Annotated in this window: 55 protein-coding genes (2 of these 55 running past the window's edge); 14 read left to right on the forward strand and 41 right to left on the reverse strand. The window is 54.0% G+C overall.

All coding sequences use genetic code 11. The features are described 5' to 3' along the window. Positions 1-376 carry the 3' portion of a serine protease inhibitor ecotin gene (gene eco, locus IB212_RS15305; RefSeq protein WP_028013891.1) on the forward strand. It extends 128 nt beyond the left edge of the window, so 376 of the gene's 504 nt are visible here — the last part of the coding sequence; its start codon lies beyond the left edge, outside the window; its stop codon occupies positions 374-376. 80 nt (positions 377-456) lie between these two features. On the opposite strand, the gene mqo is transcribed toward eco, so the two are convergent. After that, the gene (gene mqo, locus IB212_RS15310; protein WP_028013892.1) at positions 457-2106 is read right to left on the reverse strand and encodes a malate dehydrogenase (quinone); all 1650 of its coding nucleotides are present in this window, start codon (positions 2104-2106) and stop codon (positions 457-459) included. A gap of 188 nt (positions 2107-2294) precedes the next feature. On the opposite strand from mqo, the gene IB212_RS15315 reads away from it, so the two are divergent. Then, a complete protein-coding gene (locus IB212_RS15315; protein ID WP_188245692.1) occupies positions 2295-3584 on the forward strand; it encodes a SulP family inorganic anion transporter in 1290 nt (429 codons plus the stop codon). Here IB212_RS15315 and mgtE read toward each other — a convergent pair. The 6 genes from mgtE to IB212_RS15345 form a co-directional block, all read right to left on the reverse strand. Further along, the gene (mgtE, locus tag IB212_RS15320) at positions 3547-4983 is read right to left on the reverse strand and encodes a magnesium transporter (protein WP_028013894.1); all 1437 of its coding nucleotides are present in this window, start codon (positions 4981-4983) and stop codon (positions 3547-3549) included. The two genes, IB212_RS15315 and mgtE, sit on opposite strands and share 38 nt — an antisense overlap. 147 nt (positions 4984-5130) lie before the next feature. After that, entirely contained in the window at positions 5131-6774 is a 1644-nt protein-coding gene (locus IB212_RS15325; protein WP_041911987.1) for a multidrug ABC transporter permease/ATP-binding protein, read from the reverse strand. Between the two features lie 69 nt (positions 6775-6843). Continuing rightward, entirely contained in the window at positions 6844-7500 is a 657-nt protein-coding gene (gene alkB / locus IB212_RS15330; RefSeq protein ID WP_041908975.1) for a DNA oxidative demethylase AlkB, read from the reverse strand. After that, positions 7500-8558 carry a bifunctional DNA-binding transcriptional regulator/O6-methylguanine-DNA methyltransferase Ada gene (gene ada / locus IB212_RS15335; protein WP_041908973.1) on the reverse strand — a complete coding sequence of 353 codons (1059 nt, stop codon included), beginning with the start codon at positions 8556-8558 and terminating at the stop codon, positions 7500-7502. The genes alkB and ada overlap by 1 nt, the downstream gene beginning before the upstream one ends. A 72-nt stretch (positions 8559-8630) precedes the next feature. Then, a complete protein-coding gene (gene apbE, locus IB212_RS15340; protein ID WP_041908971.1) occupies positions 8631-9686 on the reverse strand; it encodes an FAD:protein FMN transferase ApbE in 1056 nt (351 codons plus the stop codon). A 114-nt stretch (positions 9687-9800) separates the two neighbouring features. Further along, positions 9801-10916 carry a porin OmpC gene (locus tag IB212_RS15345; RefSeq protein ID WP_041908969.1) on the reverse strand — a complete coding sequence of 372 codons (1116 nt, stop codon included), beginning with the start codon at positions 10914-10916 and terminating at the stop codon, positions 9801-9803. Between the two features lie 743 nt (positions 10917-11659). On the opposite strand from IB212_RS15345, the gene rcsD reads away from it, so the two are divergent. Then, on the forward strand, positions 11660-14332 hold the full coding sequence (gene rcsD / locus IB212_RS15350) for a phosphotransferase RcsD (protein ID WP_041908967.1): 2673 nt from the start codon (positions 11660-11662) through the stop codon (positions 14330-14332). Positions 14333-14348: 16 nt separating this feature from the next. Beyond that, positions 14349-14999 carry a response regulator transcription factor RcsB gene (rcsB, locus tag IB212_RS15355; RefSeq protein WP_006176468.1) on the forward strand — a complete coding sequence of 217 codons (651 nt, stop codon included), beginning with the start codon at positions 14349-14351 and terminating at the stop codon, positions 14997-14999. Between the two features lie 101 nt (positions 15000-15100). Here rcsB and IB212_RS15360 read toward each other — a convergent pair whose 3' ends face one another. From IB212_RS15360 to gyrA, 3 genes are all read right to left on the reverse strand, one after another. Next, on the reverse strand, positions 15101-16255 hold the full coding sequence (locus IB212_RS15360) for an IS481 family transposase (RefSeq protein WP_081752977.1): 1155 nt from the start codon (positions 16253-16255) through the stop codon (positions 15101-15103). Positions 16256-16377: 122 nt separating this feature from the next. After that, entirely contained in the window at positions 16378-19224 is a 2847-nt protein-coding gene (rcsC, locus tag IB212_RS15365; protein ID WP_041908965.1) for a two-component system sensor histidine kinase RcsC, read from the reverse strand. 134 nt (positions 19225-19358) lie between these two features. Continuing rightward, positions 19359-21995: a DNA topoisomerase (ATP-hydrolyzing) subunit A gene (gene gyrA, locus IB212_RS15370; protein ID WP_028013903.1), complete on the reverse strand. Its 2637-nt coding sequence runs from the start codon at positions 21993-21995 to the stop codon at positions 19359-19361. 146 nt (positions 21996-22141) lie between these two features. Here gyrA and ubiG point away from each other — a divergent pair, with 146 nt between their 5' ends. The 4 genes from ubiG (at position 22142) to yfaE (ending at position 26937) form a co-directional block, all read left to right on the forward strand. Beyond that, complete coding sequence (ubiG, locus tag IB212_RS15375) at positions 22142-22870, forward strand: bifunctional 2-polyprenyl-6-hydroxyphenol methylase/3-demethylubiquinol 3-O-methyltransferase UbiG (protein ID WP_020690665.1); 729 nt, start codon at positions 22142-22144, stop codon at positions 22868-22870. A gap of 347 nt (positions 22871-23217) precedes the next feature. After that, a complete protein-coding gene (gene nrdA / locus IB212_RS15380; protein ID WP_188245882.1) occupies positions 23218-25503 on the forward strand; it encodes a class 1a ribonucleoside-diphosphate reductase subunit alpha in 2286 nt (761 codons plus the stop codon). A gap of 49 nt (positions 25504-25552) precedes the next feature. Beyond that, positions 25553-26683, forward strand: coding sequence for a class Ia ribonucleoside-diphosphate reductase subunit beta (nrdB, locus tag IB212_RS15385; RefSeq protein WP_041908962.1), 1131 nt, complete (start codon positions 25553-25555; stop codon positions 26681-26683). Beyond that, a complete protein-coding gene (gene yfaE, locus IB212_RS15390; RefSeq protein ID WP_047367977.1) occupies positions 26683-26937 on the forward strand; it encodes a class I ribonucleotide reductase maintenance protein YfaE in 255 nt (84 codons plus the stop codon). Before nrdB ends, yfaE begins: the two co-directional genes overlap by 1 nt. Positions 26938-26960: 23 nt before the next feature. Here the strand turns inward: yfaE and glpQ are convergent, their stop codons facing one another. Both glpQ and glpT read right to left on the reverse strand, forming a co-directional pair. After that, a complete protein-coding gene (gene glpQ, locus IB212_RS15395; protein WP_188245883.1) occupies positions 26961-28013 on the reverse strand; it encodes a glycerophosphodiester phosphodiesterase in 1053 nt (350 codons plus the stop codon). Between the two features lie 11 nt (positions 28014-28024). Next, a complete protein-coding gene (gene glpT / locus IB212_RS15400; protein ID WP_188245884.1) occupies positions 28025-29377 on the reverse strand; it encodes a glycerol-3-phosphate transporter in 1353 nt (450 codons plus the stop codon). Positions 29378-29627: 250 nt separating this feature from the next. On the opposite strand from glpT, the gene glpA reads away from it, so the two are divergent. Genes glpA through glpC form a run of 3 tightly spaced genes read left to right on the forward strand, consistent with a single transcriptional unit; the run spans position 29628 to position 33650 of the window. Continuing rightward, a complete protein-coding gene (glpA, locus tag IB212_RS15405) occupies positions 29628-31256 on the forward strand; it encodes an anaerobic glycerol-3-phosphate dehydrogenase subunit A (RefSeq protein ID WP_028013909.1) in 1629 nt (542 codons plus the stop codon). Continuing rightward, positions 31246-32463: a glycerol-3-phosphate dehydrogenase subunit GlpB gene (gene glpB, locus IB212_RS15410; protein ID WP_041908958.1), complete on the forward strand. Its 1218-nt coding sequence runs from the start codon at positions 31246-31248 to the stop codon at positions 32461-32463. Before glpA ends, glpB begins: the two co-directional genes overlap by 11 nt. Then, positions 32460-33650 (forward strand): anaerobic glycerol-3-phosphate dehydrogenase subunit GlpC, encoded by a 1191-nt coding sequence (gene glpC, locus IB212_RS15415; RefSeq protein ID WP_041908957.1) that lies wholly within the window; start codon positions 32460-32462, stop codon positions 33648-33650. The genes glpB and glpC overlap by 4 nt, the downstream gene beginning before the upstream one ends. Before the next feature lie 33 nt (positions 33651-33683). Here glpC and IB212_RS15420 read toward each other — a convergent pair whose 3' ends face one another. From IB212_RS15420 to IB212_RS15440, 5 genes are all read right to left on the reverse strand, one after another. Beyond that, positions 33684-34883 carry a nicotinamide mononucleotide deamidase-related protein YfaY gene (locus tag IB212_RS15420; RefSeq protein WP_041908955.1) on the reverse strand — a complete coding sequence of 400 codons (1200 nt, stop codon included), beginning with the start codon at positions 34881-34883 and terminating at the stop codon, positions 33684-33686. Positions 34884-34976: 93 nt separating this feature from the next. Continuing rightward, complete coding sequence (locus IB212_RS15425; protein WP_047367983.1) at positions 34977-35516, reverse strand: YfaZ family outer membrane protein; 540 nt, start codon at positions 35514-35516, stop codon at positions 34977-34979. Between the two features lie 128 nt (positions 35517-35644). Then, a complete protein-coding gene (locus IB212_RS15430; protein ID WP_041908953.1) occupies positions 35645-37054 on the reverse strand; it encodes a sensor histidine kinase in 1410 nt (469 codons plus the stop codon). Then, a complete protein-coding gene (tctD, locus tag IB212_RS15435; RefSeq protein ID WP_028013915.1) occupies positions 37041-37715 on the reverse strand; it encodes a transcriptional regulator TctD in 675 nt (224 codons plus the stop codon). The genes IB212_RS15430 and tctD overlap by 14 nt, the downstream gene beginning before the upstream one ends. 174 nt (positions 37716-37889) lie before the next feature. Beyond that, positions 37890-38276 (reverse strand): S24 family peptidase, encoded by a 387-nt coding sequence (locus IB212_RS15440; RefSeq protein WP_188245885.1) that lies wholly within the window; start codon positions 38274-38276, stop codon positions 37890-37892. A gap of 121 nt (positions 38277-38397) precedes the next feature. Here IB212_RS15440 and IB212_RS15445 point away from each other — a divergent pair, with 121 nt between their 5' ends. From IB212_RS15445 to IB212_RS15455, 3 genes are read left to right on the forward strand one after another with little or no spacing between them, the layout of a single operon-like run. Further along, entirely contained in the window at positions 38398-38760 is a 363-nt protein-coding gene (locus IB212_RS15445; RefSeq protein ID WP_188245886.1) for a GtrA family protein, read from the forward strand. Beyond that, the gene (locus IB212_RS15450) at positions 38757-39674 is read left to right on the forward strand and encodes a glycosyltransferase family 2 protein (RefSeq protein ID WP_188245887.1); all 918 of its coding nucleotides are present in this window, start codon (positions 38757-38759) and stop codon (positions 39672-39674) included. Before IB212_RS15445 ends, IB212_RS15450 begins: the two co-directional genes overlap by 4 nt. 17 nt (positions 39675-39691) lie before the next feature. After that, entirely contained in the window at positions 39692-41158 is a 1467-nt protein-coding gene (locus tag IB212_RS15455; protein WP_188245888.1) for a glucosyltransferase domain-containing protein, read from the forward strand. Between the two features lie 44 nt (positions 41159-41202). Here the strand turns inward: IB212_RS15455 and IB212_RS15460 are convergent, their stop codons facing one another. The 24 genes from IB212_RS15460 to IB212_RS15575 all read right to left on the reverse strand — a co-directional run. After that, positions 41203-41364: a zf-TFIIB domain-containing protein gene (locus IB212_RS15460; RefSeq protein ID WP_188245889.1), complete on the reverse strand. Its 162-nt coding sequence runs from the start codon at positions 41362-41364 to the stop codon at positions 41203-41205. An 11-nt stretch (positions 41365-41375) separates the two neighbouring features. After that, entirely contained in the window at positions 41376-41795 is a 420-nt protein-coding gene (locus tag IB212_RS15465; protein WP_188245890.1) for a tail fiber assembly protein, read from the reverse strand. 2 nt (positions 41796-41797) lie between these two features. Further along, complete coding sequence (locus tag IB212_RS15470) at positions 41798-43207, reverse strand: hypothetical protein (RefSeq protein ID WP_188245964.1); 1410 nt, start codon at positions 43205-43207, stop codon at positions 41798-41800. Between the two features lie 3 nt (positions 43208-43210). Beyond that, a complete protein-coding gene (locus tag IB212_RS15475; protein WP_188245891.1) occupies positions 43211-43849 on the reverse strand; it encodes a DUF2612 domain-containing protein in 639 nt (212 codons plus the stop codon). 15 nt (positions 43850-43864) lie between these two features. After that, positions 43865-45094 (reverse strand): baseplate J/gp47 family protein, encoded by a 1230-nt coding sequence (locus IB212_RS15480; RefSeq protein WP_188245892.1) that lies wholly within the window; start codon positions 45092-45094, stop codon positions 43865-43867. Continuing rightward, entirely contained in the window at positions 45091-45450 is a 360-nt protein-coding gene (locus IB212_RS15485) for a hypothetical protein (RefSeq protein WP_188245893.1), read from the reverse strand. The genes IB212_RS15480 and IB212_RS15485 overlap by 4 nt, the downstream gene beginning before the upstream one ends. Next, entirely contained in the window at positions 45451-46050 is a 600-nt protein-coding gene (locus tag IB212_RS15490) for a phage baseplate protein (protein ID WP_188245894.1), read from the reverse strand. It lies immediately after the preceding gene. Continuing rightward, positions 46043-46906 (reverse strand): hypothetical protein, encoded by an 864-nt coding sequence (locus tag IB212_RS15495; RefSeq protein ID WP_223239669.1) that lies wholly within the window; start codon positions 46904-46906, stop codon positions 46043-46045. The genes IB212_RS15490 and IB212_RS15495 overlap by 8 nt, the downstream gene beginning before the upstream one ends. Continuing rightward, a complete protein-coding gene (locus IB212_RS15500; protein ID WP_105629721.1) occupies positions 46896-47201 on the reverse strand; it encodes a phage baseplate plug protein in 306 nt (101 codons plus the stop codon). Before IB212_RS15500 ends, IB212_RS15495 begins: the two co-directional genes overlap by 11 nt. Beyond that, positions 47198-48013 carry a hypothetical protein gene (locus IB212_RS15505; protein ID WP_188245896.1) on the reverse strand — a complete coding sequence of 272 codons (816 nt, stop codon included), beginning with the start codon at positions 48011-48013 and terminating at the stop codon, positions 47198-47200. Before IB212_RS15505 ends, IB212_RS15500 begins: the two co-directional genes overlap by 4 nt. Before the next feature lie 284 nt (positions 48014-48297). Next, the gene (locus tag IB212_RS15510; protein ID WP_188245897.1) at positions 48298-50154 is read right to left on the reverse strand and encodes a lytic transglycosylase domain-containing protein; all 1857 of its coding nucleotides are present in this window, start codon (positions 50152-50154) and stop codon (positions 48298-48300) included. Beyond that, positions 50151-50354 (reverse strand): hypothetical protein, encoded by a 204-nt coding sequence (locus IB212_RS15515; RefSeq protein WP_188245898.1) that lies wholly within the window; start codon positions 50352-50354, stop codon positions 50151-50153. Before IB212_RS15515 ends, IB212_RS15510 begins: the two co-directional genes overlap by 4 nt. Positions 50355-50365: 11 nt before the next feature. Beyond that, positions 50366-50776 (reverse strand): hypothetical protein, encoded by a 411-nt coding sequence (locus IB212_RS15520; protein WP_188245899.1) that lies wholly within the window; start codon positions 50774-50776, stop codon positions 50366-50368. Continuing rightward, a complete protein-coding gene (locus IB212_RS15525; RefSeq protein WP_093955090.1) occupies positions 50776-51210 on the reverse strand; it encodes a phage tail fiber protein in 435 nt (144 codons plus the stop codon). The genes IB212_RS15520 and IB212_RS15525 overlap by 1 nt, the downstream gene beginning before the upstream one ends. Positions 51211-51220: 10 nt before the next feature. Beyond that, complete coding sequence (locus IB212_RS15530; protein WP_188245900.1) at positions 51221-52711, reverse strand: DUF3383 domain-containing protein; 1491 nt, start codon at positions 52709-52711, stop codon at positions 51221-51223. Continuing rightward, a complete protein-coding gene (locus IB212_RS15535; RefSeq protein ID WP_223239670.1) occupies positions 52708-53223 on the reverse strand; it encodes an LIC_12616 family protein in 516 nt (171 codons plus the stop codon). Before IB212_RS15535 ends, IB212_RS15530 begins: the two co-directional genes overlap by 4 nt. Then, positions 53220-53591, reverse strand: coding sequence for a hypothetical protein (locus IB212_RS15540; RefSeq protein ID WP_188245901.1), 372 nt, complete (start codon positions 53589-53591; stop codon positions 53220-53222). The genes IB212_RS15535 and IB212_RS15540 overlap by 4 nt, the downstream gene beginning before the upstream one ends. Further along, positions 53566-54030 carry a hypothetical protein gene (locus tag IB212_RS15545; protein ID WP_188245902.1) on the reverse strand — a complete coding sequence of 155 codons (465 nt, stop codon included), beginning with the start codon at positions 54028-54030 and terminating at the stop codon, positions 53566-53568. Before IB212_RS15545 ends, IB212_RS15540 begins: the two co-directional genes overlap by 26 nt. Next, positions 54027-54428, reverse strand: coding sequence for a DUF4054 domain-containing protein (locus tag IB212_RS15550; protein WP_188245903.1), 402 nt, complete (start codon positions 54426-54428; stop codon positions 54027-54029). Before IB212_RS15550 ends, IB212_RS15545 begins: the two co-directional genes overlap by 4 nt. Positions 54429-54431: 3 nt before the next feature. After that, positions 54432-54752, reverse strand: coding sequence for a hypothetical protein (locus tag IB212_RS15555; protein ID WP_188245904.1), 321 nt, complete (start codon positions 54750-54752; stop codon positions 54432-54434). Continuing rightward, positions 54752-55783 carry a hypothetical protein gene (locus IB212_RS15560; RefSeq protein ID WP_188245905.1) on the reverse strand — a complete coding sequence of 344 codons (1032 nt, stop codon included), beginning with the start codon at positions 55781-55783 and terminating at the stop codon, positions 54752-54754. The genes IB212_RS15555 and IB212_RS15560 overlap by 1 nt, the downstream gene beginning before the upstream one ends. Beyond that, a complete protein-coding gene (locus IB212_RS15565; RefSeq protein WP_188245906.1) occupies positions 55783-56271 on the reverse strand; it encodes a hypothetical protein in 489 nt (162 codons plus the stop codon). Before IB212_RS15565 ends, IB212_RS15560 begins: the two co-directional genes overlap by 1 nt. Positions 56272-56283: 12 nt before the next feature. Beyond that, positions 56284-57513 carry a DUF2213 domain-containing protein gene (locus IB212_RS15570; protein ID WP_188245907.1) on the reverse strand — a complete coding sequence of 410 codons (1230 nt, stop codon included), beginning with the start codon at positions 57511-57513 and terminating at the stop codon, positions 56284-56286. A gap of 52 nt (positions 57514-57565) precedes the next feature. Continuing rightward, positions 57566-57671: the end of a phage minor head protein gene (locus IB212_RS15575; protein ID WP_223239671.1), read on the reverse strand. 662 nt of this gene lie beyond the right edge of the window; only the last 106 of its 768 coding nucleotides appear in the window; its start codon lies off the right edge, out of view; it ends in the stop codon at positions 57566-57568.

A 57671-nucleotide genomic window follows, 5' to 3' on the forward strand; every position in this document is an offset into this window, starting at 1 on the left:
AGGCATGAAGCGTCAGGTGATTCAACTGCCGGTTCAGCAGGACGAAGCGAATTACAAAGTCGAACTGTTAATTGGCAAGACGCTGGAAGTGGACTGCAATCAGCATCGTCTGGGCGGCCAACTGGAAAGCAAAACCCTGGAAGGCTGGGGTTATGACTATTACGTCTTTGATAAAGTGACCTCTCCGGTCTCTACCATGATGGCCTGCCCGGACGGCAAGAAAGAGAAGAAATTTGTGACGGCCTATCTGGGCGACAACAGCCTGCTGCGCTACAACAGCAAGTTGCCGATCGTGGTATATACGCCTGAAAACGTGGAAGTAAAATATCGCGTGTGGAAGGCAGAAGAGACGGTCGGACAAGCGGTAGTACGTTAAAAACAAGTCGGGTGGCGGCTTCGCCTTACCCGACCTGCTAAACTAAAAACGGTAACAGATGTTACCGTTTTGCTTTTACCTTACAGCGCGATATCCGCAACCGGCTTGTTTTCCGGCTGAGGCTTCAGCTCCGCCTTCGGCGCAGCATCCGCAGCCTGCGGCTTCACGTACTGTAGCTGCAGCACGCGACTGGTGTACTCCAGCTCTTGTTCCGTCGCATCCACGTTACCGTTCAGCTTCGTGCCGTAGGATGGAATAATGGTTTTCAGCTTCGCCTGCCATTCCGGGCTGGCAACTTTGTCTTTAAACACTTTTTCCATCAGGTGCAGCATGATTGGCGCAGCGGTAGATGCACCTGGTGACGCACCCAGCAGCGCGGCAATCGTGCCATCCTTATCGCTCACCACTTCGGTCCCCAGACGCAGCACGCCGCCCTCTTTCGGATCGCGCTTGATGATCTGCACGCGCTGACCCGCCTGCCACAGACGCCAGTCTTCTTTCTTCGCCTGCGGATAGTACTCTTTCAGCGCCTCGAAGCGTTCTTCATCAGAAAGCATCACCTGGCTAATCAGGTATTTCACCAGGTCGAAATTATCCAGGCCCACGTCCATCATCGGTTTGACGTTAGAGGTGGTGGTCGCGCTCAGCAGATCCCAGAGGGAGCCGTTTTTCAGGAACTTGGTTGAGAAGGTCGCGAACGGTCCGAACAGCACCACGCGTTTACCGTCAAGCATACGGGTATCGATATGCGGAACGGACATCGGTGGCGCACCGACGGAAGCCTGACCGTACACTTTTGCCAGGTGACGGTTCACCACTTCCGGGTTCTCGGACACCAGGAACTGGCCGCCGACCGGGAAGCCCGCGTAGTCGTCAGCTTCAGGAATACCGGACTCCTGCAGCAGCTTCAGCGCCGCGCCGCCCGCACCGATGAAGACAAATTTCGCCTTAATGACGTGCTCGGCTTCATTGTTTTTCAGATCGGCAACCGTCACGCTCCAGCTGTTGTCCGCATTGCGCTTAAAGCCGCGCACTTCGGTGCTGAGCTGCAAATTGAAGTTATCTTTCTTCTTCAGGGACGCCACCAGTTGACGGGTAATTTCGCCGTAGTTCACGTCGGTGCCAATTTCGGTACGGGTCGCCGCCACTTTCTGGTTCGGGTCACGGCCTTCCATGACCAGCGGCGCCCACTCTTTAATCTGCGCGTGGTCTTCGGAGTATTTCATCCCGCGGAACAGGGTGCTCTGCTGCAGCGCAGCGTAGCGCGCGCGCAGGAAATTCACGTTTTGCTCGCCCCACACAAAGCTCATGTGCGGCACGGTATTGATGAAGGAGTGCGGGTCGTGCATCACGCCGCTGTTGACCTGGTGGGACCAGAACTGACGCGAGATCTGGAACGCTTCGTTAATCTCTACCGCCTTCTCGATACTAATGGAACCGTCCTTTTTCTGCGGCGTATAGTTCAGTTCCATGAGTGCCGAATGGCCCGTACCAGCGTTATTCCAGCCGTTCGAACTCTCCTGCGCCACGCCATCGAGGCGCTCGACCATGGTCATGGACCAGTCCGGCTGCAGTTCTTGCAGATAGGTTCCCAGCGTGGCGCTCATGATACCGCCACCAATTAAAAGGACGTCCGTTTCCTGCTCTTTTGGTGCGTCTGCTTTCGCTGCCATTGAGACGGCGTTGAGCCCGACGGCCAGAGAAAAGAGCATGGCAGTCATTTTTTTCATAATTTATGCCTTAGTGTAAAAGTGCTTGATGCGTGGAAATTGCAGGTGAAAAAAGCTGCGTGGGCACGGTAACAACTTTTAAATATTGTTTAAAGGTTACGAAATTATTGTAATTGTGAAATTTAATGATGGATTGTTTGTAGGGGATTGCGGCGCGCAACTGGTATAAGGAGGAATTTATGGCTACTATGCTGCACTTTGTGATCGCGCGCACGGAAGCCTGCCCTAACCAGCGAACTGTTATGTCCTTACCTCATTCTGCCGTATCCCCTGAAGACAGTGTAGCCAGCGTGCTGCACTCCCCTAAACAACTGGCGCGTGAAACGCTGGCGGGCGTGATTACCGCTCTGGCGCTGATCCCCGAAGTGATCTCATTTTCCGTGGTGGCGGGCGTTGACCCGAAGGTCAGCCTGATCGCCTCCGTGGTGCTGTGTCTTGCTCTCTCCGTGCTGGGCGGTCGTCCGGCGATGGTCACGGCTGCGGCCGGTTCCGTAGCGCTGGTGATTGGCCCGATGGTGCATCAGCACGGGGTACAGTACATTCTTCCCGCCGTGCTGATGGCTGGCGTGATCCAGATTCTGTTTGGCGTGCTGGGCATGGCAAGGCTGATGCGCTTTATTCCCCAGTCGGTGATGACCGGATTTGTTAACGCCCTTGGCATTTTGATTTTCTTCGCTCAGGTGCCGCATTTCTGGAGCCGAAGCCCGCTGATTGTGGGCCTGTTCGTGCTGACGCTGCTGATTGTGCTGTGGGTGCCGCGCTATATTAAAAGCGTCCCTTCCCCGCTGATTGCGATTGTGCTGTTAACCCTTTTCACCGTCACCACCGGTCAGATCCTGCCGACTGTCGGTGATGAAGGCTCAATGACTGGCGGTCTGCCTGGATTTACCGAGCTGCTGGTGCCGCTTAATTTACAGACGCTGAACATTATCTGGCCGTGCGCGTTGAGTATTGCCTTCGTCGGTCTGCTGGAGTCCCTGCTGACGGCAAAACTGGTGGATGAACTGACGGTTACGCCCTCCAGCAAGCGTCGCGAGAGCATCGGGCTGGGCGTGGGGAATATCATGGCCGGGCTCTACGGTGGCATTGCGGGCTGCGCGATGATCGGACAAACCATCGTTAACGTGGAGATGGGGAAAGGACGAAGCCGCATTTCAACCATTGCGGCGGGCATCGTGCTGCTGCTCCTGGTAACGGCGCTCAGCGAAGTGATGGCCAAAATCCCGATGGCGGTGCTGGCGGGGATTATGGCGATTGTTGCCTTCAAAACCTTCAGCTGGCACAGCCTTCAGCCCGCCACGATAAAAAAAGCCCCGATTGCCGAAACGGTGGTGATGCTGGTGACGGTAGCCGCCACGGTATCAACCGGCAATCTGGCGGTTGGCGTGCTGGGCGGGATTATCGTCATGGCACTGATCCCCGCCCGCATTAAGCGTCGGGTTAAAGCAGAAAAATCGTTGCCAGCCCAAGAAAAATAAAGAAACCGCCGGTATCGGTGATGGCGGTGATCATCACGCTCGACCCCACCGCGGGGTCGCGCCCCAGTTTGGTCATCGTCAGCGGGATAATGACGCCCATCATCGATGCCACCAGCAAATTCAGCACCATCGCCAGCATCATCACGCCGCCTAAGGCCATATCGTCATACAGCCACCACGTGATGCCGCCCATAATGCCGCCCCATACCAGGCCGTTAATCAGCGCCACGCCCATTTCCCTGAAGATCAGAAAGGCGAAGTTACCGGGCTGAATATTTTCCAGCGCCAGCGCGCGGACGATCATGGTGATGGTCTGGTTTCCGGTGTTGCCGCCAATTCCGGCCACAATCGGCATCAGCGAGGCCAGCGCCACCAGCTGCGAGATGGTGTGTTCAAAGCCGTCAATCACACGGGAGGCGATGAAGGCGGTACACAGGTTAATAGCCAGCCAGGCCCAGCGGGTTTTCACCGCCTTACCGACGGAGGCGTGGACGTCATCTTCGGCGCTGATCCCGCCTAGCGCGCGCAGGTCGTTATCGGTCTCTTCATAAACCACGTCAACGATTTCATCGATGGTCAGACGGCCCATCAGCTTGCCAACGGAGTCTACGACCGCCGCACTCACAAGGTCATCACGTTCAAAGGTACGCGCCGCTTTTTCCGCATCGTCTTCCGGGGAGAAGACCATCGGCTCGTTTTCCATCACCTCGCTCACCCGCTGCTGGGCGCTGTTGAGCAGGATGGTTTTCAGCTCCAGCTCGCCAAGCAGGGTTTTATCCCGCGAGGTGACAAACAGCTTATCGGTGTTGTCCGGCATTTTGCCCAGGCGGCGCAGGTAGCGCTGCACGGTACCGAGCGTGACGTCCGGACGTACCGTGATAACGCCGAACTCCATGATCGCGCCGACGCTGTTTTTCTCGTAGTGCATCACCTGACGCACGCGCGCACGTTCATCGGCAGGCAGAGAGGCCAGCAGGCGGCCGGTCAGGTTACGCGGCAGATGCTGTACAAGGTAAATCTGCTCGTCGATATCCAGGGTTTGCAGGGCGTCGAGGATATCCCGATCGCTCATCTCGTCGATCAGGTCATCCCAGACGTTTTCGGAGGCTTCAAGCAGAACCTGGCCGCGCTCGTGATCCTGTACCAGGCGCCAGAGGGCGTGACGCTCTTCCGAAGGGAGCGCTTCCAGGGTATCCGCCAGATCCGGCGGCGGTAAATGAGCAACCAGCGCACCTACCTCAGCAATATCGTCGGCTAAGGTGCCGACATCATATTGCTCAGCCAGGGTCAGTTTGCCTAATAGCGTAGACGTGACCGCTTTATCGGTCGTGAGAAGCCAGATGAGTCGCGCACGTTCCTGGTCACGCTGCCTGGCGCTGTTTTTCTTTAATACCGACATCAATCATAAATCCATTAAATGAGTTGAGACTAAGCATAGCGCGAGGATATGTAAATAAGAATAAACAGCGAGGCGGGATGGAGAAAAAAGCGGCATTACGGCCACGATTATCCCCTCTCCCCGTGGGAGAGGGTTAGAGTGAGGGCATCAGGCCGTGCGCGCCACCGCGTCACGCGACGCCGCATCGCGCTCGTCGCCGGTCAGCTCGCTCAGCCTGCCGTCGCGCATCTCCAGCAGACGGTCGGCGTGAATGAAGTAATGATCGTCGTGGCTGATGGCGAAAATGGTCTTGCCCATCTCCTGCATCAGCGGCAGCAGCACCTGATAAAACTCGCGGCGGAAGTGCGGGTCCTGATCCGCCGCCCATTCATCCAGCAGGATGATGTCACGCTCTTCCGCCAGCGCCAGCAGCAGCGCCACGCGCTTCTTCTGACCCTTAGAGAGCTTGAGGTTCAGGATTTTGCCGTCCTGGAGCTCCAGCTTGTGCGACATCTGCAGCTGCGCAAGCCATTTCTCAACCAGCGCCGGATTGGCCTGCTGCCCTTCCGGCCCCAGCAGCTGGTCAAACAGCCAGACATCGGTGAATACCGCTGAGAAAAGCTTGCGGTAATCCTCAGGTTTCTCCGCGCTCAGCGCCTTACCGTCCAGCAGGATCTCGCCCGACTGCGGCTGGTAAAGTCCGGTGAGCAACATCGCCAGCGTGGATTTTCCGCTACCGTTGCCGCCGATGAGGAACAGCAGTTCGCCGCGGTGAATCGTCAGGTTGACCGGTCCCACGGAGAAGGCGTTGTCCTGATAGCGGAACGTCACGTCGCGCAGCTCGAGGGTCTGCCAGTTCGGGAAGGCCTGCGGGCGCGGGAATTCAGCCTTAAATGGCGCCAGATCGAACTTCTTAAGCTTGTTAAACGCCACCTGCGCGCTCAGCAAGGTGGGCAATGCGCCGACGGCCGAGAGCAGCGGCGTACGCAGGAACAGCAGGGTCAGCGAGTAGGTCGCCGCCACGTTGGTGTCCGCCCAGCCCAGGCTGTTCGCCATCCAGAATACCAGGCCAATGGCGCCCAGCATCATAATGTTGGACCAGTTCACCGCGCTCAGGTGGAAGGTATCGGCGCGAATAATGTGGTGCCGGTATTCGCGCGCGTCCGGGATATAGAGGTTATTGAAGATATGCTCGGCACGCTCGCGGTTGAGGGTCAGCTCTTTGCGCCCTTCCAGTACCGTCTGGTAATCGTTATAGAGCTTATCTTCCGTTTCGCGCAGGACCGCCATGTGTTTATAGACGCGCGACACCAGCACGAAACCGCCCCAGATGGTGATGGCAATCCATACCGCGGTCACCGCCAGCATTTTGGTCGAAAGCCAGGCGAGATAGGCCGCCGAGCCAAAGGTAAGGATGATCCCCTGCACCAGCTCCGGCAGGCGGACAAACGCGATGGTAATCGCGCGCACGTCGCTGGTCAGCCCCGCCAGCAGGGAGGCGCTGCCGAGCTGCTCCACGCGCTCAACCTGCGTGTCGAGGATCCGCTTGATGAACTCGCTGCGCAGGCGGAAAACGAAATGGTGGCCGAGCGCGGTCAGCGCCAGCTGAGAGCCGAGCGTAACCGCCATCAACAGCAGCAGCAGGCCGAGAAACTCCGGCAGAACCGAGAGTGAGGTATCGACCATTTCGATCAGCCGCACGTTTATAAACGCGATCAGGCCAATACCCAGCGCCGCGCTGGCAAGGCTTAAGGCCATTACGGCAATGAAGGGCCAGCGGTACTGACGCCAGACAAGAAGAAGTAGTTGCATGCAGGCAATCCGGACAATAAAAATCAGCCAGCAGTGTAAACTGCCCTGAGCGGACATCAAGAATAATTCTTATTTTTGTTTGTTCAATCCCGCCTGACGGAAAGTCAGATTATAGCGGTACTCGCCAGTGAGGGGATGAACCCCGGGCTTCAGGGGCTGAATGCCGTGATAGTACAGCCGTGACTCCCTGCCCCACACCACCACGTCGCCGTGCTCCAGCATAATGCGCCTGAGCGGATCGTTGCGGCGCAATCCGCCAAACTGGAAGACGGCGGGCAGACCCAACGATACCGAGACGATGGGCGCGCGCAGATCGGGCTCATCTTTGTCCTGATGCAGCGAGAGCTTCGCACCGATGGCGTAGCGGTTAATCAGGCAGGCATCCGGCCGGAAGTCAGGGTAATCTGCTGCAACGGCAGCCTCGTGACAAAGCGCCTGAAACACCGCAGGCATGGGAGGCCACGGCCGGCCGGTCGTGGGATCGTTCGGGGCATACACATACCCCCGTTCGTTCGTCGCCCACCCCAGTTCGCCGCAGTTGGCCATGGCCACCGACATGGTGTAGCCGCCCGGCGTCACCATATGGCGAAACGGTGAAACCGCCGTGACCTCTTCAATACCGGCAAGCAATGCCGCCGCACGGGAGAGTGCAAAGCGGCGCAGGATCACTGCCCCGGGCGCAAGCGGCTCCTGCCACGGTTCAGCATCCGCAAAAAGATCGAGCATTATCCCTCCCGGCGTTTCGCCTCACGTTTCAGTAATAGCGCTTTTCGCGCCGCCCCCCAGCGATAGCCCGACAACGCGCCGTCGTTGCGGACCACGCGGTGACAGGGGATCACAATCGCCAGCCTGTTTGCCGCACAGGCACCGGCGACGGCACGCACCGCGTTGGGCTGACCAATTGCCTTCGCCACCTGCTGATAGCTGGCCGTTTCCCCGCAGGGGATGTCACGAAGGGCCTGCCAGACCCGCTGCTGGAACGCGGTGCCGCGTATATCCAGCGGCAGCGCCAGCGGCACCGCGTGGTTATCAATACTGGCAATGACCTGGCTGATACGCTGGGCAAAGGCATCTTCCTGCGGGGCATGCTCCGCGTTTGGAAACAGCGTCGCAAATTCTTCTGCCAGTTTGGTATCGTTGTCGCCCAGCAGTATCGCGCAAATTCCCCGCTCGCTTTCCGCAACCAGGCAGCGTCCCAGCGAACAGTCGCCGATGGCGTAACGCACCGCTACCTCGCCTTTGCGGTACTGCTTCGCCGTCATCCCCAGCGCATCGTTGGCTTTGCGGTAATAGCTGCTGCTGTCGGGAAACCCTGCCGCCAGCACGGCATCGGTAATTTTGTTTCCCTGCGCAAGCGCCGCGCGCAGACGCTGCCCCCGCGCCGCCTGCTGCCAGGCTTTTGGCGTCATCCCGGTGACGGACTTAAACAGCCGGTGGAAATGGAAAGGACTCATGGCGACCTGCTGCGCCAGGCCTTCAAGCGTCAGCGCGAGATCCTGCTCCAGAAGGCGACAGGCGTGCTCCACTTTCGCCAGCTTTTGCTGATTCGGATCGCGTTTGTCCGGCATGCAGCGCTTGCACGGGCGAAACCCTGCCTGAACGGCATGCTGGACATCGGGATAAAAGCAGACGTTTTTACGCAGCGCGTGACGGGCGCGGCATGACGGGCGGCAGAAAATCCCCGTCGTCTGCACGGCAAAGACAAACCGATCGTCAGCGCGCGGATCGCGAGCCAGAACGGCCTGCCAGCGATCCTCATCATTCATATAGGTTGGATTTTTCATCATCAGCTCCTCTTACAAGCATACCTTTAGCGTGCCCGAGTGCCAGTGATAAAAAACCCGCAACCTTGCTTTTTAATTTTTGTCGCTCACCAGGAAGCTGTTGAACTGCGGCGAGCTCCAGGTTTTGAACCCGTCGTCCTCTTTAGTGATCATATAAACCGCCAGCCCTTCCTGACGAACCACCTCTTTGGCTTTTTCCGGGCCGAGAACCATTAATCCGGTATCCCAGGCGTCGGCTTCCAGCGCAGTGGGGGCAATCACGGTCACCGAGACCAGGTTATGCGTGATGGGACGTCCTGTCAGCGGATCGATCACGTGCGAAATACGCTTCCCGTCGAGCTCGTAATAGTTACGGTAGCTCCCGGAAGTGCTGATGCCGTGCCCGTTAATATCGACAATGGCCTGTACGGCGTTTTGGCGATCGGTCGGTTTTTGAATCGCCACGCGCCACGGTTTACCGCTGGCGTTCATGCCCCGGCTGACTAACGCGCCCCCCACGGAGACCAGGTAGCGCGATATCCCTTCCTGCGTCATCAGCGCGGCAAGGTGATCCGCCGCGTAACCTTCACCTACCGTCGACAGATCGACAAACAGATCGGGGATGTCTTTCTGCAGATACTGCTGGCCGTACTGGTTGATCACCGTCAGATGCTTTAGCCCTGTCCGGGCGCGGGCATCATCAATGGCCGCCTGATCGGGTGTGGTATCCGGCTGTTTGTTCGGGCCAAATCCCCAGAGATTGACCAGAGGCCCGACGGTGACATCCATCGCGCCGTTGGTTTTATATCCCACGCGCATTGATTCGGTGACGATATCGGCCATCGCTTCGCTCACCGGCCACAGGGAGGTACTGGTGGAAAGATTGAAGCGCATCAGCGCCGAGTCATTTTTATAGGTTGAGAGCAGCTGGTCGTCGGCGTCCAGCTGAGACTGGATTTTACCGCGAAGTTCATCAGCGCGCGTTTTATCCAGGCCCATCACGCTGACGCGCCAGAAGGTGCCCATCGTTTTGCCTTCGAGCACCGTCGCGGCGGGTGCATCGGTTTTCGCCACGGGCGCGGAATCGTCACACGCGGTCAGGAAAAAAAGCATAGCCAGAAAGCTGGCGCGTAAAAAAGTCATGTCCATTCATTATTATCCTCATGCCAGGGCGGCAAGAGTACACCAAAACGGTTGCATTGTGAGGCCAAAAAAAAACACAAAAAAGGGGCCTTCAGGCCCCTTAGTCACACGATGACGCGATTAGAACTGGTAAACCAGACCCAGCGCGACGATATCATCAGTGCCGATACCGGCCTGACGGGTGAACTCATTTTCATCAACCAGGTTGATTTTGTAATCCACGTAGGTGGACATGTTTTTGTTGAAGTAGTAAGTCGCACCCACATCAACATATTTCAGCAGATCCTGATCGCCGTATCCTTCGATGTCTTTACCTTTGGACTGCAGGTAAGCCACGGATGGACGCAGGCCGAAGTCGAACTGGTACTGAGCAACCACTTCGAAGTTCTGCGCTTTGTTAGCAAAACCGTAAATGTCGCTGCTGCTCTGAGAGTTGCCGAAACGCGTTGCGTTGTAGGTCTGTGAGTATTGTGCCGCCAGGTAGATATTGTTGGCGTCGTATTTCAGACCACCAGAATACACTTCAGCGCGATCGCCTTCGCCTTTCAGCGCCGGGTTAGCGGTGTTGTTCTGGTCAGCGGTACGTTTGGAAGAAGACATTGCACCACCGATGCTGAAGCCTTCACCCAGGTTATAGGTCAGGGACGCGCCGTAGCCGTCGCCGTTCTGTTTCAGGGTGCTACGACCAGTGTCGTTTTCGCCGCTTACGCTACCGTTTTTACCCTGATACTGCAGCGCAAAGTTCAGGCCATCCACCAGACCAAAGAAGTCCTGGTTACGATAGGTCGCCACGCCGTTAGCACGAGACTGCAGGAAGTTGTCTGAGCCGTAGGTATCGCCGCCAAATTCTGGCAGAACGTCAGTCCAGGAAGTTACGTCGTAGATCACGCCGTAGTTACGACCGTAATCGAAAGAGCCCGCTTCAGCGAATTTCAGACCAGCAAACGCCACACGTGTCCAGGACTGGTTATCGCTTTCAGTCGTGTTGCCCTGGATCTGGTATTCCCACTGGCCGTAACCGGTCAGTTGATCGTTAACCTGAGTTTCGCCTTTGAAGCCAAGACGCATGTAGGTCTGGTCGCCGTCAGCACTCTTGTCGTCAGAGAAATAGTGCAGACCATCAACTTTGCCGTACAGATCTAATTTGTTGCCATCTTTATTATAAATTTCGGCCGCATTTGCTGCGCCTGCTACCAGCAGTGCTGGTACCAGGAGGGACAGTACTTTAACTTTCATTTTATTAACCCTCTGTTATATGCCTTATAATTGCCACTGCTTACTGGTTAACCCTCATTAACCAGTCGGCAAATTCATTCTCCGCAAAATTACAGAATAATCCAATGCGAATATGATACGAAAACTTTGAAGATGTTTCATTTATCCATCAACATGTTTCAAAATGTAAATGAAAAGGAACTTTTACAAAGCACAAAAAGCTTAGAAATTTAGCACTTATAATCAAAACGAAAAATGACCCAATACATATCAAAGAGTTAAAATAAAAAACGTTACCGCACTGAATGACAAAACAAGATCGACTCCAGTCTCTAAAATAACTCTCGCTATCATCATTAACTTTATTTATTACCGTCATTCAGCTTTGAATGTCTGTTTATCCCTAATTCAACCGGATGCATCGCATTCGGTTTTTTTTTACCCTTCTTTACGTAACTTTTCCTTTTTTGTGCTACCGCCGCGTAATTGTAACGACTATTAACTAAATTCACGCTCGCCCCTGTGCATAATGGGAAAATTCGCTCAAAACTTAATTTCTTGTTAATTCGTGCTATTTTCTGACGAAATGCATTTTTTATTTGTACATACATTATGTTCTTGTACACATTTAAGACGTCCTTTCTCTCTCGCACGGGCCATCGAAAAAGTCGCTTGTTCAAGGACAGTGGCGCTGGAAATTCAGTTATTACCCTTTATACTGCCCTATCGCCACAGAGCACGACCATCACGGGTTAAAGATATCAATGAGTCAGACTGAAACTACCGCCCAAAGCAAATTCTCCCTTCTGCCCGGGAGCATCACCCGTTTCTTTCTTCTTTTGATCGTGGTGCTGTTAGTCACAATGGGCGTGATGGTGCAGAGCGCGGTTAACGCCTGGCTGAAGGATAAGAGCTATCAGGTGGTGGATATTACCCACGCCGTACACAAGCGTATTGATACCTGGCGCTACGCCACCTGGCAGATTTACGACAACATTGCGGCAGCGCCTGCCAGCTCATCCGGAGATGGGCTTCAGGAGACGCGGCTTAAGCAGGATGTCTACTATCTCGAAAAACCGCAGCGTAAGACTGAAGCGCTTATCTTTGGCTCTCACGACAGCGCGACCCTTGAGATGACGCAGCGTATTTCGACCTACCTGGATACCCTCTGGGGCGCCGAAACGGTGCCGTGGTCGATGTACTATCTGAACGGTCAGGACAACAGCATGATCCTGATCTCGACGCTGCCGTTGAAAGATCTCTCTTCCGGATTTAAAGAGACGACGGTCGGCAGCATTGTCGACTCCCGCCGGGCAGAAATGCTGCAGCAGGCCAATGCCCTTGATGAACGTGAGAGCTTCTCATCGCTGCGCCGATTGGCCTGGCAGAATGGTCACTATTTTACCCTGCGTACCACCTTTAACCAGCCGGGTCATCTGGCGACGGTCGTGGCCTTCGATTTACCCATTAATGATTTGATCCCGCCGGATATGCCGCTCGACAGCTTCCGTCTGGAGCCTGACAGCAGCACCCAGAACATGCGTGCGGCGTCCGACAAAGAGGCCGCAGAGAGCGTCACCATCTCCTTTAACGGCTCGAAAATTGAAATTGCCTCGTCGCTGAACTCAACCGGCATGCGTCTGGTGTGGCAGGTACCGTTCGGCACGCTGCTGCTTGATACCCTGCAAAATATTCTGCTGCCGCTGCTGCTGAATATTGGTCTGCTGGCGCTGGCCCTGTTTGGCTACAGCACCTTCCGCTTCCAGCCGGGACGCCAGAGCGACGCGTCTGCGGTCTCCGCGGGCAATACCAACGAGCTGCGCGTATTGCGCGCGCTCAATGAAGAGATTGTCTCCGTGCTGCCGCTAGGGGTGTTAGTTCACGATCAGGAAGCGAATCGCACGGTGATGAGCAATAAAATTGCTGATCATCTGCTGCCGCACCTTAATCTGCAGAACATCACCACTATGGCGGATCAGCACCAGGGGGTTATTCAGGCCACGATTAATAATGAACTTTACGAGATCCGTCAGTTCCGCAGCCAGGTGGCACCGCGTACGCAAATCTTCATCATTCGCGATCAGGATCGCGAAGTGCTGGTGAATAAAAAGCTCAAGCAGGCGCAAAGGCTGTATGAGAAGAACCAGCAGGGGCGCGCGGCATTCATGCAGAATATTGGCGATGCCTTCAAGCAGCCGTTAAAAACGCTGGCGACCCAGGCGGCAGCGTTAAACACGTCTGAAAGCCACCAGCTCGCCTGCCAGGCCGACTCGCTGGTCCGCATGGTGGATGAGATCCAGCTGGCAAACATGCTGGAGAATGATTTCTGGAAAGGCACCCCTTCTCTCTTCTCCATTCAGGATCTGATCGATGAAGTGGTTCCGGAAGTCCTGCCCGTCATTAAGCGCAAAGGGCTGCAGCTGCTAATCAACAACCATTTACCCGCCAATGACGAACGTCACGGCGACCGCGAGGCGCTGCGTCGTATTCTGCTGATGATTATTCAGTACGCCGTGACCACCACGCAGATCGGCAAGATCACCCTTGAAGTGAGCACCGACGAGTCGGCGGAAGATCGCCTGACGTTCCGCATTCTGGACACCGGGGAAGGCGTGACGGCGAGTGAAATTGATAATCTGCACTTCCCGTTCCTGAATGACACGCAAAGCGATCATTACGGCAAGGCTAACGCCCTGACCTTCTGGCTGTGCGATCAGCTGGCGCGTAAGCTCGGCGGCCATCTGAATATCAAGGCCCGTGAATCACTGGGTACGCGTTACTCTCTGCACGTGAAAATGGCCGCCAATCCGCAGGAAGAAGATGAAGAACGCCTGCTGGATGACGTCGTGGTGATGGTGGATGTGACCTCAAACGAGATCCGCAATATTGTGGTTCGTCAGCTCGAAAACTGGGGCGCGGCCTGCATCACGCCGGATGAAAGGCTGGCAAGTCAAGAATTTGATCTGTTTTTAACTGATAATCCGTCTAATCTTACTGCCTCGGGCTTGCTTTTAAGCGATGATGAGTCAGGCGTGCGGAAAATCGGCCCTGGCCAGCTGCGCGTCAACTTTAATATAAGCAATGCGATGCAGGAAGCTGTACTACAACTAATAGAAGAGCAGCTGGCGCAGGAAGAGATAACGGAATCCCCGTTAGGCGGTAATGAAAATGCCGAGCTTCACGCCAGCGGATACTATTCCCTCTTTGTTGATACAGTACCAGATGATGTGAAGCGGTTGTATACTGAGTCCGCTGCGAATGATTTTGCAGCGCTGGCACAGACAGCACACCGGCTTAAAGGGGTGTTTGCCATGCTTAATCTGGTTCCCGGCAAGCAGTTATGTGAAACGCTGGAACATCTAATTCGTGAGAAAGATGCCTCTGGCATTGAAAAATACATCAGCGACATTGACGCCTACGTCAAAAGCTTGCTGTAGCAAGGTAGCCTTATACATGAACAATATGAACGTAATTATTGCCGATGACCATCCGATTGTACTGTTCGGTATTCGCAAATCACTTGAACAGATCGAGTGGGTGAATGTAGTCGGTGAATTTGAAGACTCTACAGCACTGATCAATAACCTCCCAAAGCTTGATGCGCACGTGCTCATTACCGATCTCTCTATGCCTGGAGACAAATACGGTGATGGGATCACGCTCATCAAATATATTAAACGTCACTTCCCGGACATCTCGATTATTGTTCTGACCATGAACAACAACCCGGCGATCCTGAGCGCCGTGCTGGATCTGGACATCGAAGGGATTGTGTTGAAGCAAGGCGCCCCGACCGATCTGCCAAAAGCGCTGGCTGCGCTGCAGAAAGGCAAGAAGTTCACGCCTGAGAGCGTCTCTCGTCTGCTGGAAAAAATCAGCGCGGGTGGCTACGGTGACAAACGCCTGTCGCCGAAAGAGAGCGAAGTTCTGCGCCTGTTCGCCGAAGGTTTCCTGGTGACCGAGATTGCCAAGAAGCTGAACCGCAGCATTAAAACCATCAGCAGCCAGAAAAAATCAGCAATGATGAAGCTGGGCGTGGACAACGATATTGCCCTGCTGAACTATCTCTCCTCCGTTACGCTGAGCGCATCGGATAAGGATTGATCCCAGGCGGGTGTGCGGCCTGATGCCCTCACCCCGCCCCTCTCCCACTGTACAGTCCGGGGACATGGTAGACAGGTGTTCGGGGACATGGTGAACACTTTTTAACATCCTTTACCCATGGTGATCGACTTTTTCTTCAGGTCGATCACCCCCACTTTCGTGCTGTACCACCACACTTCATAGCAGCCGTCATCCTGTGTCTCCCTCAGCCCGACCCGTTCTCCCCTGAACGCCTTGCCTGCGCTCAGACTGACACCCTGTATGCTCAGCTTTCCGCTGACATCCACTTTCCTGACCTTCACCCCTTCATCGTATTCAGGTGGCGTTACGCTGCCGCTGTACTGCCGGGCAGACGGCTGATAACGCGAGGCCGGTACCGCCATATCCAGCGCCTCGTGCGGGCGTTCAAGGTTGTACACCGTGCGCCAGTGGTCGAAGGCGCGCTGCAGCTCACCGCTGTCCGCGAACCATTTTCCCTGCAGCACTTCCGCCTTCAGGCTGCGGTGAAAACGCTCCAGCTTGCCCTGCGTCTGCGGATGATAAGGCCGGGAGTGCCCCACCCGGATACCGTGGCGCATCAGCCACAGCTCCAGCACTGTCCAGGTGCCGGTGGTGTCGCCCCACGGTGAGCCGTTGTCCATCGTCATCCGGTCCGGCAGGCCGTAGCGTTCAAACACGCTGACCAGCTGCTGCTGCACGGTCTCGCGCCGTTCATCGGTACAGTGCGCCAGGCACAGGGAAAAACGGGAGTGGTCGTCCAGCAGGGTGAGCGGATGGCAGCGGCCACCGCCATAGGGAAAGTGGCCCTTAAAATCCATCTGCCAGAGCCGGTTCGGCGCGTCATGTTCGAAGCGTCCCGTAGCCGGAACGCCCGGTGATGCGCCCGGCAGCAGACCGTGACGGGCCATCAGATTATGGACGGTGCTGAAGGCGGGCATACGGTGCCCCTGGTCTTCGAGCCAGCGCTTAATCTTGCGTGCGCCCCAGCGTTGATGACGGTCATGCGCCATGCGCAGCAGGGCCGTGATGTCGTCAGATGAGCGGTTCGGGGAATGATGAGGTGCGCGGGAGCGGTCCTGAAGACCGGAGGCACCTTCCTCAGCCCAGCGCTGAAGCCACTTGTAGCCGGTGGCAGGAGAAATGCCGAACTGACGGCAGAGGGAACGGATGTTCGCCCCGTCCTGCGAGGCGAACAAAACAAACTCGGTACGTAATGACATGGTATCTCTCGCATCCCAGGGCATAAGCGACTCCATAGACGGGTTCTTATGCCTTAGTTGTAAGTGTCTACCATGTCCCCGAACAAGTGTTCACTATGTCCCCGGACCGTACACCCACAGGGAGAGGGTGAAAAGTAAAAGGCCCTTACGGGCCTTTTTTATATTCTGGTTTTTCTCACGCGATCCGCATAAACAGACAGCGTTTGTTTGAGCACGTCCAGCGTCACCGGTTTCGACAGGCAGCTGTCCATGCCCGACTCCAGACAGCGCTGTTTCTCTTCCGCCAGCGCGTTCGCCGTCACGCCCACGACAGGCAGCGTCAGGCCAAGCTGTCGGATGCGCTGCGTCAGCCGGTAGCCGTCCATGTTAGGCATGTTGACGTCGCTCAGCACGATATCAATATGATTTTTACTCAGCACATTCAGCGCATCCACGCCGTCATTGGCGGTTTTGCACTGATAGCCCAGCGATCCGAGCTGGTCAGCCAGCAGGCGGCGGTTAATCGGATGGTCATCCACCACCAGAATCATCATATCGTCATTCACTGACGCCAGACCTTCCGGTGACGGCAGCGCGACTGCACCGTCGTTCTCTTCCAGCTCGACTTTATAGATACGGGCCAGCAGGCTCAACAGCTCATGCGGCGTTGCGACGCTGTGCACCCATTCCCCCGGCGCACGTTCAACCGGTATGCCAATGTGGCGACGGCAGAAGAGCACCGTTCCTCTCCCCTGCCACGGCTGTTCCGGCATCTCGTCGGCGATGAGCACATCGTCCACGTCCGGCGTCTGGCCTTCATAGCGACAGACCCTCACGCCGCTATGGGCGAGCAGCGCCGTCAGATAGTCATTCAGCGAGGCATTATTGACCGACAGCCAGCAGCGCTTATCGTTCAGCCCATCAACCGTGGCTTTTGCCGGATACTGCGCGGAATAGAGCGGAATGCGAATGGTGAACTGGCTGCCCATGCCGGGCTCGGTATCCACGGAAATGTCGCCGTCCATCATGCTGACGAGCTTCTCGCAAATCGCCAGCCCCAGACCGGTGCCCTGGAAGTTACGCTGCACGCCGGTGCCGACCTGGAAGAACGGATCGAACAGACGCACCACCTCTTTGGCCGGTATGCCCACCCCCGTGTCGCGCACGCGGATGCTGAGGTAATCTCCCGCCCGGCAGACGTGTAGCACAATGCAGCCGATATCGGTGAATTTGATGGCATTGCTGAGCAGGTTAGAGATGACCTGCTGCAGGCGCATCGGGTCGCCGTGCAGCGTCAGCGGCACGTCCGGTTCAATGAAGCAGTAGAGCCCCAGCTGTTTACGCACCACCAGCGGCAGATAGTTGGCGCTGATGTGGTTCATGACCTCACGAGGCGAAAACTCACGCGGCTCGATTTTCAGCTGCTCAGACTCAATTTTAGAGAAGTCGAGAATATCGCTGATGATCTTCAGCAGCAGGCTGGAGGAGTTGTTCATGGCCGTTACCAGCCGGTCGACGCCTTTCGGCAATTCCTTCGTCTGCAGCAGATCGAGGTTACCGATAATCCCGTACAGCGGCGTACGCAGCTCGTGGCTGACCGTAGCCAGGAACATGGATTTCGACTGGCTGGCCTGCTCCGCCGCCTGCGCCATCTCCTGCAGCGACTCTTCCATCTTCACGCGCGCGGAGACATCCACCAGCACGCAAATCGCTACGTTTTCATTGCGATAGCGGGAATGAACAAAGCTGATCTGCAGGTTAGTGTGGGTGCTGGTGAGCACGTCGACAAAGTTCACCTGCTGGCCGCAGATGATTTGCGTCAGCCTTTGCCGGTCCTCGTGCGTCAGCATGTTCAGGTAGTTGTGCGCCAGCTCGTTACTCAGGATGTTGGTCCCGTCCTGGGTACGAAGAATGCAGATCCCCACCGGAGCCGAGGCGACAATTTTGCGGTTGAACTGCTCGTGCTCCTCCAGACGCTGGGCGTCACTTTCGGCGGGAATAAAGATTCTCCGCTCATACATGCGCGCCAGCGTAAACAGCGCCCCGCCCACCAGCAGGTTCAGCAGGATCGCATTCATAATAAGAATGCGTATCCGCTCAAGGACCATATCCACCGGCAGCGAGTAAACAATGCTCAGCGACGATGGCGGCAGGCTTTTTTTCAGCACCAGCTCGCGGAAGCCGGAGGTGTAGCCAAACCATGAGCGTTCCTGCATCCAGTGCGGATCGACGTTCAAACTTTTATCCGGCCCGGCGAGTGAGATCAGCTGATGCCCGTTTTCATCCAGAATGGTCACGCCCATCGGCAGGCTGCCCGGCGTGAAGAAGTTTTCCATGCGGATGGTCTGTTCAATCCCCTGCAGCGCCTGCAGACGATTGCCCAGGTAGACCGGCGTCAGCGCGTAGAAATAGCCCACGCCCATGCGCGGCCCCTGGCTAATCCAGAAGATGTTGTTCCCGCGCTCGTCCTGCGGCGCATTGCGATATTTCACAATACGCTCGTGCAGGCTTTTCAGCGCATCATCACGCTCGACGGGCACATCGCGCAGGCCAAAGTCAGCCATGCAGAGGTTTTCACTGCCAATCAGGAATACGCGGTTAAGGTCGTAGGCGGCGGAGAAGTTGTCGCGCCAGTAGCGCATAAACCAGGCGAGGGATTCCAGCGACCCGCGCCAGGTGCTGCTCATGGTGGAGCAATCGGAGTCCGGGAACAGCGGCTGGAAGTCCGGTACTTCGGTTTTGTCATTGCGCCCGCGCAGGGCAAGGATACCGTTTTCTGCCGTCAGCCGATTTTCGGCAATATACTTCAGCTCCTTCATCACGTCAGACGTTCGCTGAATGTAGCGCTGGGCCTGATCGGAGCTTAAATTAAACTCCTGGCGGATCTCCGCTTCTTTCTGGTTCAGCGCATTGACGATGTAAAACACCGACAGCAAGGCCACCAGCAGCCAAAGCAGGAGCGCCAGCGCCCGGAACAGATAGCGAGAAACTTTCAGCGTGGTACGAAAGGAGACGAGGTATTTCAAAGGGGCGAGGCTCCGCCGTCGGGGTCAAAAGAATGTGGTTAAGGTAGCGGTAAACGCGGCTTGTCGCAACGTTCACGTATCTGCATCTGCAAAAGAAAAGGGCCGGAATCCGGCCCTTTATGCGTCAGAAGAGATTACTCGTCAGCGTCATCCGCTGCGTCGTCGTCGCTCTCTGCTTCCGGTGCGATTTCATCATCACCTTCCGCGACGCTGCCGTCGATGGAATCGAGCTCTTCGTCGTCCACCGGCTCAGCAACGCGCTGCAGACCGACCACGTTTTCATCTTCCGCCGTACGGATGAGGATAACGCCCTGGGTGTTACGGCCCACCACGCTGATCTCGGATACGCGCGTACGCACCAGCGTACCGGCATCGGTGATCATCATGATCTGGTCGGCATCGTCCACCTGCACCGCGCCCACAACGGAACCGTTGCGCTCGGTAACCTTGATGGAGATAACGCCCTGCGTGCCGCGTGACTTGGTCGGGTATTCGCTTTCCGCCGTACGTTTACCGTAGCCGTTCTGGGTGACAGTCAGGATTGCGCCTTCGCCACGTGGAACGATAAGGGAAACAACGGAGTCTTCACCCGCCAGCTTAATACCGCGCACGCCGGTCGCCGTACGACCCATTGCGCGCACGGCGTTCTCTTTGAAGCGCACCACTTTACCGGCCGCAGAGAACAGCATCACTTCATCAGAACCAGAGGTAAGATCCACACCGATCAGCTCGTCGCCTTCGTTCAGGTTTACCGCGATAATCCCGGCGGAACGTGGGCGGCTGAACTCGGTCAGCGCGGTTTTCTTCACGGTACCGCTGGCGGTCGCCATAAAGACGTTCACGCCCTCTTCGTACTCGCGTACCGGCAGGATGGCGGTGATACGTTCGTTCGCTTCCAGCGGCAGCAGGTTGACGATTGGACGTCCACGCGCACCGCGGCTCGCTTCCGGCAGCTGATAGACCTTCATCCAGTACAGACGGCCACGGCTGGAGAAGCAGAGGATCGTATCGTGGGTGTTAGCCACCAGCAGACGGTCAATGAAGTCTTCTTCTTTAATACGTGCCGCAGATTTACCTTTACCGCCACGACGCTGTGCTTCGTAGTCGGTCAACGGCTGATACTTCACGTAGCCCTGGTGAGACAGGGTCACTACCACGTCTTCGCGGTTGATCAGATCTTCAATGTTGATATCAGAGCTGTTGGCGGTGATTTCGGTACGACGCTCGTCGCCGAACTGATCGCGGACCAGCTCAAGCTCTTCGCGGATCACTTCCATCAGGCGCTCGGCGCTACCCAGGATGTGCAGCAGCTCAGCAATTTGCTCCAGCAGCTCTTTGTACTCGTCGAGCAGTTTTTCATGCTCAAGGCCGGTCAGCTTCTGCAGGCGCAGATCCAGAATCGCCTGGGCCTGCTGTTCAGTCAGGTAGTACTGACCGTCACGCACGCCGAATTCAGGCTCGAGCCACTCAGGACGCGCAGCGTCATCGCCCGCACGTTCCAGCATCGCCGCCACGTTGCCCAGATCCCACGGACGCGCAACCAGCGAGGCTTTCGCTTCTGCCGGCGTCGGCGCACGGCGGATCAGCTCGATGATCGGGTCGATGTTCGCCAGCGCAACCGCCAGTGCTTCAAGGATATGAGCGCGATCGCGCGCTTTGCGCAGTTCGAAGATGGTACGACGGGTCACCACTTCGCGGCGGTGACGCACGAACGCGCTCAGGATCTCTTTCAGGTTCATGATCTTCGGCTGACCATGGTGCAGCGCAACCATGTTGATACCGAAGGAGACCTGAAGCTGAGTCTGGGAGTACAGGTTGTTCAGCACAACCTCACCCACCGCGTCGCGCTTGATTTCAATCACGATGCGCATACCGTCTTTGTCAGACTCGTCACGCAGCGCGCTGATGCCTTCAACGCGTTTTTCTTTTACAAGCTCGGCGATTTTTTCAATCAGACGCGCTTTGTTCACCTGATACGGGATCTCGTGAACAATGATAGTTTCACGGCCGGTTTTGGCGTCCGCTTCCACTTCGGCGCGGGCACGGATGTAAATCTTGCCGCGACCGGTGCGGTACGCTTCTTCAATGCCGCGACGACCGTTGATGATCGCCGCCGTCGGGAAGTCCGGGCCCGGGATGTGTTCCATCAGCCCTTCAATGCTGATGTCTTCATCGTCGATATAGGCCAGGCAGCCGTTGATCACTTCCGTGATGTTGTGCGGCGGAATGTTGGTCGCCATACCCACGGCGATACCGGACGAGCCGTTCACCAGCAGGTTAGGGATCTTCGTTGGCATAACGTCAGGAATTTTTTCCGTGCCGTCGTAGTTATCAACGAAATCAACCGTCTCTTTTTCCAGGTCGGCCATCAGCTCATGGGCAATCTTCGCCAGACGGATTTCCGTATAACGCATTGCCGCGGCGGAGTCGCCGTCGATAGAACCAAAGTTACCCTGACCATCTACCAGCATGTAACGCAGCGAGAATGGCTGCGCCATACGGACAATGGTGTCGTACACCGCGGAATCACCATGGGGATGGTATTTACCGATTACGTCACCAACGACACGGGCAGATTTTTTGTAGGCTTTATTCCAGTCATTGCCCAATACGTTCATGGCGTATAGTACGCGACGGTGTACCGGCTTCAGGCCATCGCGGACGTCCGGCAGCGCACGGCCAACAATGACCGACATCGCATAGTCCAGATAGGAGCTTTTCAGCTCTTCCTCGATGTTAACCGGTGTAATTTCTCTCGCAAGGTCGCTCATCTAACCGCTATCCCTCTACTGTATCCCGGATTCAAAGGTCGCAAATTATAACACAGCCGCGGTGATACAGGTAAACCTATACGCTTTATTCACAGGGATTGCCTGATATACTCATTTGTCTTGCTAAATAAGGAGTAAAAGCGCCCATGAATGCCGAAAAATCCCCGGTGGCTCACAACGTTGACCACGAAGAGATTGCCAAATTTGAAGCGGTGGCGTCCCGCTGGTGGGATCTCGAAGGTGAGTTCAAACCTCTGCATCGTATTAACCCGCTGCGTCTGGGCTATATCGCGGAGCGTTCCGGCGGTCTGTTCGGTAAGAAAGTGCTCGACGTCGGCTGCGGCGGCGGCATCCTGGCGGAGAGCATGGCGCGCGAAGGGGCCACCGTCACCGGCCTGGACATGGGCTTCGAGCCTCTACAGGTTGCCCGTCTTCATGCGCTGGAGTCCGGTATACAGGTGGAATATGTGCAGGAAACCGTGGAAGAGCACGCGGCAAAACATGCCCACCAGTACGATGTGGTGACCTGCATGGAGATGCTGGAGCACGTTCCGGATCCGCAGTCCGTGGTAAACGCCTGTGCAAAACTGGTGAAGCCGGGCGGCCAGGTCTTCTTCTCGACAATCAACCGCAACGGAAAAGCCTGGCTGATGGCCGTGGTCGGCGCAGAATATGTGCTGCGCATGGTGCCGAAAGGGACGCACGACGTGAAGAAGTTTATCAAGCCTGCCGAACTGCTGGGCTGGGTTGACCAGACGTGGCTTAAGGAGCAGCACATCACGGGCCTGCACTACAACCCGCTAACGGATAAATTCAAACTTGCCCCGGGCGTGGATGTTAACTATATGTTGCATACAACCGCCAAAAACGACTAACGTCATCCATTATTCTTATAATGATTGCGCGACATCATGTTGCGCAATTCTGACCTCCCGTTGAAGAAATCAGCACTCGATCAAATTTTGAATTTTTTTTCTAAATTATTGACATCTCTTCCAGGCCTTACGGTACGAGGACTTACGCTTTTTTACCCTTTCACAACCTCAATTTAACCTCAAAATCAACCCTTGTGCTGAAAAGATTCGATACTAGAATACTCACCATATAGCGTTTTTCTTATCGCAAACCCCCTATATGTAGTATTTATCCACAGAGTTAGTCACAAGACGGATCTGTGGATAAGCGGGGGATATTTTTTATTTCACGGACAGGTAAAACCCACATGAATCAGAGTCTGCTGGTGACAAAGCGCGACGGTACTACCGAGCGTATCAATCTGGACAAAATCCATCGAGTTCTCGACTGGGCAGCAGAAGGACTGAATAACGTATCTATATCCCAGGTTGAACTGCGTTCTCACATTCAGTTCTACGACGGCATCAAAACGTCTGATATCCACGAAACCATTATCAAAGCAGCGGCGGATCTGATCTCCCGCGACGCACCGGATTATCAGTACCTCGCTGCGCGTCTGGCGATTTTCCACCTGCGTAAGAAAGCCTACGGCCAGTTCGAGCCGCCGAAGCTTTACGATCACGTGGTGAAAATGGTTGAGCTGGGCAAATACGACACGCATCTGCTGGAAGACTATACGGAAGAAGAGTTCGAGAAGATGAACGGGTTTATCGATCACTGGCGCGACATGAACTTCTCCTACGCGGCGGTGAAGCAGCTCGAAGGCAAATACCTGGTTCAGAACCGTGTGACCGGTGAGATCTACGAAAGCGCCCAGTTCCTCTATATTCTGGTGGCTGCCTGCCTGTTCTCAAACTACCCGCGCGACACCCGTCTGGACTACGTGAAGCGTTTCTACGATGCGGTATCGACGTTCAAAATTTCTCTGCCAACGCCGATCATGTCTGGCGTGCGCACCCCTACCCGTCAGTTCAGCTCTTGCGTACTGATCGAGTGTGGTGACAGCCTGGATTCCATCAATGCCACCTCCAGCGCCATCGTGAAATACGTCTCCCAGCGTGCCGGTATCGGCATCAACGCTGGTCGCATCCGCGCGCTGGGCAGCCCGATTCGCGGCGGTGAAGCGTTCCACACCGGCTGTATCCCGTTCTACAAGCACTTCCAGACGGCGGTAAAATCCTGCTCTCAGGGCGGCGTGCGCGGCGGCGCAGCGACCCTGTTCTACCCAATGTGGCACCTGGAAGTGGAAAGCCTGCTGGTACTGAAAAACAACCGCGGCGTGGAAGGCAACCGCGTGCGTCACATGGACTACGGCGTGCAGATCAACAAGCTGATGTACACCCGTCTGCTGAAAGGGGAAGACATCACCCTGTTCAGCCCGTCCGACGTCCCGGGCCTGTACGACGCGTTCTTCGCCGATCAGGACGAGTTCGAGCGTCTGTACACCAAATATGAAAAAGACGACAGCATCCGTAAACAGCGCCTGAAGGCGGTAGACCTGTTCTCCCTGATGATGCAGGAGCGCGCCTCTACCGGCCGTATCTACATCCAGAACGTTGACCACTGCAACACCCACAGCCCGTTTGATCCGGCGGTTGCGCCAGTGCGCCAGTCTAACCTGTGCCTGGAGATCGCCCTGCCAACCAAACCGCTGGAAGACGTGAACGACGAAAACGGCGAAATCGCCCTGTGTACGCTCTCCGCGTTCAACCTGGGTGCGATTAAGAGCCTGGACGAGCTGGAAGAGCTGGCCGTGCTGGCGGTACGTGCGCTGGATGCCCTGCTGGACTACCAGGATTACCCAATCCCGGCCGCTAAACGCGGCGCAATGGGCCGTCGTACCCTGGGTATCGGCGTGATCAACTTCGCCTACTGGCTGGCGAAAAACGGCAAGCGTTACTCCGACGGCAGCGCTAACAACCTGACGCACCAGACGTTCGAAGCGATTCAGTACTATCTGATGAAAGCCTCTAACGAGCTGGCGAAAGAGCAAGGCGCGTGCCCGTGGTTCAACGAAACCACCTATGCAAAAGGCATTCTGCCGATCGACACCTATAAGAAAGACCTGGATGCGATCGTCAGCGAGCCGCTGCACCTGGACTGGGAAGGCCTGCGCGAGTCCATCAAAACGCACGGCCTGCGTAACTCCACGCTCTCTGCCCTGATGCCGTCCGAGACCTCTTCGCAGATCTCCAACGCTACCAACGGCATCGAGCCACCGCGCGGCCACGTCAGCATTAAAGCGTCGAAAGACGGCGTGCTGCGTCAGGTGGTGCCGGATTACGAAACGCTGGGCAACAACTACGAGCTGCTGTGGGAGATGCCAAACAACGACGGTTACCTGCAGCTGGTGGGTATCATGCAGAAGTTTATCGACCAGTCGATCTCTGCCAATACTAACTACGACCCGACGCGCTTCCCGTCCGGCAAGGTACCGATGCAGCAGCTGTTGAAAGACCTGCTGACCGCCTACAAATTTGGCGTGAAAACGCTGTACTATCACAACACCCGTGACGGTGCAGAAGACGCGCAGGACGACCTGGTACCGTCAATTCAGGACGATGGCTGCGAAAGCGGCGCATGTAAGATCTAATGAAGGGCGGGGATATCCCCGCCTTTATTTCGTAAGACAGGACACACTCATGGCATATACCACCTTTTCACAGACGAAAAACGACCAGCTCAAAGAGCCAATGTTCTTCGGCCAGCCGGTCAACGTGGCACGCTACGATCAGCAAAAATATGACATCTTCGAAAAGCTGATTGAAAAGCAACTCTCCTTCTTCTGGCGTCCGGAAGAAGTTGACGTTTCCCGCGACCGTATTGATTACCAGTCGCTGCCGGATCACGAAAAGCATATCTTCATCAGCAATCTGAAGTACCAGACGCTGCTGGACTCCATTCAGGGCCGCAGCCCGAACGTGGCGCTGTTGCCGCTGATCTCGATTCCTGAGCTGGAAACCTGGGTGGAAACCTGGGCGTTCTCCGAGACGATCCACTCCCGCTCTTATACCCACATCATCCGCAACATCGTGAACGATCCGGCGGTGGTGTTTGACGATATCGTCACTAACGAGCAGATCCAGAAGCGCGCGGAAGGCATTGCGCACTACTACGACGAGCTGATCGAGATGACCAGCTACTGGCATCTGCTGGGCGAAGGCACCCACAGCGTGAACGGCAAAACCGTTACCGTGAACCTGCGCGCGCTGAAAAAGCAGCTGTACCTCTGCCTGATGAGCGTAAACGCCCTGGAAGCGATCCGCTTCTACGTGAGCTTCGCCTGCTCCTTCGCCTTTGCCGAGCGCAAGCTGATGGAAGGCAACGCCAAAATCATCCGTCTGATCGCTCGTGACGAAGCCCTGCACCTGACCGGCACCCAGCACATGCTGAACCTGCTGCGCAGCGGTACGGACGACCCGGAGATGGCGGAAATCGCCGAAGAGTGCAAGCAGGAGTGCTACGACCTGTTCGTGCTGGCGGCTCAGCAGGAGAAAGAGTGGGCTGACTACCTGTTCCGCGACGGCTCCATGATTGGCCTGAACAAAGATATTCTGTGCCAGTACGTCGAGTACATCACCAACATCCGCATGCAGGCGGTTGGTCTGGACCTGCCGTTCCAGACGCGCTCTAACCCGATTCCGTGGATCAATACCTGGCTGGTATCCGATAACGTGCAGGTTGCGCCGCAGGAAGTGGAAGTGAGCTCTTATCTGGTCGGTCAGATTGATTCTGAAGTCAACACCGACGACCTGAGCGACTTCCAGCTCTGATGACGCGCGTAACGCTGAGCCTTTCTGGCACCGAAGTGCTGTGCCAGGATGAGCACCCTTCCCTTCTGGTGGCGCTTGAAGCGCATCAGGTGGAGGTAGAGTACCAGTGTCGTGAAGGCTATTGCGGCTCCTGCCGCTGCCGTCTGGTCGCAGGCCAGGTGGACTGGCTGACCGAACCGCTGGCCTTTATCAGTGAAGGGGAAATTTTGCCCTGCTGCTGCCGGGCAAAAGGCGATATTGAGATCGAGATGTAAAAAAGGGCCTTACGGCCCTTTTTCTATTTTAAGAACGTCACCGCTTTATCCGGGAAATCCGTAAACAGCCCGTCCACGTCCGCCTGCTTATACAACACCTCGTAAAGCTGATTCACATCGGTGGCATATGGCGGCAGCTGGTCGGCACGCACCGTGTACGGATGCACCTGCATCTTGCTGGCGTGCGCCTCTTTCACCATCGCCGTCAGCTTCACGTGGCCAGGCGTTGAGCCTTCCGCCACCAGCATGTGATAATCCGGCCCGATGCCGTCAGCGTACTGCGCAATCTGCTTCATCGCGCCCGGCTTGAACATCCAGTCGTAGCTGTAGTTCACCCACTTCCCGTCCGGCTTTTTCTCCTGGGTTTCATTCCAGTCGGTGTAGGCAATCAGCTGCACCAGATTGAGATCCATCCCCATCTTCGGCTCCAGCTCGGTTTTGATGCGCTTCAACTCGGCGGCGTCAAAACACTGCAGGTAAACTTTGTCCTTCTTGCTGGTGTAGCCGTACTGTTTCAGCACCTCCAGCGTCTTCGCGGCAATGTCCTTCCCTTCCTGATGGTGGAACCACGGCGCTTTGATTTCCGGGTAGATACCGATGTTTTTCCCGGTGGAGTGGTTCAGCCCCTGAACAAACTCAATCTCTTCCTGGAAGGTATGGATCCGGAAGTCAGATTTGCCCATCGGGAAGCGTCCCGGGTAGACCTGCACCTTCTTGCCGTTTTCAATCTCAAAGCCTTCGGTAAACTTCAGAGAGCGAATTTCATCCAGGGTAAAGTCGATGGCGTAGTAACGACCGTCTTTGCGCGCGCGGTCCGGGAAACGCTCCGCCACGTCCGTGACGCGGTCAAGATAGTGGTCATGCAGGACGACCAGCTGGTCGTCCTTCGTCATCACCAGATCCTGCTCCAGATAATCCGCGCCTTGGGCATAGGCCATCGCTTTCGCCGGCAGCGTATGCTCCGGCAGATAGCCGCTGGCACCGCGGTGGGCAATAACGATTTTATCCGCCGCCAGGGCAGAGCCTGTCATCAGGCCTGCCAGCAGCAGGCCGGTGGTTAATGGAGTTAATTTCATCGCAATGCTCCTTATTGACGACGCGCCAGCACTTCCGCGTGGTGACGTTTCTCGCCGATCATCACAACAACCAGCAGCAGAACCGCCAGCACGCTGCCGCCGATCATCACCATAAAGCCGCCGTCCCAGCCGAAGAAGTCAACGGTGTAGCCCACGATAGCGCTCGCCGCGACGGAACCGCCGAGGTAGCCAAACAGACCGGTAAAGCCTGCCGCCGTGCCCGCCGCTTTTTTCGGCGCCAGCTCCAGCGCGTGCAGACCGATCAGCATCACCGGACCGTAGATCAGGAAGCCGATAACGATCATACAGGCCATGTCTACTGATGGGTTACCCGGCGGGTTAAGCCAGTAAACGACAGTCGCGATGGTCACCAGGGTCATAAAGAACACGCCCGTTGCGCCGCGGTTGCCTTTAAACACTTTGTCCGACATCCAGCCGCAAATCAGCGTGCCCGGGATCCCGGCGTATTCATACAGGAAGTACGCCCAGGAGGATTTATCCAGCGCGAAGTGCTTCACCTCTTTCAGGTAGGTCGGGGACCAGTCGAGGATGCCGTAGCGCAGCAGGTATACGAACACGTTCGCCACCGCGATGTACCACAGCAGCTTGTTCGGCAGCACGTACTTCATGAAGATCTGTTTCGCGGTCAGCTCTTCTTCGTGCTTCTCGGTGTAGTCATCCGGATAGTCGTTTTTGTACTCTTCGATTGGCGGCAGCCCGCAGGACTGCGGCGTGTCGCGCATCAGGGCGAAGGCAATAATCGCCACCAGAATAGCACCAAAGGCAGGCATGTAGAGCGCCGCGTGCCAGTCGTTGAACCAGGCCATCCCCAGCAGGAACAGCAGAGGTGGAAGCCCGCCCCCGACGTTATGCGCGCAGTTCCACACCGACACAATGCCGCCACGCTCCTTCTGCGACCACCAGTGCACCATGGTACGTCCGCACGGCGGCCACCCCATCCCCTGGAACCAGCCGCAGAGGAACAGCAGCACGAACATGATGGCAATGCTGGACGTCGCCCACGGCACAAAGCCCATGAACAGCATGACCGCTGCCGCGAGGATCAGACCGGCGGGCAGGAACACGCGCGGATTCGAGCGGTCCGACACAGAACCCATGATGAATTTAGAAAAACCGTAGGCGATGGAGATCCCCGACAGCGCGAAGCCCAGGTCGCCGCGAGAGAAGCCCTGCTCCACCAGATACGGCATGGCGAGCGCAAAGTTTTTACGTACAAGATAGTACGCCGCATACCCGAAGAAGATCCCGAGGAAGATTTGCCAACGCAGACGGCGGTAGAGAGGATCGATCTCTGCCTCTGGCAGTCGCGCCCGATGCGGCGCAGGTTTGAAGATACTGAGCATAACAGCCTCCGTGGCCTTTCAAAAAATGACCAGGCATCTCGCGCCTGGTTACAGAGGCGGGGATGTTAAAAAAACATGCGGTTTGTTACTGTGAATCAACGCACAGATTGTTACAGAAATATGACAGAATGCGCAAAAAAGCGCATGAAATCACGTTTCAGTTTCGAATTTCGCGCGTTTATGTTCGAAATCAAACAAACCACACGTTCTATGTGGCTAAATGCTAAAAAACGAACATAGAGGAAAGGCAATGACAATTCACGATCCACGCTACAGCGATGTGATTATCATTGGCGGTGGCGCAACCGGCGCCGGCATCGCACGCGACTGCGCCCTTCGCGGCTTAAGCGTCACGCTTCTGGAGCGCCACGATATCGCCACCGGCGCGACGGGGCGTAACCACGGCCTGCTGCACAGCGGCGCGCGGTATGCGGTCACCGACGGTGAATCCGCGCGCGAATGTATCGCTGAAAACCAGATCCTCAAGCGTATCGCCCGACACTGCATAGAGCCGACCGACGGTCTCTTTATTACCCTTCCCGAAGATGACCTCGCCTTTCAGTCAACCTTCATAACCGCCTGTACTGCAGCGGGCATTCAGGCTGAGGCTATGGATCCGGCGCTGGCCCGGCGGCTGGAGCCGTCGGTGAACCCGACGCTGATCGGCGCGGTGAAGGTGCCTGACGGCACCGTCGATCCGTTCCGCCTGACCGCCGCCAACATGCTGGACGCCCGCGAGCATGGCGCGCGCATTCTGACCGGACATGAAGTGACCGGGCTTATCCGCGAGGGTCATCGCATCTGCGGCGTGCGGGTGTTTGATACGCAGTACAACGAGCACAGCGAGCTGCACGCCGCCGTAGTGGTCAACGCGGCGGGGATCTGGGGCCAGCGCATCGCGGAATACGCCGACTTATCCATCCGCATGTTCCCGGCCAAAGGTTCGCTGCTGATCCTTGACCACCGCATCAATAACCACGTCATCAACCGCTGCCGCAAACCGTCTGACGCCGACATTCTGGTGCCGGGCGACACCATTTCGCTCATCGGTACGACGTCAACGCACGTTGACTACAGCGACATTGACGTCAACCGGGTCACCGCCGAAGAAGTGGATATTCTGCTGCGCGAAGGGGAAAAGCTGGCGCCGGTGATGGCGCAGACGCGTATCCTGCGCGCCTACGCGGGCGTGCGTCCCCTTGTCGCCAGCGATAACGATCCGAGCGGACGTAACGTCAGCCGGGGCATCGTGCTGCTCGATCACGCCGAGCGCGACGGCATGGACGGGTTTATCACCATTACCGGCGGCAAGCTGATGACCTACCGGCTGATGGCCGAGTGGGCGACCGATGCCGTCTGCCGCAAGCTCGGAAATACCGAACCGTGCGTTACCGCAGAACAGCCGCTGCCGGGATCGCGCCAGTCTACCGAAAAAACGCTGCAAAAAATCATCTCCCTGCCCGCGCCGCTGCGCGGTTCGGCCATCTACCGCCACGGCGACAGAACGCCGCAGTGGCTCGGTGAAGGACGACTGAGCCGCAGCCTGGTGTGCGAGTGCGAAGCCGTTACCGCAGGCGAAGTGCAGTACGCGGTAGAGAACCTGACAGTCAACAGCCTGTTGGATCTCCGCCGCCGCACCCGCGTCGGAATGGGGACCTGTCAGGGCGAACTGTGCGCCTGTCGTGCCGCCGGGCTGCTGCAGCGTTTTCATACCACCACCGCCACCCAGTCGCTCGATCAGCTCAGCGCGTTTTTGAACGAGCGCTGGAAAGGCATTCAGCCTGTCGCCTGGGGTGATGCCCTGCGCGAAAGCGAATTTACCCGCTGGGTCTATCAGGGGCTTTGCGGCCTGGAGAAGGAGCAACACGATGAAATTTGATACCGCAATCGTCGGCGGCGGGCTGGCAGGCTTGCTCTGCGGCATCAAACTCACGAAGCAGGGGCTGCGCTGCGCCATTATCACCCGCGGCCAGAGCGCCCTGCACTTCTCGTCGGGATCGCTGGATCTGGTGGACGAAGCGTACCGCGACAGGCTGCCGCCGGAGCACCCCTATCACCTGGTTGGCGCGCAGCATATTGACCGCTTTGCGCTGGAAGCCGAAGCGCTGCTGGCGGGCTGCGGCGCGCGTCTGAAGGGAAGCGCCAGGCAAAATCACCAGCGCATCACGCCGCTCGGCACTCTGCGCTCCGCGTGGCTCAGCCCGGAGGAAGTCCCCGTGGCCCCCGTCAGCGCGGGACGAGTGCGGGTGGTGGGTATTAGCGGCTTTCTGGATTTTCAACCCCATCTCGCGGCGGCCTCGCTCTGTCGCCAGGGCATCAACGCCGACACGGCAGAAATAGAGCTGCCCGAGCTGGATATCCTGCGCGATAACCCGAGCGAGTTTCGCGCGGTGAATATCGCCCGTTTTCTGGATAACGAGGAGAAATGGCCGCTGCTGTATGAGGCGCTCAGGCCGCTCGGTGAAACCTGCGATGCCCTGATAATGCCCGCCTGCTTTGGTTTAAACGACAACCGGCTCTGGCGCTGGCTCTCGGATCGTCTGCCCTGCACGCTCGGTTTGCTGCCGACGCTTCCGCCTTCCGTACCCGGCATTCGTCTGCACACCCAGCTTCAGCGCCAGTTTGTTGCGCAGGGCGGCGTATGGATGGCGGGTGATGAGGTGAAAAAAATCACCCTGACCGACGGCGCGGTGAGAGAAATCTGGACGCGCAACCACGAGGATATTCCGCTTCGCGCCCGCTATACGGTGCTGGCGAGCGGGAGCTTCTTCAGCAACGGGCTGCTGAGCAGCCGGGAGGGCATCCGGGAAGCGATTATGGGGCTGGATGTGCGGCAAACCGCTTCCCGCGCGGACTGGTATCAGTGTGATTTCTTCACGCCGCAGCCCTGGCAGCAGTTTGGCGTAATTGTCGATAACCGGCTACATCCGCAGCTTTCCGGTATGCCCGTCGGTAATCTTTTTGCCATCGGCTCGCTGCTGGGCGGATACGATCCGATCCCCCAGGGATGCGGCGGCGGGGTTTGCGCCGTCACGGCGCTGTATGTAGCCGAGCAGATTATCCAGCGCGTGGAGGCTGAACAATGAACGACACCCGTTTCGAAAGCTGCATTAAATGCACGGTCTGTACCACCGTCTGCCCGGTCAGCGGCGTGAACCCGCGCTACCCTGGGCCAAAGCAGGCCGGGCCGGACGGCGAGCGCCTGCGCCTGAAGGACGGCAGGCTGTACGACGAGGCGCTGAAATACTGCATCAACTGCAAGCGCTGCGAGGTCGCCTGCCCGTCGGACGTGAAAATCGGCGACATCATCCAGCGCGCCCGGGCGCGCTACAGCACGCAAAAGCCGTCACTGCGCGATGCGATCCTGAGCCATACCGATCTGATGGGCAGCGTCTCCACTCCGTTTGCCCCGCTGGTGAATGCCGCAACCTCACTCAAGCCGGTGCGTCAGCTGCTGGATGCCACGCTTAAAATAGACCATCACCGCAGCCTGCCAAAATATTCTCACGGCACCTTCCGTCGCTGGTATAAGACCGTCGCGGAGCAGCAGGCGCAGTACGACGATCGGGTAGCCTTTTTCCACGGCTGCTATGTGAACTACAACCACCCGCAGCTGGGAAAAGACCTGCTGAAGGTGCTCAACGCCATGGGAACCGGCGTACAGCTGCTTAGCAAAGAGAAGTGCTGCGGCGTGCCGCTGATTGCCAACGGGTTTACCGATAAAGCGCGCAGGCAGGCCAAAAGCAACGTCACCTCCCTGCGCGAAGCGATTGTCGATAAAGGCATGCCGGTGCTGGCGACGTCGTCCACCTGCACCTTCACCCTGCGCGATGAGTATCCGCACCTGCTGGACGTGGATAACGCCGGACTGCGCGAGCACATCGAGCTGGCGACGCGCTTCCTCTGGCGCAAGCTGGACAGCGGGCAGACGTTGCCGCTGGGAACATTGCCGCTGAAGGTGGTCTATCACACCCCGTGTCATATGGAGAAAATGGGCTGGTCGCTCTATACGCTGGAGCTGCTGCGGTTAATTCCGGGGCTGGAGCTGACGGTGCTGGATTCGCGCTGCTGCGGCATCGCAGGCACCTACGGCTTTAAGCGTGAAAACTACGAAACCTCGCAGGCAATTGGCGCCCCGCTGTTCCGCCAGATTGAAGAGAGCGGCGCGGATATCGTGGTGACGGACTGCGAAACCTGTAAATGGCAGATTGAGATGTCCACCAGCAAGCGCTGCGAACATCCGATTACCCTGCTGGCGAAAGCGCTGGGCTGAACGTTGCCGGGGCGAAAGGCCCCGGCACAGGCATTACTCAACGAACAGCGACTCGACAACGTTAATCCAGCCGTGCTCGCTGGCGACCTCTTTGCCGTTGAGCCAGCGGCGCAGCATATTCAGCGCCATCATGGCGCACACCTCCTGACGCACCGCCAGGCTGTGGCGGGTGATGCTCATTTTTACCCGCAGCGCCCAGGTGCCTTCCGGCGTCGCCAGCGCGAAGTTGAGGTAATCCTCATCCAGCCCGCCGACAAACAGCGCCAGACCGGCAAAATGCTTCACCCTTCTTTCGGAAGCCCAGCGGGCGGTTTGCGCCAGGGTCTCCTGCTGAAACGGCACCACTTCGCTGGCAAGCAGCGGCGCGTTGACGCGCGACAATTGCAGCGCCAGCAGGCCACCGGTGAACTGCTCGCTTAAGGTCACGCTGAGCTGGCGAGTCTGCAGATGTTTTGCAATCTGCTCAGGCAACCCTTCCGTCCCTTCAAAAATAAGGCTTTCGCCCGCCACGCGCTGCACCTCAGGCCACAGGGCCAGCATCGCCTCTTTCTGCGTGGCCGGTCCTGTTAATTTGAGTTCAATGATCGGCATAGAGGAGCGATAGCCCATGGAGACGCCCGGCGGCAGCGGAAGGTGGTCAAGGCTCTGGGCCAGATCGCTTTCCGAGCGGCCAAAGGTGGTCAGGCGCAGGCACAGCGGAGGTTCAGGCAGAGTAAAACGCTGGCGAAGGCGCGGCAGGATCTGCTGCTCGACCATCACCTTAAATTCGGAAGGCACGCCCGGCGTGAAGAACATCAGGCAGCGGTTCAGCTGCATGGCAAACCCGCATGCGGTACCGACCGGGTTATCAACCAGCTCTGCGCTGGCGGGAATTTCAGCCTGTTTACGGTTGCTGGGGGCCATTACGCGGCCACGTTCGGAGAAGAAGCGTTCCATCTGCGAAAGCCACGCCTCGTGCAGCACTAGCCCTTCGCCTTTTGCGGTCGCGGCGGCCAGCGCGCTGAGATCGTCACCGGTGGGGCCGAGCCCGCCGTTCACGATCAGCACGTCGCACTGTTCACTGCGCTCGCGCAGAACAGCGACCAGTGACTCCAGATTGTCGCCCACGGTATTGCGGCGCGTTAACGGTAATCCTTGCTCAAAGAAAAGATCGGCAAGCCAGGCAGCATTGGTATCAATAATCTGTCCGTGCAGCACTTCGTCGCCGGTGGATAACATCTCCACGTTAATCATTGTGTTCTCCCGCTTATTTGGTCAAAACACTATAGCGCAAACGCGGGGCGGAGATGAGAGAAACTGGCGCGACGGAACGCCGCGCCGGAACGATTAGAAGCCTGCGCTCACGCCCACGTACGGGCCGTCAGCCAGCGCGTTATCGCGGTTGCCGTCTTTACCGGCCAGGTTCAGATAACGGTAGCCCGCTTCGATGGTAATCGGACGCATGATGGTCCAGCGCGCGCCGGCGTTGGCTTCTTCATAGCTGTCGATGCCGCTGGAGAGGGAATCCGGAGAGTAGTAGTACTCGCCAAACAGGCCGAAGCTGTCGCCAATTTTCCACTGCAGGCCGCCGCCCACAGCCGCCGCATACCCTTCATCACCGTCATTTGGGTTGGTGTAGATACCTTTACCGCCAACGGTGGCCAGGAATGGGCCAAGAGGAATATTCAGACCGAGGCCGAGGCTTGCCGCGTCGCCGTCGTCATCGTTGTGCGTCCAGCCGCCGGTCATTGCCAGACCGGAGGTCTCAGTACCCATGCCAAAACCGAGGTGGGTATAGTCCTGACCCGCCGAACCATTAATGCTAATGGCGTTAGCCGCCGCAGATACAACCATCAGGCCGAGGCCCAGTAATGCCACTTTTTTCATTGTCGCGATCCTGCATAATTATAGAGAAGTCCCCAAAACCGCGAGATTTTAACCTGAGTCTGCGGGGGATCAAGCACTCTGCGTGCGGCGGACAGGAAGATTGTAACGATTTGAAACCCCCGGCTTTTTTACGTAAGCAGCAGAAAGCGCATTTTGACGCAAAGGCCACCCAGCGTTTCGCTGCGAGTCAGCTGCAAATGGCTGCGGTGCAGCCGGGCGATATCCCCCGCCAGCGCCAGCCCAATCCCGGAACCGGCGGCGTTCCCGACGTTGTCCAGACGGTGGAAAGGCTGCATCGCCTGGTAGATCTGATCCTCTTCAATGCCGGGGCCGCTGTCCTCAACGCTCAGCTCAACGGCACCGCCATCCACGCGCAGGAAAACGGTCACGGTCCCGCCTGCAGGCGTATATTTAATCGCGTTCTCCAGCAGGTTGGCGCACAGCTCGCCCAGCAGAACGTCATCGCCTTCGATCGTGACCGGCTGCTGTACACCGTCATATCCTAAATCAATCGCCTTGCTCCGCGCCTGCGCCAGCCGGGAAAAGCAGCAGTTCTGCACCACCTGAACCAGATCCACAGGCGTAAAATGACGATCCCCCTGCTCTTTTCCCTTCACCGCTGAAAGCTGCAGCAGCCGCTCGGTGAGCACGATAGTGTCGTCCAGGGTGGCATTCATTGCCCGCAGACTCTCCTGCCACAGGGCGGGATCCTGACGCGCGAGGGCGACGGAGACCTGGGTTTTAAGCACCGCCAGCGGCGTTTTGAGCTGGTGCGACGCATCCGCGTTAAAGCGTTCCTGACGCGAAAGCACGCCGCGCAGCCGGTCGATATAGCGGTTAAAGGCGACTATCAGCAGCCGGGTCTCCGACCAGGGCAGCAGCTCCGGCAGCGGTGCGAGCAGGCCCGGCTCGCGCCGCACCATCAGTGACGAAAGCTGGCGCATTGGGCGCAGCACGCGGCGCAGCAGCCATGCGGTCAGCACCAGCGTCAGCAGCACCAGCAGCCCCTGTGAAACCCAGGATGAAAAGAGCAGCTGGCTGGCGAGATAGCGGCGGGACTGGAGCGTCTCGGCGACGTAAATCTCCGCCATGCCAAAAACATTATCTTCATTTACGGGCTGCAGCAGGCGCGCCACCCGAATCGCCTGGCCGCGATATTCGGTGTGGTAAAACCAGGCCAGCGCCGGATAGAGCGTGGTGCGCGACGTCGCAGGCGGCATCTTCGGCAGATCGTCATAGCCGGAGATCACCCGTCCGTCGGGGTCGACCACCTTATAGTAGAGCCGGTCGTTCATGTTGAGCTCAAAGCTGTCGAGCACCACCCAGGGCACGTCCACCGCCAGCCTGCTGTTGCGCACCTCCAGCCGCTCGGAGATGGTGCGGGCAGAGGATAACAGCGTGCGATCGTAGGCCTGCGTGGCCGCCTGCAGCGCGCTAACGTAGCTGTTAAAGGCCGACAATCCCCACAGCAGCAGCAGCGGTAGACCCAGGAAAAGCAACAGCTGCAGATAGAGCGACTGCGGCTTAACCCACCTCATCGCCGCACTCCAGCACGTACCCAAGCCCCCGAAGGGTGGTGATCCGCACGCCGCTGCCGGTCAGCTTCTTACGCAGCCGGTGAATATAGAGATCGATGCTTTCAGGGCTGACGTCGTCGTTCAGGCTGAACACCTGGTCGAAAAGCTGCTGTCGTGAAACCGGACGGGTCCGGCGGTGCATCAGCACTTTCAGCAGGGAGAGCTCCCGCGGCGTCAGGGAAAGCGGTTCATCGCGCAGCAGGAAAAAGCCCTCGTCGTCATACTCCAGCTCCCCAAGGCGCTGGCGCTCCTGCGTTCGACCCTCGCTTCGGCGCAACAGGGCGCGCAGACGCGCGTCAAGCTCCTCCAGCTCAAACGGTTTTGGCAGATAGTCATCTGCCCCGGCGTTCAGTCCCTTCACCCGATCCGCCACGTTGCTGCGGGCGGTAAGAAACAACACCGGCAGCGTCTGCCCCCGTTTTCTGAGGCGGTGGACCACTTCCAGGCCGTCAAAACCGGGCATGCCGATGTCCAGAATAGCGACCGCGTAGTTTTCACCCTGCAGCAGATGGTCGGCGGCACGTCCGTCGGAGACGCAGTCCACGGCAAAGCCTTCCTGCACCAGCGCTTTCTCCAGCCAGTGAGCCAGCTCACGATTATCTTCTGCGAGTAAGAGACGCATTCTCTAGGTAACTCCATGTTTTAACTGATTACGATTTGAGAACACTTAGTTTTATGTCCGGTATGTTGTCCGGTTTAATAAAAGCAACTCAATTCATCACATGGAAAGAATGCCGACTTGTTACATGTTTGCAACATAGCACGATTGGATATGCGGTCAGCTTAACACAAAAGCTCACATCACTGGGCAATCATCAAACTCACCTGTCCGCGCATCGTTGATGATGTATGTGATAACACCAAATATCGCATCCGGGCTAGTTCCGTCATCGTATGCAGGTATCTCTTCGCGTCTGCCAGTTTGCAAATCCTCAAGGTGGGGCTTTGGGTGATTTCGGTATCGCTTTATTCTGAGCTCACCTTCCATTCTGCATACCAGCAATGAGCCATCACACGGCCTCAGCGATGCATCAACAACGAGCAGAGCACCACTGAGGATGCCTTCACGGTAGTGTGTCGCACCGGCACGCATGAAGTACGTAGCCGCTGGCCTCGATATGATGCGCTTGTCGAGCGATATGCGCTCCTCAACGTAGTCTTGTGCTGGGCTAGGAAATCCCATAACCACCTCCTGTTTACTGTATGCATATACAGTATTTCAGCTTTATGGATTGATCAAGTGCTGATCAGATTGGTCTTAGGTGGTAAACTCCGCTAAATTCTAAAACAACCAAACTACTCATATGCTTAAGCTATTCTCAAAATATTTGACAGTAGGCGTGTTCAACACCGCCATTCACTGGTTTGTCTTTGCTGTTGGCGTCTACATGTTCTCTGTTAATCAGGCTGCAGCGAACTTTCTGGCTTTCGCTACCGCTGTGACATTCTCTTTCTTCGCAAATGCCGCGTTTACTTTCAAATCAAAGCCAAAAGTGAAGGGGTATTTCCTCTTTGTCACCTTCATGGGGTTAATGAGCGTTCTTGTGGGAAAATTGTCTGACTATTATCAGATCGCACCTATCATTACCCTTGTTGAATTCTCGTTGATAAGCCTGATTTGCGGGTTCTTTTATTCGAAACACATTGTCTTTAGGGAAGAAAAATGAAGATTTCTCTGGTTGTTCCCGTCTTCAATGAAGAGGACGCGATACCAATTTTTTACAAAACCGTCAGAGAGTTTGAAGACCTTCAGCAATACGAAGTAGAAATAGTGTTCATCAATGACGGAAGCAAGGACGCAACGGAAGCGATCATAAACTCAATTGCTATTTCAGACCCGCTCGTTAAGCCACTATCCTTCACGCGAAATTTCGGCAAAGAGCCTGCGCTATTCGCCGGTCTCGACCATGCAACAGGCGATGCAATTATCCCGATTGACGTGGACCTACAGGACCCTATCGAGGTAATTCCTCATCTTATCAATAAATGGCAGGCCGGTGCAGACATGGTTCTGGCTAAGCGCACAGACCGTTCTACTGATGGCAGGCTTAAGCGTAAGACGGCTGAATGGTTCTATAAGCTGCACAACAAAATCAGTAATCCGCAGATTGAAGAGAACGTTGGCGATTTCCGCCTGATGTCTCGAGAAGTGGTAGAGAATATTAAGCTCATGCCAGAGCGCAACCTATTTATGAAGGGTGTATTGAGCTGGGTAGGCGGAAGGACTGATGTCGTTGAGTATGCTCGCGCAGAACGCGTGGCCGGTAATACAAAATTCAATGGCTGGAAGTTATGGAATCTCGCTCTGGAAGGAATTACGAGCTTCTCCACCTTCCCTCTTCGCATGTGGACCTATATTGGTCTCGCAGTAGCAGGAATGGCTTTCCTGTACGGCGCATGGATGATTATCAACACGCTTGCCTTTGGTAACCCAGTTCGTGGCTATCCTTCATTGCTTGTTTCTGTTCTGTTCCTTGGCGGCATACAGTTGATTGGTATTGGAGTGCTTGGGGAGTATGTAGGCAGGATATACACTGAAGTCAAAAACAGACCTCGTTATGTTTTGAAAAATAAAAGCTGATAGCGCAGGAATAAAAAATGTTCAAGAAAGATGAGAAGATATTCCTAATCTCTCTGTCGATTATGATTTTGCTGTACATATTACCGATCATACTTGCTGACCGTCTTTACATAGATGATATATTGAGATCGCAGTATGGATACAAGAACTGGGGTCTTAATGGCAGACCCCTTGCAGATGCAGTAATGGCACTGGCAAACATGACGTCTGGAGAGATCGTTGATATTTCTCCACTTCCTTTGCTGATGGCTTGTGGGGCATATGTTCTTTGCTCGTTTGCGTACTATAAAACAGCTATTAACTTTATTGGTCCTTTTAAGGCCGGTTTGCTTTTCTTCTTTGTAATTGCAAACCCATTCCTGCTGGAGAACCTTTCTTATAAGTTTGATGTCCTTCCAATGATTTTGTCGGTGGCGCTCTTACTGCTTCCTTTTTGCGGTATCAGGAACTTAAGCTTAAAATTATTGGCAGGAGTCCTGTGCGTAGCGGCATCGTTAAGTCTTTACCAAGCTTCAATTGGTTTCTTTTGTGCGCTGGCACTTATTGAACTTGCTATAGCTTATAGGAAAAACAACGCTACAGATTGTAACCTTCTGAAAGTTTTGTGCTTAAGGGTAGCGTCACTGTTTATTGGCTATTTGGTATATAGCCTCATTGCTAAGTATTTCATTCAAGGTGACTACAACGAAACACATTCACAAATGATTGAATTTAATTCCGAGGGTTTTCAATCAGTAATTGATACATCCAGAGGAATGAATTATCAGTTAATGAGAACGATTGGCGAAATGCCAATTGTTGTATATGTTGTTGCGCTTCTTGCCGTTTTGTTTTCGATTTATTCTGTTTACTCAAGAAAGGCCGCATGGTCTGGACCCAGATTTATCGTTTCCCTTGTGATAATCACATCCCCAGCAACAATATATTTACTATCATTTATTCACCTAAGCTTGTTAAAGAATCCTATCTTTGTGCACAGGGTTTTAATATCCTTCTGCGGAATCATAATGTACGTTATTTTGATGACGCTAATGAATATTAAGAGAAAAACGTTCCTGGCAATACTTTTAGCACCTTTGTTTTTATTTGCAAACTATTACTCATTTGCATATGGGAATGCACTTAAGTATCAGAAAGAATATGATGTCAAACTATCAAGTGAGTTAGCTCAGATTGTATCCAGTGACGATCCTGATGGTATTAAACAGGTAAGAATATTTGGGACGCAAGGCTCATCAATTCAGAGATTAAATGCCATCAAGAGGCTTCCTTCTCTGGAGCCGCTCATTCCTCTTTATTACACAGGAGGTTGGTGGGGAACTCATCTCATTAAGATGTATGACATAAAGAACGAAATCACAGGAGAAAGCGATTTAAATAGAGCTTGCTCCATGCGAGAGATTGAGTCTAATCAGAGGTATAGAGTTTACTCCGATCAAAACAGAATACTGATTGCGTTTGATAAACCAAATTGCAGATCGTAATAAGCATGGCCCGAAAGGGCCATGTTTTTGCCGGTGATTTAAATTTATACTGGTTCATCAAAATCACATTCAGGGCAAATCCAGCAGAGAAATCCATACCTCTCACCCTGATGCATTTGAGTACCGCATATAGGACAGAATCTTACTTCTGTTGACTCAGTAGATGCCTGACCTTCAATTGCTTGTGCGTTGTCTTTATCCGACATTTCATTCTCCGTCAATCAGGGTATTGGGCAATAATTGCTGCCCTGTCGCTTGCATATTGTGTTTTTCGGGTATTAATCTGAGACAGAACGACATCTTTTTTTGCAGTCTCATTGACGCCATCATTAACGGCGGCCGCAAGCCATGCTCTGTTAAGTTTTTCAATGTCGTCCTGATATACGCTACTTAATGTAGCAAGGGCAATCTTCCGTAACACAGAATTTGGGGTTGGTGGAATATCAACCCATACAGGCAATCCATCCTCACCAACCCCCCTCTCTTTTCCTGCCGGAGGTGTCCCGGAGAATTCCAGGAAAACCTCTTTAGTCACATCTACGCCATCATCCGGCCATGAACCTGCAGATTCATAGTCAGGTTTTAGTGAGAAAGGATAGAAAGCGTTAGTGCTAGCACTATATACGTACTCGCTCATTTTTAAGATCCTATTGCAAACCATTCGACAGTCACTGACATGCCCTGGGTAATTGTTTTATCGGTGAGGTTAACTGCGATTGCTTTTAACCTAATCTGATTAGTATCTATTGCTTCTGAAGTTGCAAAGCATGGGGTGTTTGTCAGGGTCTGGCCGCCAGTTGCATATGTATGAAGAACACCATTCGGGAATGATATAGCGAAACTGTCAACAGCCACATCACCAGAGGCATTAGCTGCGGCCATGCTGATCCTTCCCCACTGAAAAATGAGACCATTAGGCAACTTTGCATAACCCTTGGTGGCAGCTGAGTAAGGGAACGCACTCATGTCGGGAACTTGACCGGCTCCAACGCCAACGTTTTTAGTCGCTGCTGTTCCAAGACCTAAATTTGTTCTTGCTGTAGCAGCATCAGTTGCCCCAGTGCCTCCACGACCAACTGAAAGAGGAATCACGGTTCCGGTGCTTGTCTGAGCTCCCCATGTGCCCGCATTATCAATAATCACGGAGCGGGAAGAGTCAGGAGAAGACATTGCTGTCACTGAACCGGAAACACCAAATTGTGCCACGCCTAGGTTTACTCTCGCCCCTGTCAGGGTGTTTGCTCCCGTGCCGCCACCTTGAATTGTTAGTGGCAATGGATTCCCACCAGAATCCTGCACCCCCCAGTTTCCTGAGTTTGACACGTAAAATGCGACACCAGAGGTTGGGGCTGATACATAACTTGTGGATGTGTTAGAAGAGAAGCTAGCTACACCCAAATTCACCCGCGCACCCAATAGTGTGTTTGCACCAGTACCACCACCTGCAATAGGTAATGGGAGTGGGTTCCCAGCTGAATCCTGAACACCCCAGTTTCCGGAATCAGTTACATATAGGAAAACACCAGAAGTTGGCGCTGAAACAGTGGTTGTTGATCCAGAGCTATTAAAGGCCTGGAGGCTTAAATTAATTTTCGCTGTGTTAACAGTGCCATCTGCCTTGATATCCCCAAATGGATTGCTTCTGGCAAGATATGCCGTACTGAGGTTAGTCCATCCAGCCCCGCCAGTGTTTGGGTTGGTGAGGTTGCTATCTGTGGTGCTTTCATATTTGGTCTGTCCGTCATTACCCAAGACAACAGACCCTTTTGGATAACCACCAATGGATGTGGCAAATACAGAGTCATAAGAGTTAATTGCACCGGTACTGAACCACCTTGAGAGGCTTGATAGCTCAAACAGGATTTGGTTCATATCCTGACCCTTTGGAGGTAATCCGCCTGCAGATTTAAGGGTCATTGTGATTGGCGGGAAACCTGAATCATACGAAGCCGTATTATCACCTGCAGGAGTTGTTGGCAGGATAGGCTCTCGTGGGCCATTTACAGCAAATGGAGTTGGTTGTTTCGTGGGTGCATCTGAACGATTCATTATTTAATCTCTGTAGAATGTTCCATCATTAAATGGATATGAGTCAGAGGAGAATCCAAAGTAAGGGCTGACCACTTGCCTGATATTCACAAGCACCCCGCTAGGTACCGGTGCAACCTCATAATTAGTCAGAATGGATTCTTCGTATGGTGCCAGCTCGAATTCAAAAGTTATCCCCATGGTCATGTCTCTATAGTTAATGCAATATGCACGACCTCGCCTGTAGAACATGATTTTGAGAAATTTATTGATGTCTGGAATGGTTGCGATACTGATGTTCGTAAAGGCTTTGCACATGATTAAGGTTCGATACGCATCATCACCAAGCCTTATATTTGTTGTTTCCTGCATGCCGCCAAAAAATGGTGCATCGTTGAATGGGGTTGGGTATTCGGGGTCATAATCATTTGCCTCAGAAAACCCAAAAGACTCATTGTCTATTGGAGCGATTACGTATCGACTTACACCTACAATTGCTCCCCACATGTCCAGCCCGAAGGTTTCGCACGTTGTCAAATCCCATACTTTCTCTATAAACTCATCAGTGAAATCATCTAGACTTACCGCCTGATTGAATGTATCAATAATTGAAAGTAATTTTTGGCTGGCGGAATACTGCGTTAGGATCGTGTCCTGCCACATGTAAATCTCCCCCAATTAAACCAATGTAACTGTGATGTCGGATGCCTGTATCGTTGGAACCTGGTCAATACCCATGGTTACGGATGGCAGAAATGTTGTGCCATTCAGGGATACCTGAAGAAGCAGAACCCCAACCGTATTCGGGTCTATTGATATGATGGGGGCGTAATATTTACCAGCATTGATAGTTGCACCTATTCTTGCTTTACCTATTCCTTCATATTCACCATTAAAAACAGAAATAATCATGTTCTTAACTTGCTGAGTGATGTCACTCGGAGGGTTTAGGGAGCTATCAATTTGAACATTAAAATAAACCCTTGTAGGTGATGCCTTGAGCCACTGCATATCGTATGAAGGATATGGCGGGAGATAGTTAACATTATCGTAAACGGTGTAATGCGTGGTCCCGTTAAGATTCGCGCCAGGGTTATATGTGCTGAATATGGCCTCGGCCACATCTGCATCCGTTCCACCATATACGGATATAAAAATAGAGTGAGCAACAACAGGGTAGCTTGTCGCTCCTTTGTTTACGGTGGCTGCAGTCCGGTTTGACCAGACATAAGCATCAAGCACTCCATTAGTTGCAAGCACGGCGGATAACACTGATGCGTCCTGATTGCGGCTGTTTCTTGCTACTGACTGCTGTCTGCGCGTCTCAAATGCAATGCGTGATTCCACATCAACACCAACAACACCCGGGTTAGCATTTGTGATCGCATCCCAGCCAGGCACTGCTCGATAAATTTGATTCAGTGCGCCAGATGCACAAGATATCGGCCCCGTTGTTGTGTTAACAAACTGAACATCAATGGAGCCACCCGCGGGGATTATTGCTGAATCAATAGACTGATAAATATAACCATTAGTGTCTATTGCCGTGCTGCCAGCAGGAATGGTTGTGCCAACCTGCCCAATACACGTAGCTGTTACAACAGTTCCCTGCGCTGAAATTCGATCCATAAAGTAGATGCGGCCAATACCATCCTGGAATCGCCCGGTTGCGTAGTCAGGATTTACCTGATTAAACAGACAAAGCAACTTATCGTATTCCTGGGCAATAATTTCAGTATCGGATTGCGCAATCTGTCCCTGAGGTGAGCTAAGAGACTGGCTTGCGCCACCTCCCAATGCTGCGCTCATATCTGTCAGTCGGCCAGAAAGAATGTCCGCCACATCAGGAACGGATAATCCATTCTCTGTAATGGTTACATCAGGTACTGCGGTGTTTAGTGTCGTCATAGTGTGGCCTGCGCTGTGTTTCCATTGATGTCGGTCACACGGATAGTTCCGCGCATATTGCGGGTGTTTTTATCGAAGAAGACATTGGCTAATGCCTGGTCAACAATCGGTAATTTGAGCGCCTCGGTTTGCAACTTCTGCTGGATAAAGCTAGGCGTTGGACGCTTGCCGAGTACGTCTGTTTTCCACGGAATACCGAGCGTGGTGTCGTAATAGCACTCACCAGAGAAGACAAGACATGCGCTGGCTACATCCTGAGCTACAGAATATGACTCGTCAGCTATCGCAATATTGCCGCTGCCATCCAGCGTTAAATCCCATGTCGACACGTCTAATTGCATGGTTCTGTAGGTCATTTATGGCTCCAAAGGCGCAGTGTTACTTCCGCCAGGCGATACGCCACCATGTTTGTGAGCATCAACGATGCTCCCATCAACTAATTGCAGGCGACCGTCTGCCAAGATTTTCAGTCCGTTGATGTTTACGATGCCGGGTGATTTTATGTTGATTCCGGAGCTGGTGAATTCAACGTATTCAGAAGGTTGTGCATTCAGGAACCCGCCAAGATAAAGAGCATCTGATTTGCTATGCGTTCTCTTGCTTCCAGGAACAGATTGCTTACGGTTTGCCCGCGCTATTGAGTTGTCTCGGTCGCAGATGGCGATCATGCCAATATCTCCCTCAACAGGATTCATAATGACTGCACTGGCTCCGCGCTGAAGTCGAAATACCGGAACATTAAAGATTTCTGAATTCTGGATCGTTGCCCCTGATGGGTCTGTCCTGGTTACCAGGGGAATAACATCCACAACCAGATTTGGTGCCGAACCTCGTATCGCGGTTACCTGGACAAGCTCAATAAAAAAAGCCCCTGAAAGGAGCTTTTTAAAAACATATGACAGGTTTTCCGCATCACTAGTTTGCGCACTAGTTGGCGTAAATAAATGGTCAGCCACTCGTCGCCTCTTCTAATTTTCTGTTAGCAATGCACACTGAATGCCAGGGCCCGTCCTCCATCCAGGATGACAGCTCATGCGTTACGCTGGTGAGCTTATAAACGCCGCTGGCATGTGGCAGGGTTGTCTGTAGCTCTATGTCACGCCCTGTCGTCAGAAGCGTTGAGAACTGCGTCTGGAACATCACGCCGCCATTTGAGAAGACCGGATATCCAATTAATCCATACTCAGGAGAGATAAGAGGCTTCACATCGTCCTTTGTGCTTTCCTGTGGCCAGAATGATATCGAAGGTGGAGCAACAGACATTGCAATGCTCAGGTCGTCACAAAGTGATCGCAACTGGTCAAATACACTGCCCTCATAATGAGGATTTGCGATTACTTTTCCGTCTAGACCTACGATATAAGGCTTATATCCCGCAGCTTTGCAGATAGCGTTAATAACGCTTGTTACCGGAGTGGAGCCATTGAATGAAAATGGTGACGCGATTTTGTTCTGCAGGTCAGCATTTGCCGTTGCCGTAATCATCAATGCGGTATTCGGCACGGTGTTCATGTTGGCGACAGATGATGTCATATACCCGGCAAATATCGCCGTGTTCTCTACGAAAATCTTCATGCTGATACGCTCTGTATCAGTGCCGAACAAGCCCATTGCTTTTGAAGACAGCGCCGCAAGCATTTCCAGTCCGAGCCCGAATATGCTTACGCTAACCTGCGTTCCGAAGAGATTACCGGAGGACTGGAGAGAAACTGTCGCCCGGGCTTCACTGATGGAGATTTGATTGTTCCCCGCGTCGTCGAACGATGAGGTTTCATTCATAAACTCAAATCGAAGAGAACGTTTACTGTACAAGTTCGCTCTCCTCAATGTAGTAAAGAATGAACCTGCCTCCGAGTCCATCATAAGATGGGTCTTGCTGACCTACATTATCGAGGAACACTAGATCGCCCTGAAATCCGAGATATGAATACCGGACCATTTTGTTTCCGTACAGGCACGGAACGCCTTGCATAATTGGGTTTCCGTTAACCGTCAGGTCCATGTATATGAAGCTTTCACGCTGAATCAGTCGTATTACACATCGTTGCCCCGCCAAATCCACAGAGACAGACTGTGACTTCTGCGGCTCAAGTGGAATTGTTCTCATGTGATGTTCTCATTGATTTCTTTGGCAAGCTCAGCAGCCTTCTGTGTGGCGCTGTTTGTAACTTCGAGTATTGGCTTCGAAACAGTATCAAGAGCACTCTGAAAGCTTGTAGAGATAGCGTTAGATGCTGATGTTGCTATGCCTGACACTGAAGTTTTCAGCGATGACCATGACTTACCAAGGTCGTCTACCGTGGATGGTGTAGAGCCAGCGTCTTTCGTCGAGGCCCCCATTCCGGTCACGCCCTGGCTAATTGAGTCGTTCGTTGGTTTTGCCTCAGCCTGAGCGCCGGACAGTACCACCTCCATTTGCTGCATGACCTCCTGAAAGTACAGGTAAATGGTCAGCATGCTCACGCCGCGCTGTGAATTAACCTCATACGAATGGTCTACCAGGTCGTAACTCTCAAGCGTTTCTTTCGGTGTTTCGATATCGTATGTATTAGCTGTAGACAGCATTGTTTTGATAGTTTCAAGTGTGCTGTTCTGGCTGGTAAACGTCAGGTCGAAGATGTTTGGAATGCCGCCTGAGAAACCCGTTAGCCCGGTAACTATGATTTCGCACCTGACAACAGACGGTTCTTTCACTTTGTTGATGGACTGATATTTGCCTCCCTCAACCGGTGCATTCGTTATCTGAGCCCTGCCACTTGGCTGAATTGAAGCCATGCCACTGAACTCAAGCGCTACAGCTCCTGTGGTGCTATCTCTGATGACATACTGAGGATGCAGGACGCTGTCGATTATCGACAGCGGAGATCCACCGCCGATCGCATTAAATATGTCTGCGGTATTGAGGTCGATGATGCTCATCGTTTCTCCAGCAATAAAAAACCCGCCGAAGCGGGTTATTAACGTACTTTGGTAGGCCAGAAGTGTATTATGTGAACAATTCCTGATGATACAGCGACCCACAAAGTAAGTAGCAACAGAGCGTATCCTGGACTTATTGTCATTAACTTGTCTACAGGCTGGCCAGCGATCGTAAATGTCAGCGTGTAGATAAACAGATAAAGCAAATTGCTTCTCATAGTCTTACCTCCATGCCTAATTCTACTGCGCAAAAATCATGCTGTTCATGAAATAAATCGATCGTATCAATTCACAGCAGTAGCAAACGATGAATTTGTGGTTGCCCTTTTCGCCTGCTGGTTAATGCTCTGAGTCAGAGAGTCCACGGTCTGAGGGTTGCTGTTAACGTTCACTGTGTTGATATGGGTGCTATTAGTTATCTGTGACTGTCCGCCGCCAGAAGCCAGCTCATATGGCCTGCTGTCCGCCATCCTACCCTGTGTGGCGTAGTAGTTTCTGGCGTTACCCATATTGCCGTACACTTTACCAGTGTACTCTCTGGTTTCTTTAGGTAGTTTAGAAATGTCACTTCCGCTGGCTATCCACTTATCAACATTACCCATACCCCAGTTGTAGGCGCGGAGAGCGTTATCAACATTCCCGTCATACCTTTTCAACAACTTGCGCATGTAAACCGTTGCTGCTGCTTTTGCCTTTTCTGGATCCAGTCTTTCATCAACCTGATGATTTACGGTTAACCCAACCTCCCTGGCTGTTTCTGGCATAAACTGATAAGCGCCAGCAGCTCCGGATGATGTGTTATATGCTAATGGGTTACCACTCGATTCAGTCATCATTACGCCATACAGAAGGTCGTTCATGCCTTCTGTATTTTGTACATCATTGCTACCCTGACTTTGTATTTTCGCTGACTGTGCGTATTGCATCGGGTCGTTAAAGCCGAAAAGAGATTTAACAGATTCCCAGGTGAGGAAAGGTTTTTTATCTTCATGGACTTTTTCATAAAGATACGTGCCAACGTCTTTGCCTTGTTTTTTTGCCTCATCCCTAGATTCATCTATTCCATGGCTTGCTGTTGCTGCAGCTATAGCTCCCATGACCAATGGGTTTGTCCTCAGTCCGGCAGCAAGAAGAAGAAGTAACGCTGTCGCTCCGCCTACTGAATCTGTGAGCTTCTTAACGGAGTCTCCTGCGTCACGGAAGAACCCAATGATGTCTCCATGGTGTTCGCGTATCCAGTCGCCAAAGTCTTTCATGGCACTGATAACCTCTGGAGCAAATGCAATTGCAAGGTCCTGCCTCAGGCGGTCAAACTCAGAGTCGAGCTGGCCAAGTGTTGCCACTAATGCCTCCTGCTCTTTGACCTGCTGAGCGGTGATGTTTGACTTCTTCGTCTCAGAGTCGACCAGTGATTTGAGCTCGCCAGATTTAATCTTGGCTGCATCTGTAGGGTCGAAACCTGCAGCTGCCATTACTTGCATCAGGTTTTCTTGTGAGTGATTCTTACCGTAGCGGGTGAATTCACCTAGAGCCTTGCTTGGGTCGCCAAGATTGTTAATATTCAGTCCTGTGCGAGCTCCAAGTACCATGAGATTCTGCGCCGCACCAGTCAGGCCGCCGAAGACTGTTGGGTCTTTAATGTTCGCAAGAGCCATTCTGGCATTTCCTGCGGAACTGATGAAAGCATCGCCGTTTAGCCCTGCTTGCTGAAAGCCACGACGAAGACCGAACATCTTGTTTACGTCAGTGCCAAAGAATTTAGCCTGATTACTAGCGCGAACGATTTCATTAGATGTGGAGGTGAAAAGCTGCTTGATGCCATACAGACCAGCACCAATCCCAAGAAACCCGGCTGCCGCCGCATAAACGCCACGAAATGACGTGGCTGCCGAAGTGCCAAATTTCTTAACATCAAACGTGGCATCAGAAATAACGCGCCCTGTTTTCCGCGTAGAGCGCTGAATGTCATCGCCAGTTTTAACGACTACCTTACCAGTCTGCTTTGAAGTGTCATCAATGTCGTCAAAGCTTTTATCTACAGTGTCCTGAAGCTCCTTAACACCCTCTTCAACCTTCTTCTTGCCGTTCAGGAACTCATCGACCTTGATTGTGACCTTATAGGCCAACTCATTGATAATCATCGTTGCTCCTGATGCTTATGCCAGACGCGTTGGTTGAAGTTGTCAACTGATATGATTTCCAGCAGGTTGTACATATCTGCTACGGAAAGCTTCTCCTGGAGGTCCAGATAAGAGGCTTTGCCGGAGCAGATAATTGCGTTAATTGCCGAAGAAACGTTAACAGGCGAGACCAGCTTGGCCGGAAGAGACTCTTCATCCATGAAGGGGTACTTTACTCTCCGGCGATCGTTAAAAAATCGAAGTTAACCTGGAAGACTTTATCCAGCAGCGTGCGAATAGTGGAGACCTCTTCGAAATCAATAACTCCATTCACCTTACGCTGTTGTCTTGTGCCTTCATTGGTGATGATGATTTCTACAGTAGACATCAGGCGATCGCGCAATTGACGGGCGACATCAGGAGATGATGCAGAGATAACGCTAAGTCCCACCGTAGCCAGCCCTGCGCAACCCATTGCGATCACATCTGCAGGAATCTCGCTGAACCCTGAATCTCCCATCGCTCGGAAGATATCCTGCGCCAGAGTGTCGGCATCCCATGCCGACATTTCTGTGATGAGAAATTCTTTACCCTTGTCCCGCCCTTCTGCTTCGACGATGAAAGAAATTTCCTTACGAGCCATTAGATTGCGCTCCGGGTTACCGTTTCAAAGTGGAATACTGCAGGACGCGGCTGGAGAACTCGACGACCTGGAGGGGTTGGAGTCCAGGTGTATAGAATCCCATTCACGAAATTCCATTTCGCCCCTAATGCCGGAACCGTTAAAACAGCATTGCATGCAAATTTACCAATTGCTGTTCGCTCAGCTGCCAGCCAGTCATCAACCAGGCTTCCTGCGTTTGAAGTTGGCATTAGGTTGATGGTGAATTCTGTCGGGTTGAAAATAAAACCTGCATGGTATTTCCCATCCGCTGACATTTGCTCTTCAGCGTTCTGCAAGGCAGCGGTTTCAAACATGTTGTCGGCTGCGTAATCATCCACATCAAAACCGCCAGGGTAGTAAGATGGCACGACGATGCGCAGCTTGGAATTAGCACTTGTAATATCAATTGGCATTTTGTCGTCCTTAAAGAATAGCGGTTGAAGACATGTTGATAGATTGGATTAGCTGACCGTCTACGTAGTAGAAGATTGCACCTTTCAGGTCACGCTCTAAACGTGCGGCACCGGTCTGAGTAGGAATAAACAGATACCACCCTTCAGAATAAAGAGTCGCAGAAATATCCTTGCCCACGGTGTTATTCACGATGCGAATCTGTGCCTGGTCTAGAACCACGCCTTTCTGAATTGCACCAAAGGTCAGAGCCTGGTTTGCTACATCGATCGTGGCGGCCTGAATCGCGCCATAGCCATTCTGATTGAATGGGTAGGACTGGTTATTGGTGAACAGGTTTGCATAAGCGCCTACGAGGTTCGCGTTAATCCATACCTGGTCAATGAAGCTGTCCAGCCAGACGAATTTGCCTGAGATAGCACCGTCTGATGCATACTGCGCCATCGTCTTGTTAAGGCTGTATGAGCCGTAGAAGTTATAGCCGTTAGACTTGAGTGCCTGAGCTGTTGCCAGATCGCTTACGTTAGGCGCAAGACCAGAGAAGCCTCGGAATTTGAACGACACGCGACCATTTGTCCGTGCGAAGTCTACAGATGCCGCATATGCCAGCGCTGTAACGCTGTACAGATAGGAACCGTACACCGGGAAGATGTTCTCATACCCGTTAGCCACGACAACCTTCTGAACAAAGCAGTTGGCGTTGTTGGCGATAGTGCCTTCAGCGGTCGTGTCATGCACCACATAGCCGAATCGGTTTTTGCTGCCATTTGCCCACGCACACAGTTCAGTTTTCTGGTCATCCGTTAACTCAACCAGGGAGTTAAACAGAATCCAGTTCTGATTGGTGTTGATGATGTTATTCATCGTGTCTGTCAGCGTTATTGCATCAGAGCCCGGGGAGACGGTAGCGGCAGTTGCTTGCGTCAGCAGAAGGCCGGTTGCCAGCGCACCTGGAGATGCATATGACACTTCACTGTCCGCGCCGGTCGTCGCTGAGCGAATGATGAAGCGATTTGCAATTGGCAGCCATTCAACCGCCACCTTGCTCGCGCCGATACCGGTCTGCAGCTTGGATGCAATATCGCTGAAGCTTGTTGCAGTTGAAAGGTCGATAGACGAGCTGGTAGTTGATACGCCATCCACTGTGAGGGTAATCGTACCTGCTGGGATTGCCTTGAGTGTCGCCAGTGCAACACCTTTCAGATTTCCTGACAGCAGGTAGCCAGCAACATCAGTGGTGATTACGCGGTACATCAGCAATTCACCCGGGATAACGGATGAGTTTTCGTAGCCGTTGAAGTATTGCTGCGCGGCAAGGAATTCTTTTGATGTGCTTCCCATAAGAGCTGACACATCAGCGGCAGAGAAGTAGGAGACAACTGAGCCCACAGGCACCAGTTCATTGTCGGTCAGCATCAGGCCGTTAGCATCAACCGCAGAACCGGCAGGTGTAACGACATTGGGCGTGATATTAAAATCTACGGATAAAGGGATTGTGCTCATGGGCGGTCATCCACCTGTTCAGTTGAAATTTCTGCTTTATCGAAATAGTCCTGCGGGAACGACACGGTGATGTGCGCCTGCAGAGAAAGTGTTAGTGTGTATCGCTCCTGCCACTGGCTCTCCGCATCTATCATGGGAGCCTGAATTGCCGGAGATGAGTAAAGCGGTGCCAGTCTGGCATCGATAGCTTTGATGATGTCGTAGCCATAGCTACTGGCGAATGTGGTTTCCAAGGCGATTGCCCGATCCCCTGCACCCTGACCATAGATATCAACCTGGATATCTGCCTGGCGAACCTCGGTATATCCCATAGTGCTTGTCGACGGAGAGCCTGTGTCCTGCTTGATATCTCTCGTCGTGGATAGCCGCGTGAATCGCAAGGGGGTCAGGATGCAGAACTGGCCTTTTGGCATCGGCACCCTGTTAGCCTGTGCCTGCTGGCAAATACCGGCTATGGGTTCGATGTAATCCGCCAGAACGTCGATTACGTTGTCTACGGTGAAGTCATTCATGGGCTCACCTGCAATACCACTATGAGGCGGCACCAGTCAGGCCAGAGCTCTACCGGCTCAACTACTAGCCATTGCTCGCTGCCAATCACGAAAATATCCCCGCCCTGCTCCATCTCACGCTGGACGCTGAAATAGTTCCCATTCACATAAATAACCTTCGCCAGCCCTTGAATATTTAGACCATCGACGTGTTGCATATCGCCGCGACTGATAGGCTGAAGCTGAATGGTGACGTTCTGGTCTGGAAGATAGAAGGGAGTTGGCTTGCGACCGGGACCAATAGTCTCGCCTGCGTATTTCTTGAGGACCGCCGGGATATTAGGGTTTACCCTGCGAATGGCGTTATTGGCTATCTTGTGAAGGTTCAATTTCTCCTACCTCATAATGCACATCACGAATCATGACTTTGGTGTCAACGAGAGGTTTTGTTGAGGCATTACCTTTCGACTTGCGAGATGCGATAGTTGCAGGGGAAAGCGGAGGATCCATTAACGTGGCAATCGACTGAACGACATCACCCACAGCCTTTTCACCAACCACCGCAAGAACATCATCAAGCGGTACACCTTTCTGAATGCCTCTTGATATGGCATCCAGCCATTCGCTTTCATGCTCAGCAATGGCATTTCGGAAGAATGGTCTTGGAGGTTGGTTGTTGGCTGGGTTTCCATATTCGTTTGTCGCAGCGACCATAGCCACAGGCGTACCGTCCGGATATGTGGCCCCGTCTATAAATCCAACCTTCAGTTGCTTATCTGAGAGGTTGCTGGCGATGTTATTCAGCGCATCGAGTATCTTGTCGCTCATCTGCATCTACCCCTGTAAAAGCCCATCCGATAAACCTTAGCGGCCTGCCAGAAGGTGAATCCGTATGGCGACTGAAGAAAGAACTCAGCATTGAATGGAACATTGCTCATAGCCGAACCTACGCTTACGCTACCCTCAGATGCAGAAGAAAGGCGGCCTACCATTCCGGTCACGCCGCCATTGTCATTTGCATCAACGTAGAATAAGTAAGCAAGGTGTGCAGTCAGAAGATAGAGGAAGTATTTCCTCTTCTCTTCATCAGCGATAACGGATTGCGGCGTGTTCTCCAGATAGGTAGTTGCGGCGTAAAACAGGTCTTCAACCTGCTGGTCAGTAAGCGCGTTATATTGCGGATATTTCGACTTCCACTCGGCCACATCCAGAGTTACGACGCCCATACGTTACTCCTCTTTCTCGCCTTTTTTCAGTACGTGTTGTTCGCCGCCAGTTTTCAGGTCTTTTTTGTCTTCTGCTGCAGCTTTGGCGTTAGCCTCATTTTTCTGCGCGAAGATAAAACCATCCTTGATAGCGGTCATATCAGCGTACTTACTCTCAATGGCCTGCCACAACTCTTCAGGCATATGGGTCAGCCCGCACACGCCTTCATAACCGCGAACAGCAACGAGCTCGCTACTGTTCTGGCCGTTTACCACGATCTCTTTACCGTTCACTTCAAATACGGTGCCGTGAATGAGCTTGCTACTTACCACTACGTTAGCCATTAGAGAGTCCCTGTCATTTGAACAACGCCGGATGGGCGGTAGATAACGGTGCCGAGAGTACCGGCTGCCAGTTTCTGGCTGGTCATTGAGTGCTCAACGAATACCGGGAATGCACGCATTTTTTCGGTGTAGACGGTATTGCCGACAGGAGTGCCACCCAGGCTTTCGGCGATCAGCTGAATCAGGCCACCTGAAGGAGTGCCAAACTCAGGCACCACAACAACGGTCAGGTTGGTATAGGTCTTCTTAATCAGGTCGATAGCTGAAGCCGTACCCAGTGCGTTGATTGCGCCCAAAGAGGCGTTATCGCTTGGGCTCACAACCAGTTTCATTGGGCTGGTTTCCTGCACCAGACCCTGGTTTTTAGCCGCCAGGTTGGTGAACATCTTTTTCACATCGTTGAAGATGCCAACGGCGTCTTTGTCTGCCCATTTCACTTTACCATCAGCTGTGGTGATTGGAGTCAGAGCTGCAGGGAGTGCCGGGTCGTTCATGATGCCGAAGTTAGGCGCGCCAGAGATGCCGTACATGTAGGACTTGTTGAAGAAACGGTTAATAGCATCAACGCCAGCCGCCTGCTTCATGGCAACGTAAGGAATCAGAGCCATGCCGTACTTCTCTTGCTCCAGGTCGCCCCATTCGTTCATGCCCTGGAAGCGCATCTGGCGACGCTGTTCCCAGTTGGCGTTTACATGGGTAGAACCAGCACGAGAGCGATCGTCATAAGCAACGATTTCATACGCTTCTTCAGTGCGTGGGAACAGAACATCCTGAACCGCCCAGGTGCCTTTCTTCACTTCCGGGTAAATCTGAGTTGCTACAGTAGGAGCGAAAAGTTGCTTGATGATCATCGGGTCGATGACCTGAGCCGCCGCAGCTGGAATGCCACCGTTTGCTACAGTAGCCATATCTACTGCGGAGTCACCTACTACACCTTTCATGGAAAGATAAGAAGGGGTTTTCTCGAAGACTACGCCCTTGTCTGCCAGTACTTTCAGGTACTGCGGCAGAGTGGATTGATTAAGCTCCATTACAGAACCCCCTGCTTGGTCATTTTGATAATTGAATTGGCATCAGCATCGGATGCAACGTAATACGGCGTTTCAATTGCGCCAGAAATGGTTGCTCCGGCCGCACCAGTTTTGGTTGTTCCATCAGCAAGAACGGCGAAGATTTTCTGCCCTTTTGTTGCTGCTGTTGCGGTACGCACCCAGAAGTCGCCTACAGTGAATACGCCCAGATCGGTGCCTGGCTCTACCAGCATCGAGCCAGTTGAACCCAGTGGGATGACACCCTTGCCGGTATTCATTACCCAACCCAATGGAAGGCCTGTGCCTGTGTTATTCACCAGAGTAGGGTCCGTGCCATCCACCCACACCCAGCGAGCCTGATAGACACCACTCGCGCCAGCCTTATAAGAACCTTCAGGCGGCAGCGCCACAGCGGTAGGGTTGAGTGATGCCAGATCGCCTTCTTTACCCGGAGCTGGGTACAAAGTTACGTTTTGCTGAAAGGTCATTTTCGGTTTCCCTTAGAAATATTCTTTGAAGTCAGCAGCGCTTGCCTGCTTCTCAGCAGAGTCACCGACTGGTTGTTTGCTGGTCTTGCCATGAATAGCCATCTGAACCAGCGCTTTGTAGGCTGATGGGTGAACACCGTCGATGTTTACCTTCTCCTGCTTCAGCACTGCTTTGTAGATGTCATCTGCAGAGTCGCCTGATACATGGCCATACACTGGCTCAACTGTGCGCATGGCCTCACGAGTTGCTGAGAACTCACGGCGCGCTTCTGCCAGCGCTTCTGATTTGGCTTTTGCTACCAGGTCGCGAATGGCACTATCACCCATTGGCTCTTTTTCCTTTTCTTTTTCGGGATCATCATTGTCACCAGGCTTATCTTTGTCCTTTTCAGGGTCATCGTTATCACCTGGTTTATCTTTTTCCGGATCGTCGTTATCGCCGGGTTTTTCAGCATTGATTTCGCTTTGCTCATGCTGAGCCATAAGCTCCATGATGCCCTTTGCCAGTTCATCAGCGTCCGAATCGGATGCTGTGGCAAACTTGGTTTTAATCAGGTCGGTCAAGCCTTCCATCAAAGTTTCCTCTTGGTCTTGTGAATCGCCTACGGCGCATTCAGCGCCAACACGGCCTTTAATGGTCAGCGCGACAGAGTTACCAGAAATGTTTCTGGCAACGCCGTCATACGCCTGACCCATGAACTCGCCCGGGGTCATATCCAGGTCGAAGAATGAAGGGAAGATGGAAAGCTCGCGCCGTGTGGAGTTCTCCACACCTTCGATCGCCGCCTTATCCCACAGCTTCATGCTGGTAACGAGATAAGGGGATTCGAATCGCGTATCTGTCCCGGTTGTGCCTACGCGCTCCTGTGGAGTGTCAGGCGTGTCTAACTGGTTTGGGTGCTCAATGGTCACTGGCACGTTGTTGAACGAGTCAGCGGCGCGGATAAGCTCTTCTGCAGGGCGATAGATGTAATAGAGGCGATCAGGGTTAAGGCCTAAATCTCTCCATCCCGGCAAACTTGAGCCCCTGTACGGGCTCACGCATTCTTTGCTGATGTTGCACTGGGTGATGTTCATCCGCCCGTAATCGTCATACGTACGGACTGATGAGCCCATGTCGTAGGAGTCGCCTCGGTAGCCATTGGCGTATGCCGCTCGCTCTACTTCTTCGGCTTTCTCTTTCGACACAAACGGGCCTTTGCTACCCCAGTACCATTTGCCCTCTTTCTGATGTACTGGCATGGATTTACCTTTCTTCAGGCAATAAAAAAGGCCGCCTTAGCGACCTGTTGTTTTAGAATGGAAGCACCGGCTTCCAGCTGCAACCGCAATTTATCTCTTGCCCGGGTAAAACATATTCACCGTTATCACCAACTGGCAATCCTTTATCCAGGTCGAAC

This window comes from Enterobacter sp. E12, from assembly GCF_014596715.2.
In the GTDB taxonomy this organism is placed as follows: Bacteria; Pseudomonadota; Gammaproteobacteria; order Enterobacterales; family Enterobacteriaceae; genus Enterobacter; species Enterobacter bugandensis.

What these genes read in the sequence shown, in the direction of transcription:
- IB212_RS15425 (WP_047367983.1), bottom strand. Translation starts at nt 35,516, where the DNA reads ATGAAAAAAGTGGCATTACTGGGCCTCGGCCTGATGGTTGTATCTGCG.
- IB212_RS15430 (WP_041908953.1), bottom strand. Translation starts at nt 37,054, where the DNA reads ATGAGGTGGGTTAAGCCGCAGTCGCTCTATCTGCAGCTGTTGCTTTTC.
- tctD (WP_028013915.1), bottom strand. Translation starts at nt 37,715, where the DNA reads ATGCGTCTCTTACTCGCAGAAGATAATCGTGAGCTGGCTCACTGGCTG.
- ubiG (WP_020690665.1), top strand. Translation starts at nt 22,142, where the DNA reads ATGAATGCCGAAAAATCCCCGGTGGCTCACAACGTTGACCACGAAGAG.
- IB212_RS15450 (WP_188245887.1), top strand. Translation starts at nt 38,757, where the DNA reads ATGAAGATTTCTCTGGTTGTTCCCGTCTTCAATGAAGAGGACGCGATA.
- IB212_RS15515 (WP_188245898.1), bottom strand. Translation starts at nt 50,354, where the DNA reads ATGGATGAAGAGTCTCTTCCGGCCAAGCTGGTCTCGCCTGTTAACGTT.
- glpT (WP_188245884.1), bottom strand. Translation starts at nt 29,377, where the DNA reads ATGCTCAGTATCTTCAAACCTGCGCCGCATCGGGCGCGACTGCCAGAG.
- IB212_RS15420 (WP_041908955.1), bottom strand. Translation starts at nt 34,883, where the DNA reads ATGATTAACGTGGAGATGTTATCCACCGGCGACGAAGTGCTGCACGGA.
- gyrA (WP_028013903.1), bottom strand. Translation starts at nt 21,995, where the DNA reads ATGAGCGACCTTGCGAGAGAAATTACACCGGTTAACATCGAGGAAGAG.
- mgtE (WP_028013894.1), bottom strand. Translation starts at nt 4,983, where the DNA reads ATGTCGGTATTAAAGAAAAACAGCGCCAGGCAGCGTGACCAGGAACGT.
- nrdA (WP_188245882.1), top strand. Translation starts at nt 23,218, where the DNA reads ATGAATCAGAGTCTGCTGGTGACAAAGCGCGACGGTACTACCGAGCGT.
- IB212_RS15560 (WP_188245905.1), bottom strand. Translation starts at nt 55,783, where the DNA reads ATGGAGCTTAATCAATCCACTCTGCCGCAGTACCTGAAAGTACTGGCA.
- IB212_RS15530 (WP_188245900.1), bottom strand. Translation starts at nt 52,711, where the DNA reads ATGAGCACAATCCCTTTATCCGTAGATTTTAATATCACGCCCAATGTC.
- IB212_RS15525 (WP_093955090.1), bottom strand. Translation starts at nt 51,210, where the DNA reads ATGCCAATTGATATTACAAGTGCTAATTCCAAGCTGCGCATCGTCGTG.
- glpQ (WP_188245883.1), bottom strand. Translation starts at nt 28,013, where the DNA reads ATGAAATTAACTCCATTAACCACCGGCCTGCTGCTGGCAGGCCTGATG.
- glpA (WP_028013909.1), top strand. Translation starts at nt 29,628, where the DNA reads ATGACAATTCACGATCCACGCTACAGCGATGTGATTATCATTGGCGGT.
- IB212_RS15500 (WP_105629721.1), bottom strand. Translation starts at nt 47,201, where the DNA reads ATGAGAACAATTCCACTTGAGCCGCAGAAGTCACAGTCTGTCTCTGTG.
- IB212_RS15460 (WP_188245889.1), bottom strand. Translation starts at nt 41,364, where the DNA reads ATGTCGGATAAAGACAACGCACAAGCAATTGAAGGTCAGGCATCTACT.
- IB212_RS15485 (WP_188245893.1), bottom strand. Translation starts at nt 45,450, where the DNA reads ATGACCTACAGAACCATGCAATTAGACGTGTCGACATGGGATTTAACG.
- IB212_RS15325 (WP_041911987.1), bottom strand. Translation starts at nt 6,774, where the DNA reads ATGCAACTACTTCTTCTTGTCTGGCGTCAGTACCGCTGGCCCTTCATT.
- IB212_RS15480 (WP_188245892.1), bottom strand. Translation starts at nt 45,094, where the DNA reads ATGACGACACTAAACACCGCAGTACCTGATGTAACCATTACAGAGAAT.
- IB212_RS15470 (WP_188245964.1), bottom strand. Translation starts at nt 43,207, where the DNA reads ATGAATCGTTCAGATGCACCCACGAAACAACCAACTCCATTTGCTGTA.
- alkB (WP_041908975.1), bottom strand. Translation starts at nt 7,500, where the DNA reads ATGCTCGATCTTTTTGCGGATGCTGAACCGTGGCAGGAGCCGCTTGCG.
- IB212_RS15475 (WP_188245891.1), bottom strand. Translation starts at nt 43,849, where the DNA reads ATGTGGCAGGACACGATCCTAACGCAGTATTCCGCCAGCCAAAAATTA.
- IB212_RS15535 (WP_223239670.1), bottom strand. Translation starts at nt 53,223, where the DNA reads ATGAATGACTTCACCGTAGACAACGTAATCGACGTTCTGGCGGATTAC.
- IB212_RS15510 (WP_188245897.1), bottom strand. Translation starts at nt 50,154, where the DNA reads ATGATTATCAATGAGTTGGCCTATAAGGTCACAATCAAGGTCGATGAG.
- IB212_RS15550 (WP_188245903.1), bottom strand. Translation starts at nt 54,428, where the DNA reads ATGGGCGTCGTAACTCTGGATGTGGCCGAGTGGAAGTCGAAATATCCG.
- rcsD (WP_041908967.1), top strand. Translation starts at nt 11,660, where the DNA reads ATGAGTCAGACTGAAACTACCGCCCAAAGCAAATTCTCCCTTCTGCCC.
- IB212_RS15315 (WP_188245692.1), top strand. Translation starts at nt 2,295, where the DNA reads ATGCTGCACTTTGTGATCGCGCGCACGGAAGCCTGCCCTAACCAGCGA.
- IB212_RS15555 (WP_188245904.1), bottom strand. Translation starts at nt 54,752, where the DNA reads ATGGCTAACGTAGTGGTAAGTAGCAAGCTCATTCACGGCACCGTATTT.
- IB212_RS15545 (WP_188245902.1), bottom strand. Translation starts at nt 54,030, where the DNA reads ATGAGCGACAAGATACTCGATGCGCTGAATAACATCGCCAGCAACCTC.
- mqo (WP_028013892.1), bottom strand. Translation starts at nt 2,106, where the DNA reads ATGAAAAAAATGACTGCCATGCTCTTTTCTCTGGCCGTCGGGCTCAAC.
- nrdB (WP_041908962.1), top strand. Translation starts at nt 25,553, where the DNA reads ATGGCATATACCACCTTTTCACAGACGAAAAACGACCAGCTCAAAGAG.
- IB212_RS15345 (WP_041908969.1), bottom strand. Translation starts at nt 10,916, where the DNA reads ATGAAAGTTAAAGTACTGTCCCTCCTGGTACCAGCACTGCTGGTAGCA.
- IB212_RS15565 (WP_188245906.1), bottom strand. Translation starts at nt 56,271, where the DNA reads ATGACCTTTCAGCAAAACGTAACTTTGTACCCAGCTCCGGGTAAAGAA.
- glpB (WP_041908958.1), top strand. Translation starts at nt 31,246, where the DNA reads ATGAAATTTGATACCGCAATCGTCGGCGGCGGGCTGGCAGGCTTGCTC.
- IB212_RS15440 (WP_188245885.1), bottom strand. Translation starts at nt 38,276, where the DNA reads ATGGGATTTCCTAGCCCAGCACAAGACTACGTTGAGGAGCGCATATCG.
- apbE (WP_041908971.1), bottom strand. Translation starts at nt 9,686, where the DNA reads ATGGACATGACTTTTTTACGCGCCAGCTTTCTGGCTATGCTTTTTTTC.
- yfaE (WP_047367977.1), top strand. Translation starts at nt 26,683, where the DNA reads ATGACGCGCGTAACGCTGAGCCTTTCTGGCACCGAAGTGCTGTGCCAG.
- IB212_RS15360 (WP_081752977.1), bottom strand. Translation starts at nt 16,255, where the DNA reads ATGGAGTCGCTTATGCCCTGGGATGCGAGAGATACCATGTCATTACGT.
- IB212_RS15465 (WP_188245890.1), bottom strand. Translation starts at nt 41,795, where the DNA reads ATGAGCGAGTACGTATATAGTGCTAGCACTAACGCTTTCTATCCTTTC.
- IB212_RS15570 (WP_188245907.1), bottom strand. Translation starts at nt 57,513, where the DNA reads ATGCCAGTACATCAGAAAGAGGGCAAATGGTACTGGGGTAGCAAAGGC.
- IB212_RS15520 (WP_188245899.1), bottom strand. Translation starts at nt 50,776, where the DNA reads ATGGCTCGTAAGGAAATTTCTTTCATCGTCGAAGCAGAAGGGCGGGAC.
- rcsB (WP_006176468.1), top strand. Translation starts at nt 14,349, where the DNA reads ATGAACAATATGAACGTAATTATTGCCGATGACCATCCGATTGTACTG.
- IB212_RS15505 (WP_188245896.1), bottom strand. Translation starts at nt 48,013, where the DNA reads ATGAGCATCATCGACCTCAATACCGCAGACATATTTAATGCGATCGGC.
- glpC (WP_041908957.1), top strand. Translation starts at nt 32,460, where the DNA reads ATGAACGACACCCGTTTCGAAAGCTGCATTAAATGCACGGTCTGTACC.
- IB212_RS15455 (WP_188245888.1), top strand. Translation starts at nt 39,692, where the DNA reads ATGTTCAAGAAAGATGAGAAGATATTCCTAATCTCTCTGTCGATTATG.
- IB212_RS15445 (WP_188245886.1), top strand. Translation starts at nt 38,398, where the DNA reads ATGCTTAAGCTATTCTCAAAATATTTGACAGTAGGCGTGTTCAACACC.
- ada (WP_041908973.1), bottom strand. Translation starts at nt 8,558, where the DNA reads ATGAAAAATCCAACCTATATGAATGATGAGGATCGCTGGCAGGCCGTT.